The sequence below is a fragment of the Gillisia lutea genome (assembly GCF_021568705.1).
In the GTDB taxonomy this organism is placed as follows: domain Bacteria; phylum Bacteroidota; class Bacteroidia; order Flavobacteriales; family Flavobacteriaceae; genus Gillisia; species Gillisia lutea.
In genome coordinates, this window is the sequence record NZ_JAKGTH010000006.1 from 346,029 (window position 1) to 403,699 (window position 57,671).

At 36.8% G+C, this 57,671-nt stretch carries 53 protein-coding genes and 1 tRNA gene (1 of these 54 only partly in view); 25 read left to right on the forward strand and 29 right to left on the reverse strand.

Features of this window, described 5'->3' with window-relative positions:
* The 6 genes from mfd to L1I30_RS01570 all read right to left on the reverse strand — a co-directional run.
* Positions 1 to 796, reverse strand: partial view of a transcription-repair coupling factor gene (gene mfd / locus L1I30_RS01545; protein WP_236132486.1) — the beginning only. The gene continues 2,636 nt to the left of window position 1, outside the view; the window shows 796 of its 3,432 coding nt (coding positions 1-796); it begins with the start codon at positions 794 to 796; its stop codon lies off the left edge, out of view.
* Between the two features lie 115 nt (positions 797 to 911).
* On the reverse strand, positions 912 to 1,715 hold the full coding sequence (locus tag L1I30_RS01550) for a TspO-related membrane protein (RefSeq protein WP_236132487.1): 804 nt from the start codon (positions 1,713 to 1,715) through the stop codon (positions 912 to 914).
* 12 nt (positions 1,716 to 1,727) lie between these two features.
* Entirely contained in the window at positions 1,728 to 2,363 is a 636-nt protein-coding gene (pdeM, locus tag L1I30_RS01555) for a ligase-associated DNA damage response endonuclease PdeM (protein ID WP_236132488.1), read from the reverse strand.
* 13 nt (positions 2,364 to 2,376) lie between these two features.
* Positions 2,377 to 4,854: a ligase-associated DNA damage response DEXH box helicase gene (locus L1I30_RS01560; RefSeq protein ID WP_236132489.1), complete on the reverse strand. Its 2,478-nt coding sequence runs from the start codon at positions 4,852 to 4,854 to the stop codon at positions 2,377 to 2,379.
* An 18-nt stretch (positions 4,855 to 4,872) separates the two neighbouring features.
* Positions 4,873 to 6,465 carry an ATP-dependent DNA ligase gene (locus tag L1I30_RS01565; RefSeq protein WP_236132490.1) on the reverse strand — a complete coding sequence of 531 codons (1,593 nt, stop codon included), beginning with the start codon at positions 6,463 to 6,465 and terminating at the stop codon, positions 4,873 to 4,875.
* Between the two features lie 36 nt (positions 6,466 to 6,501).
* A complete protein-coding gene (locus L1I30_RS01570) occupies positions 6,502 to 7,539 on the reverse strand; it encodes a ligase-associated DNA damage response exonuclease (protein ID WP_236132491.1) in 1,038 nt (345 codons plus the stop codon).
* A 159-nt stretch (positions 7,540 to 7,698) separates the two neighbouring features.
* On the opposite strand from L1I30_RS01570, the gene L1I30_RS01575 reads away from it, so the two are divergent.
* Positions 7,699 to 8,124 (forward strand): tellurite resistance TerB family protein, encoded by a 426-nt coding sequence (locus tag L1I30_RS01575; protein WP_236132492.1) that lies wholly within the window; start codon positions 7,699 to 7,701, stop codon positions 8,122 to 8,124.
* A gap of 2 nt (positions 8,125 to 8,126) precedes the next feature.
* On the opposite strand, the gene fbp is transcribed toward L1I30_RS01575, so the two are convergent.
* Positions 8,127 to 9,137: a class 1 fructose-bisphosphatase gene (gene fbp / locus L1I30_RS01580; RefSeq protein ID WP_236132493.1), complete on the reverse strand. Its 1,011-nt coding sequence runs from the start codon at positions 9,135 to 9,137 to the stop codon at positions 8,127 to 8,129.
* 119 nt (positions 9,138 to 9,256) lie between these two features.
* Here fbp and L1I30_RS01585 point away from each other — a divergent pair, with 119 nt between their 5' ends.
* From L1I30_RS01585 to L1I30_RS01605, 5 genes are all read left to right on the forward strand, one after another.
* On the forward strand, positions 9,257 to 9,733 hold the full coding sequence (locus L1I30_RS01585; RefSeq protein ID WP_236132494.1) for a GNAT family N-acetyltransferase: 477 nt from the start codon (positions 9,257 to 9,259) through the stop codon (positions 9,731 to 9,733).
* A gap of 80 nt (positions 9,734 to 9,813) precedes the next feature.
* Positions 9,814 to 10,287, forward strand: coding sequence for a GNAT family N-acetyltransferase (locus L1I30_RS01590; protein ID WP_236132495.1), 474 nt, complete (start codon positions 9,814 to 9,816; stop codon positions 10,285 to 10,287).
* A 2-nt stretch (positions 10,288 to 10,289) separates the two neighbouring features.
* Positions 10,290 to 11,543 carry an aspartate kinase gene (locus tag L1I30_RS01595; RefSeq protein ID WP_236132496.1) on the forward strand — a complete coding sequence of 418 codons (1,254 nt, stop codon included), beginning with the start codon at positions 10,290 to 10,292 and terminating at the stop codon, positions 11,541 to 11,543.
* Positions 11,544 to 11,600: 57 nt separating this feature from the next.
* Positions 11,601 to 13,400, forward strand: a complete 1,800-nt coding sequence (locus L1I30_RS01600; protein WP_236132497.1) for a GNAT family N-acyltransferase — start codon at positions 11,601 to 11,603, stop codon at positions 13,398 to 13,400.
* A gap of 100 nt (positions 13,401 to 13,500) precedes the next feature.
* Positions 13,501 to 14,145 (forward strand): SDR family oxidoreductase, encoded by a 645-nt coding sequence (locus tag L1I30_RS01605; RefSeq protein ID WP_236132498.1) that lies wholly within the window; start codon positions 13,501 to 13,503, stop codon positions 14,143 to 14,145.
* Between the two features lie 58 nt (positions 14,146 to 14,203).
* Here L1I30_RS01605 and L1I30_RS01610 read toward each other — a convergent pair whose 3' ends face one another.
* From L1I30_RS01610 to L1I30_RS01680, 15 genes are all read right to left on the reverse strand, one after another.
* Positions 14,204 to 14,617: an arsenate reductase ArsC gene (locus L1I30_RS01610; protein ID WP_236132499.1), complete on the reverse strand. Its 414-nt coding sequence runs from the start codon at positions 14,615 to 14,617 to the stop codon at positions 14,204 to 14,206.
* A 13-nt stretch (positions 14,618 to 14,630) separates the two neighbouring features.
* Entirely contained in the window at positions 14,631 to 15,128 is a 498-nt protein-coding gene (locus L1I30_RS01615) for a DUF6428 family protein (protein ID WP_236132500.1), read from the reverse strand.
* Between the two features lie 102 nt (positions 15,129 to 15,230).
* On the reverse strand, positions 15,231 to 15,617 hold the full coding sequence (locus tag L1I30_RS01620; protein WP_236132501.1) for a VOC family protein: 387 nt from the start codon (positions 15,615 to 15,617) through the stop codon (positions 15,231 to 15,233).
* 17 nt (positions 15,618 to 15,634) lie between these two features.
* Complete coding sequence (locus L1I30_RS01625) at positions 15,635 to 16,582, reverse strand: 2-hydroxyacid dehydrogenase (RefSeq protein ID WP_236132502.1); 948 nt, start codon at positions 16,580 to 16,582, stop codon at positions 15,635 to 15,637.
* Positions 16,583 to 16,588: 6 nt separating this feature from the next.
* Positions 16,589 to 16,954 (reverse strand): cupin domain-containing protein, encoded by a 366-nt coding sequence (locus L1I30_RS01630; RefSeq protein WP_236132503.1) that lies wholly within the window; start codon positions 16,952 to 16,954, stop codon positions 16,589 to 16,591.
* A 48-nt stretch (positions 16,955 to 17,002) separates the two neighbouring features.
* Positions 17,003 to 18,355, reverse strand: coding sequence for a magnesium transporter (mgtE, locus tag L1I30_RS01635; RefSeq protein WP_236132504.1), 1,353 nt, complete (start codon positions 18,353 to 18,355; stop codon positions 17,003 to 17,005).
* Positions 18,345 to 19,178 carry a 16S rRNA (adenine(1518)-N(6)/adenine(1519)-N(6))-dimethyltransferase RsmA gene (gene rsmA / locus L1I30_RS01640; protein ID WP_236132505.1) on the reverse strand — a complete coding sequence of 278 codons (834 nt, stop codon included), beginning with the start codon at positions 19,176 to 19,178 and terminating at the stop codon, positions 18,345 to 18,347. The genes mgtE and rsmA overlap by 11 nt, the downstream gene beginning before the upstream one ends.
* Before the next feature lie 41 nt (positions 19,179 to 19,219).
* Positions 19,220 to 19,528, reverse strand: coding sequence for a DUF4286 family protein (locus tag L1I30_RS01645; RefSeq protein ID WP_236132506.1), 309 nt, complete (start codon positions 19,526 to 19,528; stop codon positions 19,220 to 19,222).
* 55 nt (positions 19,529 to 19,583) lie between these two features.
* Positions 19,584 to 21,326, reverse strand: coding sequence for a tetratricopeptide repeat protein (locus L1I30_RS01650; protein ID WP_236132507.1), 1,743 nt, complete (start codon positions 21,324 to 21,326; stop codon positions 19,584 to 19,586).
* 120 nt (positions 21,327 to 21,446) lie between these two features.
* Positions 21,447 to 22,718: a serine--tRNA ligase gene (serS, locus tag L1I30_RS01655; protein ID WP_236132508.1), complete on the reverse strand. Its 1,272-nt coding sequence runs from the start codon at positions 22,716 to 22,718 to the stop codon at positions 21,447 to 21,449.
* 54 nt (positions 22,719 to 22,772) lie between these two features.
* Entirely contained in the window at positions 22,773 to 24,092 is a 1,320-nt protein-coding gene (locus tag L1I30_RS01660; RefSeq protein ID WP_236132509.1) for an HTTM domain-containing protein, read from the reverse strand.
* The gene (locus L1I30_RS01665) at positions 24,082 to 25,020 is read right to left on the reverse strand and encodes a bifunctional riboflavin kinase/FAD synthetase (RefSeq protein WP_236132510.1); all 939 of its coding nucleotides are present in this window, start codon (positions 25,018 to 25,020) and stop codon (positions 24,082 to 24,084) included. The genes L1I30_RS01660 and L1I30_RS01665 overlap by 11 nt, the downstream gene beginning before the upstream one ends.
* A 7-nt stretch (positions 25,021 to 25,027) precedes the next feature.
* Positions 25,028 to 25,654, reverse strand: a complete 627-nt coding sequence (gene pth, locus L1I30_RS01670; protein WP_236132511.1) for an aminoacyl-tRNA hydrolase — start codon at positions 25,652 to 25,654, stop codon at positions 25,028 to 25,030.
* 87 nt (positions 25,655 to 25,741) lie between these two features.
* On the reverse strand, positions 25,742 to 26,380 hold the full coding sequence (locus L1I30_RS01675; protein ID WP_236132512.1) for a 50S ribosomal protein L25/general stress protein Ctc: 639 nt from the start codon (positions 26,378 to 26,380) through the stop codon (positions 25,742 to 25,744).
* 166 nt (positions 26,381 to 26,546) lie between these two features.
* Entirely contained in the window at positions 26,547 to 27,488 is a 942-nt protein-coding gene (locus L1I30_RS01680) for a ribose-phosphate pyrophosphokinase (RefSeq protein ID WP_236132513.1), read from the reverse strand.
* A 260-nt stretch (positions 27,489 to 27,748) separates the two neighbouring features.
* On the opposite strand from L1I30_RS01680, the gene L1I30_RS01685 reads away from it, so the two are divergent.
* Positions 27,749 to 27,830 (forward strand) — tRNA-Leu (locus L1I30_RS01685).
* Between the two features lie 204 nt (positions 27,831 to 28,034).
* Here the strand turns inward: L1I30_RS01685 and L1I30_RS01690 are convergent.
* Both L1I30_RS01690 and L1I30_RS01695 read right to left on the reverse strand, forming a co-directional pair.
* Positions 28,035 to 29,453 carry an HmuY family protein gene (locus L1I30_RS01690; protein ID WP_236132514.1) on the reverse strand — a complete coding sequence of 473 codons (1,419 nt, stop codon included), beginning with the start codon at positions 29,451 to 29,453 and terminating at the stop codon, positions 28,035 to 28,037.
* A gap of 10 nt (positions 29,454 to 29,463) precedes the next feature.
* Positions 29,464 to 31,590, reverse strand: coding sequence for a TonB-dependent receptor plug domain-containing protein (locus L1I30_RS01695; RefSeq protein ID WP_236132515.1), 2,127 nt, complete (start codon positions 31,588 to 31,590; stop codon positions 29,464 to 29,466).
* Positions 31,591 to 31,700: 110 nt separating this feature from the next.
* Between L1I30_RS01695 and L1I30_RS01700 the strand changes: the two genes are divergently transcribed.
* From L1I30_RS01700 to L1I30_RS01750, 11 genes are all read left to right on the forward strand, one after another.
* Positions 31,701 to 32,603 carry a DUF6607 family protein gene (locus L1I30_RS01700; protein WP_236132516.1) on the forward strand — a complete coding sequence of 301 codons (903 nt, stop codon included), beginning with the start codon at positions 31,701 to 31,703 and terminating at the stop codon, positions 32,601 to 32,603.
* A 6-nt stretch (positions 32,604 to 32,609) separates the two neighbouring features.
* Complete coding sequence (locus tag L1I30_RS01705; RefSeq protein WP_236132517.1) at positions 32,610 to 34,100, forward strand: ankyrin repeat domain-containing protein; 1,491 nt, start codon at positions 32,610 to 32,612, stop codon at positions 34,098 to 34,100.
* Position 34,101: 1 nt separating this feature from the next.
* The gene (locus tag L1I30_RS01710; RefSeq protein ID WP_236132518.1) at positions 34,102 to 34,587 is read left to right on the forward strand and encodes a DUF2271 domain-containing protein; all 486 of its coding nucleotides are present in this window, start codon (positions 34,102 to 34,104) and stop codon (positions 34,585 to 34,587) included.
* 11 nt (positions 34,588 to 34,598) lie between these two features.
* Entirely contained in the window at positions 34,599 to 36,800 is a 2,202-nt protein-coding gene (locus L1I30_RS01715; RefSeq protein ID WP_236132519.1) for a PepSY domain-containing protein, read from the forward strand.
* Positions 36,801 to 37,017: 217 nt separating this feature from the next.
* A complete protein-coding gene (locus L1I30_RS01720; RefSeq protein WP_236132520.1) occupies positions 37,018 to 38,007 on the forward strand; it encodes a thiamine pyrophosphate-dependent dehydrogenase E1 component subunit alpha in 990 nt (329 codons plus the stop codon).
* A gap of 33 nt (positions 38,008 to 38,040) precedes the next feature.
* Positions 38,041 to 39,066, forward strand: a complete 1,026-nt coding sequence (locus L1I30_RS01725) for an alpha-ketoacid dehydrogenase subunit beta (protein ID WP_236132521.1) — start codon at positions 38,041 to 38,043, stop codon at positions 39,064 to 39,066.
* Positions 39,067 to 39,068: 2 nt separating this feature from the next.
* Complete coding sequence (locus L1I30_RS01730; RefSeq protein ID WP_236132522.1) at positions 39,069 to 39,314, forward strand: biotin/lipoyl-containing protein; 246 nt, start codon at positions 39,069 to 39,071, stop codon at positions 39,312 to 39,314.
* Between the two features lie 387 nt (positions 39,315 to 39,701).
* Positions 39,702 to 41,810: a phosphate acetyltransferase gene (pta, locus tag L1I30_RS01735; RefSeq protein ID WP_236132523.1), complete on the forward strand. Its 2,109-nt coding sequence runs from the start codon at positions 39,702 to 39,704 to the stop codon at positions 41,808 to 41,810.
* A 14-nt stretch (positions 41,811 to 41,824) separates the two neighbouring features.
* On the forward strand, positions 41,825 to 43,009 hold the full coding sequence (locus tag L1I30_RS01740; protein ID WP_236132524.1) for an acetate/propionate family kinase: 1,185 nt from the start codon (positions 41,825 to 41,827) through the stop codon (positions 43,007 to 43,009).
* 108 nt (positions 43,010 to 43,117) lie between these two features.
* Positions 43,118 to 43,717, forward strand: a complete 600-nt coding sequence (locus L1I30_RS01745) for a DUF6624 domain-containing protein (RefSeq protein WP_236132525.1) — start codon at positions 43,118 to 43,120, stop codon at positions 43,715 to 43,717.
* Positions 43,718 to 43,886: 169 nt separating this feature from the next.
* Positions 43,887 to 44,171 carry a hypothetical protein gene (locus tag L1I30_RS01750; RefSeq protein ID WP_236132526.1) on the forward strand — a complete coding sequence of 95 codons (285 nt, stop codon included), beginning with the start codon at positions 43,887 to 43,889 and terminating at the stop codon, positions 44,169 to 44,171.
* 25 nt (positions 44,172 to 44,196) lie between these two features.
* Here the strand turns inward: L1I30_RS01750 and L1I30_RS01755 are convergent, their stop codons facing one another.
* Together L1I30_RS01755 and L1I30_RS01760 are read right to left on the reverse strand one after the other, a co-directional pair.
* Complete coding sequence (locus tag L1I30_RS01755; RefSeq protein WP_236132527.1) at positions 44,197 to 44,898, reverse strand: LytR/AlgR family response regulator transcription factor; 702 nt, start codon at positions 44,896 to 44,898, stop codon at positions 44,197 to 44,199.
* Entirely contained in the window at positions 44,895 to 45,713 is an 819-nt protein-coding gene (locus L1I30_RS01760; RefSeq protein ID WP_236132528.1) for a sensor histidine kinase, read from the reverse strand. Before L1I30_RS01760 ends, L1I30_RS01755 begins: the two co-directional genes overlap by 4 nt.
* Before the next feature lie 216 nt (positions 45,714 to 45,929).
* Between L1I30_RS01760 and L1I30_RS01765 the strand changes: the two genes are divergently transcribed.
* Together L1I30_RS01765 and L1I30_RS01770 are read left to right on the forward strand one after the other, a co-directional pair.
* Positions 45,930 to 47,102: a metallophosphoesterase gene (locus L1I30_RS01765; protein WP_236132529.1), complete on the forward strand. Its 1,173-nt coding sequence runs from the start codon at positions 45,930 to 45,932 to the stop codon at positions 47,100 to 47,102.
* A 235-nt stretch (positions 47,103 to 47,337) separates the two neighbouring features.
* The gene (locus tag L1I30_RS01770) at positions 47,338 to 47,880 is read left to right on the forward strand and encodes a DUF1697 domain-containing protein (RefSeq protein WP_236132530.1); all 543 of its coding nucleotides are present in this window, start codon (positions 47,338 to 47,340) and stop codon (positions 47,878 to 47,880) included.
* Positions 47,881 to 47,889: 9 nt separating this feature from the next.
* On the opposite strand, the gene ligD is transcribed toward L1I30_RS01770, so the two are convergent.
* The 3 genes from ligD to L1I30_RS01785 are packed head-to-tail and all read right to left on the reverse strand — an operon-like array spanning position 47,890 to position 52,280.
* Positions 47,890 to 50,322, reverse strand: a complete 2,433-nt coding sequence (gene ligD, locus L1I30_RS01775; protein ID WP_236132531.1) for a DNA ligase D — start codon at positions 50,320 to 50,322, stop codon at positions 47,890 to 47,892.
* 3 nt (positions 50,323 to 50,325) lie between these two features.
* Entirely contained in the window at positions 50,326 to 51,102 is a 777-nt protein-coding gene (ku, locus tag L1I30_RS01780; protein ID WP_236132532.1) for a non-homologous end joining protein Ku, read from the reverse strand.
* 29 nt (positions 51,103 to 51,131) lie between these two features.
* A complete protein-coding gene (locus L1I30_RS01785) occupies positions 51,132 to 52,280 on the reverse strand; it encodes a zinc-dependent alcohol dehydrogenase (RefSeq protein ID WP_236132533.1) in 1,149 nt (382 codons plus the stop codon).
* A gap of 496 nt (positions 52,281 to 52,776) precedes the next feature.
* Here L1I30_RS01785 and L1I30_RS01790 point away from each other — a divergent pair, with 496 nt between their 5' ends.
* From L1I30_RS01790 to L1I30_RS01810, 5 genes are all read left to right on the forward strand, one after another.
* Positions 52,777 to 53,016, forward strand: coding sequence for a hypothetical protein (locus tag L1I30_RS01790; RefSeq protein WP_236132534.1), 240 nt, complete (start codon positions 52,777 to 52,779; stop codon positions 53,014 to 53,016).
* Positions 53,017 to 53,019: 3 nt separating this feature from the next.
* Entirely contained in the window at positions 53,020 to 53,868 is an 849-nt protein-coding gene (locus L1I30_RS01795; RefSeq protein ID WP_236132535.1) for a UDP-2,3-diacylglucosamine diphosphatase, read from the forward strand.
* A gap of 24 nt (positions 53,869 to 53,892) precedes the next feature.
* The gene (locus L1I30_RS01800; RefSeq protein ID WP_236132536.1) at positions 53,893 to 54,945 is read left to right on the forward strand and encodes a glycosyltransferase family protein; all 1,053 of its coding nucleotides are present in this window, start codon (positions 53,893 to 53,895) and stop codon (positions 54,943 to 54,945) included.
* A gap of 30 nt (positions 54,946 to 54,975) precedes the next feature.
* The gene (locus L1I30_RS01805) at positions 54,976 to 56,346 is read left to right on the forward strand and encodes a GH1 family beta-glucosidase (RefSeq protein ID WP_236132537.1); all 1,371 of its coding nucleotides are present in this window, start codon (positions 54,976 to 54,978) and stop codon (positions 56,344 to 56,346) included.
* Between the two features lie 526 nt (positions 56,347 to 56,872).
* Positions 56,873 to 57,670, forward strand: coding sequence for an MBL fold metallo-hydrolase (locus L1I30_RS01810; protein WP_236132538.1), 798 nt, complete (start codon positions 56,873 to 56,875; stop codon positions 57,668 to 57,670).
* Position 57,671 lies beyond the last annotated feature (1 nt).

The following is a 57,671-nucleotide window of genomic DNA, read 5'->3' on the forward strand; positions in this document are numbered from 1 at the left end:
AAGCAGAGAACAACTCCAAATTCTTCACAAAGACCACCGTTTTTGAAGAAATATATTTTAGAAAACTTTCTCGTACCTCATCTAAACGCTTGTTCTCCACATTTGGCATTACCGAGATCTTCTTCACCTTATCTGTGGAAAGTTGCGTTTCCACATCAAAACTTCTGATACTATCCACCTCATCGCCAAAGAATTCAATTCTATAAGGCTCATCATTACTAAAGGAAAACACATCAATAATTCCGCCTCGAACCGAAAATTCTCCAGGTTCTGTTACAAAATCTACTCGTTTGAATTTGTATTCAAACAATACTTCGTTTACAAAATCTATTGAAAGCTGATCATTAATAGCGATCTTTAAAGTGCTTTTTTCCAGTTCTTTTCGTGTAACCACTTTTTCAAAAAGCGCATCGGGATAAGTAACTATCACCGCGGGTTTCTTGCGTGAGTTGATTCTATTTAAAACCTCAGCTCTTAAAAGTACATTGGCATTATCGGTCTCTTCCAACTGATAAGGCCTTCGGTAACTTCCGGGATAGAAAAGTACATTTTTCTCTCCTACTAGCTGTTCCAAGTCGTTCAAATAATAAGCAGCTTCTTCTTTGTCGTTAAAGATCAGCAAAAAAGGTTTTTCCGAGGCTTCAAAAGCATTGGAAATCACAAAGGAAAGGGACGAACCTACAAGGCCTTTTAAGTGGATTCTCGCTTGATTTTCTTCAGAAGAGGAAATAGAAGACTGCAGTTTCTGCTGTTCCAGAGACTGTGCAAAGTTTTGGGCAATAGTGGTTTTACTCATTAGCGCAAAGATAATTCCTGATATCTTGCCTAGCAAGTCCACAACATTTTTTTAACTATAAAGTGACAGTGACCATCTATAGTAACAAAAGGGAATTGAAAAAGTAAACGCAGCGTTAAGCTTCCCCAGTGTATAAAAATTTATAGAGAGGGTTAGATTTTCTGTTAACAAAGCCATGATAAGCAATATAACTAAATATAAGACCTGCCCCGCCAAGTGCCACGTAGGATATAGCTGGAGAATTGTTCATATGTCTTATATATATTGCGAAAAGTCCCCAAACAGCAACTGCCGCAAACTCCCGCATATTCCTTTTATAAATGATTAGTGAATTTATTATAACCACTACCACTATCATTAAAACGGTCCAGGTTTCTTCACTTAAAAAATCCCCCTTCCAACCTATTTTGACCAGATAGGCAGCAACATTGGTAACTGTAGCAACACTAATCCAGCCTGCGTAAATACAAATAGGCCACCAGGTAAAAGCTATTATTTTAAAGGAGGCATCCCACCGCTCCATATTTGTATTGAGAATAATTTTTATAAGACATACCAACATAAAGAACATCAATACCACTGAAAGCAAGGTGTACTCATACAACCAAGCTACTACCCAGGCTGCATTAGCAATATTTGTAAGAAAGAACCAAGGTCCTGTTTGTAATATAAATGAGGTATCTACCGTATTATCTTTAAAAAAAGCACGATCTATCTGGAAAACAACATAAATTATTAAAGCTAAATAGATAATTCCCCATATAGCAAAAGCGTAGCTTGCGGGTGTAAAAAGATTTCTATATTCCTTACTTAGCCCACCAATGGTATTATCATTAATTCCAATAATTTGAGCATAGTAACTGACTATAATAATCAGTAGTACCGAAAACATATTGACTAAAGCTAAGTTCCTTTTCATATCCCTAAGATATTAATACACTAAAATTACTTCTTTTTTTGTGATTGCGAATATTCTATCACCTTCCTTCGGGTTTATCCAATAATTTCCAGTAAATTCTCCAAAGGCCGGAAATATTAGTTGTTGCTCATTAATATAGAAGCAGCGCAAGTTGAGTTGTTGTCTGCCCAAACCTCTTAATTTGAAACCAGGATGCAAATGCCCGCAAAAATTAAAAAAACCCTCTCTTTCTTCGGGATGGTGCGTAAGTAAAAAAGTTCCTATTTGTAACTCTGACAATACCTTAACACCTAATTCTTCATATTTCAAGTGAGAGATAATATCATGATTTCCCGCCACCAGTACAACTTTAGCTGTAATAGTTTGCATCCAACTTTGAAAAAGATCCCACTCTAAATTCAAAGAACTATGGAAAAGATCCCCTAGAAAACAAATGCTTTTAGGCTGAAATTGAGCTATTACATTATTAAGACGATCGAAATTCTCGGTGATTGCCGAATTCGGCACGGCACTTCCATATTTTCTAAAGTGAGAGATCTTCCCCAGATGCACATCGCTTATAAGTAGCATTTGCTCTTCTGGCCAATATACGGCCCCGCTAAAATGCAAATCGAAGTGCTGATTATTTAATTGAATGGATTTCTTCACATTGCAAATTTAATCACTTTTCAAGCTGTTTGAGCATTCGCCTGATGCGATCTTCCAATTTTTCTGAAGACAATTTTTCCCGCAATCTATCGGTAATTATGGGAAATGAGAATGGAGTAGGTTTTTCACACTGCTTCCAAATAATTTGCTGTTTTGCAATTCTCTCTAAAGACAAACGTAACCTGCCCTCTTCCAACTGATGTTCAAAGGTTTCACGATACGCTTGTAAAAACAGGAGATTTTCAGGTTCATGATCTTTAAATACGCTAAAGAGCAATTGCGAATTGGATTGTAAATGTTTTGTCTTGATCAATTTATTGGGAAAACCCGTAAATACAAGTCCCGCAATAACAGCAATGTCTCTGAATTTCCTTCTTGCCATTTCTGAAGCATTCAAACTTTTATAAAGATCATCCATTAAAAAATCGAAAGAAAAAAGATCATTATCCAATACCTGCTCCATATCGATCTCCTGATCGGAAAGCAGCTCAAACCCATAATCATTAAAGGCCAGGGTGAATGAAATAGGAGTGAGTAAGCTTATTCTATATGCCAACAGACTTCCTAGAGCTTCATGCACAAATCTACCTTCAAAAGGATAGAAAATTGCATGATACCCCTCTCGCGTCTTAAAAGTCTCAATAAGAAATTCTTCACTTTTAGGAATTATTGATTCTCTTATCTGCCTTTTAAAAATAGGCCGTAATGCTTTCAATTCAGAAGAACGAACCGAACTTGACGGCAATTCCATGGATGCAGCCGCTTCATACATCTCCTCTCTTAGCAGCTCACTCATTTGAGCCGAAAATGCCATCCTTCCCCCTTGCCAGCTAGGCACTCGAGATGTTTTTTGCTTGGAAGTCTTTACAATTACCTGCATGTTTTTAATACGCACCAATTCCAGATTTCTTCCCGCAAAAGTAAACACATCTCCCGGCTTCAATTTTGAAATGAACCATTCTTCAATACTTCCAATATAACCGCCTTTCATATATTTTACGGTAAGTACGGCATCGCTTACTATGGTACCTATTTGTAGTCGATGTCGCATTGCCACTCCTCTATCGTTCACTTTAAACTTTCCATTCTCTTCAATTTCCACTTTCTTATACTCATCATAAGCTTGTAAACTCTGGCTCCCTTTCGTGATGAAGTTGAGAACCCATTTCCATTGATCTTCGGTAAGCTCCTGAAAACAAAAAGTCGATTTTATCTCCCTATAAATATTAGCAGGAAAAAAACCGTTAGACACCGCAAGGGTGGTTAGATATTGTACCAAAACATCAAAACTTTGTAGATAAGGAATACGGTCTTCCACCACGGTTTCCTTGACCGCCTTTTGAAGGGCCGCAGCCTCAATAAGCTCTATTGCATGCGTAGGCAAAAAATGAATAACACTTTCCTTTCCCGGTTGATGGCCGCTCCTTCCCGCTCGCTGTATAAATCTAGCCACCCCTTTTGGGCCACCAATCTGGATAATGGTTTCCACCGGCGCAAAATCCACCCCCAAATCGAGACTGGACGTGCACACCACGGCTTTTAATGTTTCATCTCTAATTGCCTGTTCTACCCATAATCTAGTCTCTTTATTGATACTCCCGTGATGCATGGCCATTTCTCCGGCAAATTCCGGATATTTATTCAGGAGTTTTTGGAACCACAATTCACATTGAGAACGGGTATTTGTAAACAAAAGGGTAGTTTTTGAAGCTTTAATAATTGGAACCACCTCATCAATTAAGTGCAAGCCTAAGTGTCCACGCCAGGGAAATTTTTCCATCTTCTTTGGAATGATAGATTTCACACTTATCTTCTTGTTGAGCTTGGCTCTTATCAATTCTGAATTGTTGAAGGCCTCTGAATTTGGCCCTAACAGAACCTCCCTTGCCTGTTGAAGATTTCCAATAGTAGCAGAAATCCCCCAGATCTTTAAATTTTTAGAGATTGTTTTTAATCTGGACAATCCCAATTCTACCTGCACGCCTCGTTTGGTTCCTAATAGTTCATGCCATTCATCAATTACGATGGCGTTAAGGTCTTTGAAGGTTTTATCGTAATTTTTGGAAGCAAGTAGTAACTGTAAACTTTCGGGAGTGGTTATTAGTAAATCCGGCATTTGTCGCTTTTGTGCCGCGCGCTCCTTCTGAGAAGTATCTCCCGTTCTAATTCCAACTGTTAGCGATGTTCCCATTTCTTCTGCAAATCGGGTTGCAGATTGGGCGATTTCTACAGAAAGAGCACGCAAAGGAGTGATCCAAATCGCTTTTAGTCCTTTTTTATGCTTGGTCTTATAATCGGGATTATTTTTTATATAATCCAATACTATAGGCACCCACAGCGCATAAGTTTTCCCACTTCCGGTAGGTGCATTTAGAAGTCCGTGTTTACCTTGTAAATATGCTGTCCAAGTTTGTTTTTGAAATGCGAAGGCCTTCCAGTTTTGTTTAGCAAACCAGTTTTCAGCAAGTGTGAAAAGTTCATTTCTATTCATTGATAAGGCTGACTTCTATTAAGGAATAAGAGCTTTCAAGTCTTCTAAGGTATTGGCATCTTCAATTTTCTTGTCCTGTCTCCATCTTAAAATTCTTGGAAACCTAGTTGCAACACCACTTTTATGCCGTTTAGATTGTGCTATTCCCTCAAAAGCAATTTCAAAAACATGATGAGGTGTCACGCTTCTAACTGGGCCAAAACGTTCTAAAGTATTTTTTTTGATCCAGGCATCTACTTTTCTGAATTCGGCATCGGTTAAACCGGAATAGGCTTTCGCAAAAGTTACCAGTTCTTTTTTCTCTTCATCCCAAAGTCCGAACGTATAATCGGTAAATAAATTTGTTCTTCTCCCATGACCGCGCATCGCATAAGTAAGCACGGCATCGATAGTTAGCGGGTCTACTTTCCATTTCCACCAATCCCCCTTTTTCCTTCCCACTAGATACGGAGAATCCAATTTTTTAAGCATCAGTCCTTCTGAACGTTCTTCTCGTGCCCTATCTCTTTCAATTGCCACTTCCTCCCAGGTATTAAATGAAATGGTTTCAGAAAGATGAAATGGGATCTCTTCCGTATTTATTTCAGCATATAGTTTCTCGAGAACAGTTCTTCGTTCAGAAAAGGGCTGATCTCGAATATCTTCTCCCTCCCACTCCAAAATATCATAAGCTTTTAAAATTACAGGAGTTTTTGCTAATAAGGATTTAGACACCGTTTTTCGGCCTATTCGGGTTTGCAGATCGTTGAAGGTTCCTATCTCTTTATTGGGAAATGCTAAAATTTCTCCATCTAGTACAGTTCCGTTAGGTATGTTTTCAATAAAACTTTGAAATTCCGGGTATTTATCGGTAACCAATTCTTCCCCTCGGCTCCAAACGAATAATTCATTATTACGAATAATTATCTGGGAGCGGATTCCGTCCCATTTATGCTCTGCCGCCCATTCACTAACCTCCCCTAAGCTTGAAGTTTCTCCTTCTATGGCATAAGCAAGGTAAAATGGGTAAGGTTTTGAAAGGTAATCTTCTTCGTTCTCCTCTAATATAAGTTGTGTGAAGGAGATCTTTTCAGGATCCCAATTTCCCATCAATTTATAGGCAAGTATATCTTCATCTATATTAGTAGCTTTCGACAGGGCTCTCGTCATTAACTTCTGACTTACCCCAATTCGGAAACTCCCGGTAATTAGTTTAGTAAAAACAAATCGTTCATAATAATTCAGTTCTAACCAATTATAATGCAGGTACTCCTTTTTCTCTTCTTCCGTTTTCGACTTCAACTGAATGATTTCCTGCAAGAACTGATTCAGGCTCTTCTCTGAAGTTTCTTCCGAAGTGGGGACTACCAATGCAATGGTTTCGGCAAGGTCTCCCACAATGTGATAGGATTCTTCAAAAAGCCAAAGAGGAATATTCGCTAATTGAGAAGCCCAATTTCTGAGCAAGGTGGTATTTACTGGCCTTGGCGGTCTTCTATGAGAAAGAATAGCAATGGCCCACACCTTATCTTTATCGGGCGCAATTTCAAAATACTTAGTGAGCGCTTCCACTTTTAAAGTGGTTTTATTGGTGCTATCTAGTGTTTTTATAAGTTGTGAAAAGTGCTTCATTTACCTCTTCCTTTCTTCCTGTTTTCTATTTACAAACTACTTCAAATTTTCTACTGCTTCGGTTTGTTCGGTTTTAGCTTCCAACTCTCCAATCTCACCTTCGTATTGAGTTTCTTCTGTTCTTGCATCATAGCCTTGCTCTATTAAATACCTTGAAAATATATCGGTATAACCATGAGTACATATCACTTTTTCGCAACCCGTAGCTTTTATGGAGGAAATAAGCCCTTCCCAATCGCAATGGTCAGATAGCACAAAGCCTCTATCTATTGCACGTCTTCTTCTGGCTCCGCGAAAGGTCATCCATCCACTGGCCGATGCAGTAACATAGGGAACCATTTTCTTTAACCACGGAGTGCCCTGAGCACTAGGTGGCGCTAGTATAATGTTCCCTTTTAATTCATCTTTCTTGGTGTCTCGGGTAATTAAGGTGGTTTCTGGAAAATTCATGAGAGGTCGTATAACCTCTGTCATTTTCTCTATGGCCCCATGGGTATATATTTTTCCTATACAAGGATCTAAATGCTTTAACAAACGTTGTGCTTTTCCCAGGGAATATCCGAAAAGAATAGAGGCACGTCCATCCTGTTTATTTTGCTGCCACCACTCGTTAATATCTGTCATTACCTCTTTTTGAGGCACCCATTTAAAAGCGGGCAATCCAAAAGTACATTCGGTAATAAATGAGTTACATTTAACTACTTCATAAGGTACCGCTACTCCATCATCTTCCGTTTTATAATCGCCGGTAAACACCCAAACCTCCCCTTTATATTCTACTCTAATTTGTGAAGAACCTATAATATGTCCCGCGGGATGAAGAGAGAATTTAACTCCATTTATAGTAAAGGTCTCTCCCCAGTCTTTCCCTGTTACTTCAATCTCTCCTAATCGATGCTTTATGATAGGCACATTGGTATGATGGGTAATATATTTTTTATGACCGTATCGGGAATGATCGGCATGTCCATGCGAGATAATAGCCTTTTCTACAGGCCGCCACGGATCCAAATAAACATTGGCCACGGCACAATAGATTCCTTTTTTATTAAATGCCAATAAGGGTGGTTTCATTCACTTTTCTTCTTAATGAAGTTGAATTTACTTAATTTGACTATGCTTGAAAAGGGATTAAGAAAAGATTAGCGATTGTAAAGCCGCTATTTTCCGCAAAAAAGTCAGGTAGATAAAAGGGGGTTTAACTATCTTTGCGGTATTAAATTAAATAAAAATATGTCATTTTTAGATTTGTTTGGCTCGGGAGAGCACTTGCGCAATTTAGGTCATTTTGCAGCTATTGTAAATTTAGCAGCAATTGATGGTGAAATTAATGAACATGAAGAAATTCAGTTAGAGCGCTTCGCAAGAAAATTGGATATCAGTGAAGAAGAATATTCCCGAGTACTTAAAAACCCAAGTGAATTTCCAATTCAACCTCCAAATGGAAATGAAAAACGTTTAGAAAGATTACACGACTTATTCAAGATCATTTTTTCTGATCATGAAATTGATGAGGAGGAAGTTTATCTTCTTAAAAAATACGCTATAGGATTAGGTTTCTCAACCAGTACTTCTGATGAGATCATTAAGCGTTCTATACAAATATTCAGCGGTCAGATAAGTTTTGAAGAATATAAATATCTTCTAGACAATAAGTAGGACTAGCTTCCGTATTTAGCCATAAATTCCTCCGCCTTCTCAACCATCCTTGTGCTTCCGCAGAAGAAAGGTGCGCGTTGGTGGAGCGCTGTTGGCTTGATATCTAAAATGCGAGAAAAACCATCAGTAGCTTTCCCTCCTGCCTGTTCAGTTATAAAGGCCATTGGGTTACACTCATATAGAAGTCTCAGTTTCCCATCAGTCGCTTTTGCACTTTTTGGATAAATAAATATCCCTCCTTTAATCATGTTTCGGTGGATATCACTTACCATAGAGCCTATGTACCTCGAAGTATATGGGCGGTTCTCCTTTTCCTCCTGGCAATACTTTATATAATCTTTCACACCCTGTGGAAAATGAACGTAATTCCCTTCATTGATAGAATATATATTTCCATCTTCAGGAAATTTCATATCCGGATGCGATAAGTACCAGGATCCTAAAGCAGGATTCAGCGTAAATCCATTTACACCCCTTCCTGTAGTATATACGAGCATAGTTGAGGTACCGTAAATAATATATCCAGCAGCAACTTGCTGGTTACCGGGTTGTAAAAAATCTTCTTGTGTAACAGGAGTTCCCACCGGTGTCACCCTTCTGTAAATTGAAAAAATAGTTCCTACCGATACATTTACATCGATATTTGAACTACCATCTAACGGATCCATAAGTACCACATATTTATTTTTGTGATCTCCGTTACATCCTTCAATAGTTATAAAATCCTCATTTTCTTCTGAAGCTATCCCACATACGATCTCCCGGTTAGTTAAGGTTTGAATAAAAGTATTGTTGGCATATACATCAAGTTTTTGCTGGTCTTCTCCCTGCACATTTGTTTCTCCATATGCTCCCACAATATCTACCAAGCCTGCTTTACTCACTTCATGATTTACTACTTTAGCTGCTAAACGAATAGAGTTTATTAAGCGGGAAAGCTCTCCCGAAGAGTATGCGAAATCGGCTTGATTTTCAATTATAAATTCGCCTAAGGTTTGATTCTTTTTGGGCATAAGTTGTGGTGTATGGTTTTTTGATGCGTCAAAAATATTCAAATTTATAAGTTACTACAACGTTTTCGTGATTATTATATTAATAAGCTTGCTTATTTTTGAAACAAGTAAAAACAACTATGGAATATATTATTCGAAAAGCTGAAAAACAAGACCTGCCACAGGTATTGGAATTAATTCAGGAATTAGCTGAATTTGAGAAAGAACCCGAAGCGGTGATTATAGATGTGAGTCATTTAGAGGAGGCGGGATTTGGTCCTAATCCTTTATTTACCTGTTTTGTAGCTGAAGTAAACGGAAGGATAGAAGGAATGGCACTGGTCTATTTTAGGTTCTCCACTTGGAAAGGGCGTACCTTACATTTAGAAGATCTGGTCGTGCGTCAGAAGATGAGAGGTACCGGTTTGGGAAGTGCACTTTATAAAAAGGTAGTCGATTTTGCCATATCTCAAGGAGTTAAACGGGCAGAATGGGTAGTTCTAGATTGGAATAAGCCGGCTATAGATTTCTATAAACGCAGTGGAGCCAAGGTTTTAACCGACTGGCATATCGTTCAAATGGATGAAAAAGCAATGAATGCCTACCTTAAAATTTAACATAGCTTAACGTAGCTTAGACCGGGCCACACCTACATTGTCAAAATCTATTAGTAAATTTGTGAAAAGCACAAAAAACTATGGAATATATAATAAGAGAAGCAGGAAGAGAAGATATGCCACAAGCTTTAGAGCTTATTAAAGAATTGGCAGAACATGAAAACGCTGCAGATCAGGTTGAAATTACCCTGGAAGACCTTGAAAAAGAAGGATTTGATGAAGGTAATTTTAAATGCTTTGTTGCCGAAGTTGATGGAAAAATACAAGGAATGGCATTGGTGTACTTTCGTTTTTCTACTTGGAAAGGTAGAACCGTACACTTAGAAGATCTTATTGTGAGAAAAGAAATGAGAGGCACCGGACTTGGAGGCGCTTTATATCAAAGAGTAGTACAATACGGCCATGACAACGGTGTTAAACGTGTAGAATGGGTGGTTTCTGAAGGAAATAAGAATGCTATTGAATTTTATGAGAACACAGGAGCCGATATTAAAAAGAACTGGTATACCGTACATATGGATGAATTAGGAATTCAGCAAAATCTCAAGAAATAAGTATGGAAATATTTAAATTCGGAGGCGCCTCTGTAAGAGATGCTGCTTCGGTTAGGAATGTTTTCAATGTTTTAAAAAAGACAGGGTTCAAAGAAAAGGTTATTGTTATCTCTGCCATGGGCAAAATGACCAATGCTTTTGAGGTGGTAATCAACAACTATCTTCAACCAGAAAAGAAATCCGAATCCTATTTGCAGGAGATCAAAGAATATCATTTACAGGTAGCACATGAGCTTTTTGAAAATAAACATGCACCTGTATTTGAAAAAATAAATGGTTTTTTTGAAGAACTTCTTAATTTTCTGAACCATAATAAATCTACCCAATACGATTTTGTTTACGATCAAATAGTAGGATTTGGTGAGTTACTCTCTTCTACCATTGTAAGTGAATATCTTAAAGGGCAAGGAATATACCACAGTTGGCTGGATGCCCGCCAATTTATAAAAACCGATAACACTTATCGAGATGCTGGAGTAAATTGGGAAGAAACTCAAAGTAATATCCAAGAAAGAATAGATCCAACTAAGCTTTATATCACTCAGGGATTTATAGGTTCAGACGCCAATAGTTTTACTACAAGTTTAGGAAGGGAGGGTAGTGATTATACTGCTGCAATCTTCGCTTATTGCCTAAATGCCGAAAGGGTGGTGATCTGGAAGGATGTTCCAGGAGTTTTAAATGCAGACCCGAGAAGCTTTGAGAATTCGCAGTTGTTACATCAAATTTCTTATGAAGAAGCTATAGAACTTGCTTTTTACGGGGCATCGGTAATTCACCCTAAAACCCTGCAACCTCTCCAGCGAAAGGAGATTCCTTTATATGTGAAATCGTTTATCTCCCCAGAAGGAGCAGGTACCGCAGTGAGTAAAGGACAAGCTTTAATTCCAGCAGTTCCCTGTTTCATTGTAAAAAAGAATCAGGTGCTTATATCTCTTTCTTCCCTGGATTTCTCATTTATGGTTGAAGAAAATATCAGCGAGATCTTTAAACTTTTTCATCAATATCAAATGAAGGTAGATCTTATTCAGAATTCTGCCATTAGCTTTGCCGTTTGTGTTGATAACCGTTTCAATAATCTCGAAAAACTCATCCAGCATTTAAAAGCCAGATTTAAAGTTGACTATATAACGGGAGTATCTTTATATACCATCAGGCATTTTGATGAGGCCTCTATGAAAGATCTGCAAAAGGATAAGGAAGTACTTTTAAAACAATTGACCCAAAATACCGTTCAATTGGTTACTAGAGAATAAAAAAGTTACATATTCATTTAACTATCTTTGTTCAAAACCTTAATATAACAGGCATCCATGGGAATTGTAAATGCGAAAGAAGTAGCTAAAGTAATGAACTTGGAAAAGTTAGGGCCAATAGGAACTGCTGTTGGCTGGATCGTTCTACGCACCACCAAGCTTTCAACCCTGAATACCGAATATGAAAAACGTAAAAAACTTGAAGGAATCGACTTTATCAATTCTATTCTTGAAGGTTTTGAAATAGATTTTGAGATCCCTGAAAAAGATTTGAAAAGGATACCTAAAACAGGTCCGTTCATCACTATTTCCAATCATCCTCTGGGAGGAATTGACGGTATGATATTGATGAAAATCCTTTTAGAACAGCGAAAGGACTTCAAAGTAATAGCTAACTTCCTACTACATAGATTAGACCCGCTCAAGCCATATATAATGCCAGTGAACCCTTTTGAAGATCACAAAGAAGCGAAGTCCAGTTTAGGGGGAATAAAAATGGCAATTTCTCATTTAAAAGAAGGGGGAGCCTTCGGAATATTTCCTGCGGGAGAGGTTTCCACCTATAAAGATGAAAAATTAATAGTAGATAAGCCTTGGGAACCTAGTGCCATGAAGCTTATTCAAAAAGCGAATGTACCGGTAATTCCCATTTATTTTCACGCAAAGAACAGCACCTTCTTTTATAGGTTGGCAGGAATGAATGGAGTGTTTAGAACCGCAAAGCTTCCTAGTGAAATGCTTTCTCAAAAGAAGCGAAAAATTGTTGTGAGAATAGGAAATGCTATTTCACCCGAAGATCAGAGCAGCAATCCGAATCTTGAAGCTTTTACCGCTTTTTTACGAAGAAAGACCTATATGCTCGCGAATTCCTTTGAAAAAAAGGGACTTTTTGACAACCTCCCGAAAAGCTTAAAGATCCCGAAAGCACCCAAGAAAATTGTATTGGAGACCAATGAGGCTCTTATGGAAGCAGAAGTGGAAACCTGTAGGATGTTAGACAAACGCCTGTTGGAAAGCAAGAATTACGAAGTTTTTCTCGCCAAAAAAGAGATAATTCCAAATATCCTCAATGAAATAGGCAGATTAAGAGAAATAACGTTTAGGGAAATAGGTGAAGGAACCAATAATTCCACCGATTTAGATGATTTTGATGACTACTATCATCATCTATTTTTATGGGACAATGACGCTAAAAAAATAGCTGGAGCTTATCGTATGGGGATGGGAGCCGAGATCTATAAGAATTTAGGTATCAATGGATTCTACCTGCAGGACTTATTTAGATTTGAACCTGAATTACACGATATGATGAGTCAATCTATCGAAATGGGAAGAGCTTTCATTATCAAAGAATATCAGCAACGCCCCATGCCTCTTTTCTTGCTATGGAAAGGCATCGTTCATTGTACTCTTAGATTTCCGGAACATAAATTTTTGATCGGTGGCGTAAGCATCAGTAATAAGTTTTCAAATTTCTCAAAATCGCTCATGATAGAATTTATGAAATCTAATTATTACGATCCTTATGTTGCACAGTTCATAAGACCGAAAAAAGAATTTAAAGTTAAGCTGAAAGATGCCGATAAAGATTTTGTTTTTGTTGAAAGTGAAGCCGACTTAAATAAATTTGATAGACTGATAGATGAAATTGAGCCGGGAAGCTTGCGTTTACCTGTACTCATAAAAAAATATATCAAGCAAAATGCCCGCGTCGTAGCCTTTAATGTCGATCCCCTTTTTAATAATGCCATAGATGGGTTGATGTATATTAGAATTGCTGATCTGCCTGAAAGCACCGTAAAACCGGTAATGGAAGAACTTCAAAAAGAGTTGGAAGAAAAGTCTCACAAGATTTAAAAGCCTTTTAAAGGCTTGTTAATTTCCTGTTATTCCCAAGTACTGCTTGGGAATTCTTTGTTTTGATGCTTACCTTTAATCTTCTAAAAAATAAAAGAAAATGGAAAGAGTATTAGTTGTGGGTGCCACCGGGCATACTGGAAAACGTGTGATAGAGATTCTAAACAATTCCAAAACTTTTGAACCTTATGCTATGATCCGGAAGGAAGAGCAAAGGCAAATTTTCGAAGATATGGATGTGGAAACGGTAATGGGTGATCTTGAGAAAGATGTTTCTCATGCTGCGAAAGGTATGGATAGAATAATATTTGCAGCAGGATCAGGTAGTAAAACGGGCGAAGATAAAACCATTGCTATCGACCAGGAAGGAGCTAAAAAGATGATAGATGCTGCTAAAAATGAAAAGATCAAAAAATTTGTGATGTTAAGCTCTATGGGTGCAGATGACCCTTCGCAAAATAAAGATATGAAAGTTTATTTACAGGCAAAAAAGAATGCTGATGAACATTTAATACAAAGCGGACTTACGTATTCCATCCTGCGTCCCGGATCCCTTAATGATGAATTAGGGTTAGCAAAAGTTAAATTAGCTGAAAAATTAAATGAACGCGGGGAGATCTCCCGAGATGATGTAGCCTTTTTATTAGTAATGAGCCTTGCAGACCCATTAGTTAAAAATAAAACCTTCGAGGCACTTGAAGGGCGGGAATCTATTAAATCTGCTATTATAGAATTAAGCAGTTAAGTTGAAATGAACGATTAATAAACAGGCCTGAAATATAAAATTTCAGGCCTGTTTATTTTTAGTTGTTTGCAGCAAATTCTCTGCAATATTCTTTGATCTCATTTCGTGTAGCAATAAATGCTGCATGTATCTCGCCTTCAGTGCCCTTAAGTTTAGACGGATCGGAAAAATTATGGTGCATTCTAACAGCACCTTTTGAAGGAATAAAAGGGCAATTTTCATTGGCATGGTCGCATACGGTTATGATGAAATTAAAGTCTATATCCTTATATTCATCTACATGATTGCTGGTATGCCCTGAAATATCAACACCGTCTTCCAACATTACTGCCACAGCTTTAGGGTTTAGCCCGTGAGTTTCAATTCCTGCACTGTAAACAGAAGCTCTGTTTCCATAAAATTTTTGAAGATAACCCTGGGCCATCTGACTTCTACAGGAATTCCCAGTGCAAAGTATAAGTATATTTTTCACAAGTTTAATTTTATTAACAGCATCCGGTACCCGGCGTGCATGAAGTTAAGGTATCAAGATCCATTTCTTTCTTTTCCTGGGGAACTCCACAAAGTTCCTGAGCTTTACAGGCAGTAGATGGCACATGTAGTTCCAATATAAGTTGGTCCTGAAGTATTCTATGATCGTGAACCTCCAACTGCGCAGTGTGAAAACTATCGTTACCATATTCAAATTTTATTATTGCAGAAGAAACAAAGGCTTTCATTTTCCCAACCCTTTCCAGGATCTCTAAAGCTTTATTTACGAGCATAAAATCTCTTTTCCCTATCTCTTCGGGACTCTCCCATAGTTGAATAATAGTTTCCCTCCAGGAATCTTCCTGCCCGCCGCAATCTACAGCGTCTATTTTTAAGTGCTTCACTTCGGTGATATGATAATTAGCCTGCACTAATAAATTAGGAGCGTATTCAAATAATAAGGATTTGTCCCGGTGTTGTTCCAGTAACTTAAAAAGATCACGAGTTTCCATATCTAATTTATTTATATATCGCAATATTACGATTAATATGAATTCAAACAAAATATTTTCATATTAAAAGCACACTAGCAAATTTATTATTAAGACGTTCTTTTATAGAAAAGCCTTATCGTTTGGCTCCCAAAGCTCAATTTTATTGCCTTCAAGATCAACGATCCATCCAAATTTACCCTCTTCAACAGTTTGTATCTCGTCCATAACCTGCACCCCTTCTTTCTTAAGCTCTTTCAAAAGCTCTTCGAGATTCTCCACTCTAAAATTCATCATGAAATTTTTCTTAGAAGGCTCAAAATAGGTGGTGTCATCTTTAAAAGGGCTCCATTGTGTGGAACATTTGTTTCCATCCTTATCCATCCACCAGAAGGTGCATCCCCATTGATCGGTATTTAGGCCTAAATGTGTATTATACCAATCTTTAACAGCCTTTGGGTCTTTGGTTTTAAAGAACACCCCACCTATGCCTGTAACTCTATTTTTCATATAACAACATTTAATTATTAGCTACCTTCTCCAAATCTATCAATAATCTTCCCCGCGATGGTAGTTGCCAGTTTTTCATGAGACTCCACAGTCCATCCAGCTACATGCGGACTAAAAATCACATTTTCGAAGAACATTAATTCACGTAATGCAACCGGCATTTCCTTCTCTAAAAAGAGGTTTTCAAAAGATGATTTTTCATATTCCAATACATCTAGCCCGGCACCTCTGACCTTCCCTTCTATTAAGGCTGAAACCAATGCTGAAGTAACTACGCTTTTACCACGAGCAGTATTTATTAGCCAGAACGGATTTTTAAATTTATTTATGAAAGTTGTATCGACCATTTGATTTGTAAGTGGTGTCCATGGTGTATGTAAGCTCAGTACTTCAACTTTCTCATGAAACTCTTCCAAACCCACTTGTCGCGCGTTTTCATCTCCTACTGCTGCCTTAATATCATAGCACAAGACCTCCACATCAAAACCCCGTAATTTTTTGGCAAATGCTTTTCCCATATTTCCATAACCTATAATCCCTACTGTTTTGCCATCAAGCTCCACTCCGCGATTGGCTTCTCTATGCCAATACCCTTGATGCACCTCTCTATTAGCCTTTGTCAATTTATTAAAAAGAGCCAGAATCATTCCAAGGGTATGCTCGGCTACTGCATTCCTGTTACCTTCAGGAGCCGAAAAAAGAGCGATCCCCTTAGCTTCGGCATAAGCGACATCTATGCTTTCCAAACCTGCTCCAACCCGGGCAATAAACTTAAGGTTAGGTGAAGCATCTATAAATTCTCTACCGATATTGAACCGACTTCTAATTACTATTCCTTCATACAAATGTTGCATAGCAAGAATCTCTTCCCTGCTTTTTGTATAAGCTTCTATACTTTGATGCCCCGCCTGCTCCAAGTGTTGAAGGAGTAGTGGATGGTTACTATCGGCATGCAATATGGTCATTGATCTTTAAATTTTTGGATATACTTCTACCGTCTTATCATCTTGAACATTTCCGGTATGTTTTGAACTTAACTTTTCAAAAAGCATGATATGTACTTCTTCTCCATCCTTCGTCATAGGGCAATGTTTAACCCCCATAGGAACTACAATAATTTCCCCTTCGCGCACTACTTCAACTTTATCTTCAAATTGCATATAAAGCGTTCCCTTTACAACTTGAAATAACTCATCTTCTTCCTCATGTTCATGCCATACAAATTCTCCTGACACCTTTGCCAAAAGCACTTGCATATCATTAACAGTGGCAATTTGATGTGGATGCCAGTGCTTTTTGAAACTGGTTAATTTCTCCCGTAAATTAATAGTTCTCATTATTTTATAACTTTATAGTAATTCTGAAATATTGAGGAAAATGTAATTTTAAAAGCCCAGTATGAGCTTTGCTATACTAAAATAGATCAAAATTCCACAAATATCGTTACTGGTGGTAATAAAAGGACCTGTTGCCATGGCCGGATCTATTCCCTGCTTATCGAGAATAATTGGCACAAAAGTTCCTATTAATGATGCAATAACAATTACAGAAATTAAAGAAATCCCTATAGTTAATCCGAAGGTGAGGTCGAAACCTAGTAAAAAAACACCTCCTATTGCCAGGATTACTGCCAGCACTACTCCGTTAAATAGACTTAATACAATCTCCTTAAGCAAACGATTTATCAATGATCCCTTCAAACTTTTATTTGCAAGTCCCTGTAAAACTATTGCCGAGGACTGTACCCCAACATTACCCGCCATTGCCGCAATAAGTGGTACAAAAAAGAAGAGTGCTGCATGATTTTGCATTGCTGCATCAAATGTTCCCAGAACACTTACCGAGATAAAGCCTCCAAATAAAGCGAGGATAAGCCAGGGTAAACGCGCACGTGTCAACCTCCAAATACTATCATCTGCTTCTACATCTTCAGAGATACCCGCCGCCATTTGATAATCTTTTTCTGCTTCATCTTTAATAAAGTCAACAATATCATCAATAGTAATTCTCCCTACCAGCCTATTCATTTCATCGACAACCGGGATGGCTTCCAGATCATATTTCTGCATGATCCTGGCCACTTCTTCTCCTTCGGTGTGAACGGTAACATAATCTACTTTCGGGATATAAACATCGCTTATATTAGCTTTACTTGGTGCTGTAAGTAGATCTTTCAAGGAAAGTCGCCCTTTTAATTTATTCTTATCGTCTACAACATAAATGGAGTGAACGCGCGTAACATTTTCTGCCTGCGCACGCATCTCACTCATACAATTCGTTACATTCCAGTTTTCGTTCACCTTCACCAGCTCCTTTGCCATAAGCCCCCCTGCAGAATCTTCATCATATCGAAGTAATTCCACGATGTTATCGGCATGTTCCTCGTCTACAATCTGGGCGATTACCTGTTGCTGCCTATCTTCAGAAAGTTCAGAGATAATATCAGCTGCATCATCGGTATCCATTTCTTCCAGTTCCAGGGCTATTTCCTGCGGAGAAAGATTATCCAGGATACGCTCTCTCACTCCCTCTTCCAGCTCCATTAAAGCTTCGGAAGTTTTCTCGCTATCTAATAATTTTACGATATATGTTGCGCCTTCAAGATCTAATTCGGTTAAGATCTCTGCGATATCGGCATGGTGAATTTCTTCCAGATGCAGCAGTAACTCCTCATCGTTCTTCTGCTCAACAAGAAATTCGATTTTCTCGATCAATTCATCACTTAATTCAAACTGCATATGGCTGAATTTTAAGGGTGAGATCTATAAACTCCTCTGTGCTCAATTGCTCTGGGCGTTGATTAAAAATAACATCTTCTCTAAGCTCATCGGGCAATTGAAATATTTTCAAACTGTTTCTAAGGGTTTTTCTGCGTTGCTGAAAAGCGGTTTTCACAACTCTAAAAAATAAGGCTTCATCGCAAGGAAGCTTGAAATCCTCCTTGCGTTTCAATAAAATCACCCCGCTATCAACCTTTGGAGGAGGATTAAAAACCCCGGGAGGCACCGTAAACAAGTAAGTAACATCATAAAAGGCCTGAGTTAGCACAGATAGGATTCCGTAAGTTTTATTTCCATGGGGTGCTGCAATACGCTGAGCAACTTCTTTCTGGAACATTCCTGAAAATTCAGGGATCTGATCTCTGTTCTCTAAGGTTTTAAAAACAATTTGAGTAGAGATATTATAAGGAAAGTTCCCAATGATGGCATAAGGTTCTTCCTGAAAGATCTCTTTAAGGTCGTATTTTAAAAAATCCTTTTCATGTACCTTGCCCTCTAGTTCAGGATAATTTTCTTTAAGATAGACCACACTTTCACTATCAATTTCTATTACATGAAAATCGATATCTTTTTTTACCAGATATTTAGTAAGAACTCCCATTCCCGGACCAATTTCCAATACATTTTTATAACCGGAATAAGTTAAAGAATCAGCGATATTCTTAGCTACATTTTCATCCATTAAGAAATGTTGCCCCAGGTGTTTTTTGGCTCTAACCGATCCATCTTCAGGAGCTGCCTGCTTTTTATAATGAACGTATTTTTTATTGCTATTCTTCATATCACTACTATTAACTTTGTGGAGTGGGGTTTTTTAATAGGCTATTGCTCACTTACTATTTCCATTTCTGTTCTAAAGGCAACAAATTTTCCTTCAAAGGCTTTGCTTGCAGCTCTTAAGGCAGGAGCATCTTCTTCATAGTATTTTTGCAGCATTTGCTTGCTCTCGGTGGTGTATTGCGTAGAATAGGTAATTCCTCCCATTTCTTCGTTCACCAGAACCTTAGACATTAAAGCCTTTGTAAACTTTTTAGTTGCAAGCATTTGGGGAATATGTTCGGTCTTCATCCATTCTAACCAGGAATCGTGAATGTCTTCCTGAACATTTATAGTTACGCTGTATATATACATAATCTTTTCTTTAAAATTCTATTTATTCTGCAACATTCTTTAATAGTCTTCCGGCTTACTCGAGAGTATCACCGCGCAGTACCCTATACTTTTTTGTCGCGTCCACAAAGTAAATACTATCGGCATAATTAAAAATTATTTCTTCATAAAAATCCTTAGCTTTTTCGGGTTGTTGCAACTTATCTTTATATAGCTCGGCTAGTCTATAAGTTGCATTATCTCCTAAAATATCGGTCTTATAAAACTCTATGATCTTAATATAATTGGCCTCCGCTTTATCCCATTCACTTTCTTTTTCATATAAAATAGCCTGTTTCAGTAAAGCTTCATCTTCAATTCTTTCTCCTTTATGTAACTGTAACAGCTCTTCTAAAGCCGCGATGGCTTCAGTATTCTTATTCTGAAAAGAGAGAAATTCGGCATGAGCATAGCGTTTTAAAGCGGATTGTGTAGAATCTTGCAGGGTATTCTCACTTATTAGTAAGCTGAGCTCCATCGCATCATTAGCGATTAATTGTGTAGAGGAAGCCTTAAGTACATCCAACTGCGTTTTCGCCCAGCTAAAGTCGCCTTTATAGTAACTTGTTTTTGCCACCTTAAATCTGGCCTGCTGCGATAATTCATCATTTTTGACCAACTGTTGTATCTGGGAATAGTAAATAAGTGCCTCATTGAATTTCTGATCCAATACCAAAATATCTGCCAGCGCCATTTTCACTGCAGAAAGCTCATAATTTAACGTTACTATCGTTGAAAGCTCCTTAAGTAAGGATATCGCTTCCTGTATTTTATCGGTTTTAAAAGCCAGAAAATTAGCATAGTCAATTTGGAGAGCTATGGTTTCTACACCTTTTCCATATAGCCCTAACAATCTTTTAAAATCTTCTTCTATTTCTTTATAATCTGAAACTTTCGCAGTGCTAACTTTCATATCTAATAGTAGCTGATTCGCCTGTACTAAAATAACAGGAGAACTAGTCTCTTCGATCACGAAACCAACTATTTCCTGTGCCGAGGATAAATCACTCGCAGACTTTGCAACCACTAATAATTGAATGATTCTTTGAAGATTCTCCCCATCTCTTCGGTATAACGCTTTTTCCTGAAGAAAGGCTTTTTTAAATTCGTGTTGCTGCACAAATAACCAGGATAATAACTGGTTATAGGAAATGGAAGGAGACTGCTGTTGTTTTTTTAATAATAATTTCCTCAAGATCTGATTGGCCTGATGCGAAGGGTCTTCCTGAATATATTTTTCAAATTCTCTAATAAGATTATTGACCTTTTCCGGATCTTTATCAAGGAGGTCGAGATATGCCGTAAACATTTTTTCCAACTCTCCTCGTTCTCCGTAAATTCGTGCCAAAGGGAGGTTATAATTAGAGCTATTTTTAGTGCTCATTCCAATAATGTAGGCCGTTTCCGCATTTTCTAACAGACTGTATTTCTCAAAATTGCGGGCTACCGAATAGGTGTAATTAGGCTTTATTCTTAGCACATCTAAGGCTTTTGAATAATAGCTTTTTGCCATTTCTTCATTTAATTGAAGTTCTGCATTATGCCCTAGTTCTATATAAAGACTCGGGTTGTTATTGGACTCTTTTAATCTTTCTAAAAGCAGTTCATCAGCTTTCACGAAATTTTCCAATTGCTGATAGCAAGTTACCAGACCATAAAAATAATTGATATTAGCAGGATTGTCCTTTAACAACACTTCATAGGTAGAAAGTGCTTTTTGGTATTCGCCCTGATCCAAATAATTTTGTGCCAGTTGTTCCGACTGGGCGAAAAGGCACATATTTGCTATAAAGAAGCAGGTTATAAAAAAGAAACAACGCATCTTGTAAAGATAACAAAATGCGTTGTTTGTAGTGAATTTACATTTATTAAAAAGCCTTGGCTTATCAGGCTTATAAACTTAATCTATGCGATCGAAACCTGTTAATGGCACCAGCACTTCCGGAATCATGATTCCTTCAGGAGTTTGATAATTTTCTAAAATTCCCGCAAGCACTCTTGGCAATGCCAGGGCACTTCCGTTAAGTGTATGAACTAAGTGCTTGTTTCCATCTTTATCTTTATATCTTAACTTTAAGCGATTTGCCTGGAAAGTCTCAAAGTTTGATACTGAACTAATTTCCAACCATCTGTCCTGCGCAGTAGAGAATACTTCAAAATCGAAGGTCAATGCTGAGGTGAAACCCAGATCGCCTCCACATAATCTAAGGATTCTATAAGGCAATTTAAGATCTCGCAAAATCCCTTTAATATGATCTACCATCCCATCTAAAGCTTCAAAAGAATTTTCTGGTTTTTCAATTCTCACCAATTCAACTTTATCAAATTGATGCAATCTGTTCAATCCTCGAACATGTGCACCATACGATCCCGCTTCCCTTCTAAAACATGGGGTATACCCGGTACAGGTTATCGGAAAATCACTTTCGGTTAACATCCTGTCCCTAAAAAGGTTGGTCATTGGCACCTCAGCGGTAGGAATAAGGTAGAGATCATCTTCGGTAACATGATACATCTGTCCTTCCTTATCCGGTAACTGCCCCGTAGCAATTCCTGAAGCTTCATTTACCAATAACGGCAACTGATATTCGGTATAGCCTGCTTCTGCAGCTTTATTCAAAAAGTAGGTAATTAGAGCACGTTGCAATCTGGCTCCTTTGCCTTTATATACAGGAAATCCTGCTCCGGTAACTTTGTTTCCAAGCTCAAAATCTATAATATCGTATTTCTTAGCCAACTCCCAATGTGGAAGCGATCCTTCTGCCAAGACCGGAATTTCTCCTTCTTTAAATACTTCTTCATTATCCTCTTCATTTACTCCCGCAGGAACAGACTGATGAGGCACATTTGGTATGGTATATAAAAGTGCATCTAGCTTTGCAGTTATAGTATTTAATTCTTCTGAAAGAAGTTTTGAACTCTCTTTAAGTCTGGCAGTCTTTTCTTTCAAGATCCCGGCCTTTTGAGTTTCACCGGTCTTGAACAACATTCCAATCTCCTTGGAAAGTTGATTAGATTCGGCCAAAGTTTCATCTAATTGCGATTGCGTGGAACGACGGGATTCATCTAAGCTTAAAACATCGTTCAAGATAGTTTCAGCTTCAAAGTTTCTCTTTTTGAAAGCGGCGATATACACCTCTTTATTCGCTCGGATATTGCTTACTTGTAACATAAGGCCTTAAAATTTTTAATAAGGGAACAAATGTAGCAAAAGCCTTTAAAATTTTCAGTCTAATTGAGAAGGTAAAATCCAGGAATGATGTTTAAAATGATGCCATTTCTCGTTGCCAAGATCTACTTTAGGGTCTATAAAACGTTCATATGGCCTCCCGTTCACACTCACTTTAGAATCTACATACACCTCTACCTCTTTTCCCTGTGCAGCATATTCCTTTTTCAATCGCTGTGAAAACTGCCATATAAGATCGGGCTTAGAGCTAACTGCACCCCGTTGCTTTCGGCTTAGATATTTATTCTTATCTATATAAATAGTATCAGAAGTTCCTTTTTCAACTACTTTAAAATGGGTCCGTCCACTTTTTGCCCTCAACATCATTCTCCAACTTAATCTATGTCCCTCTTCTGTCCATAGCACATCATCCTGATAAAACCAATGCCTAACGGGTAACATTACTTGTATTATTAACCATAAGATGAGCATTCCCGAAATGAGTTTATGCGCAGAAGGAACAACAACTTCCTTTTTATCGTAAAACTCCTTTTTACTTCTTAAGAACCATTTATTGATGTTTTTACTCGGGAAAAAGAACAGGATAAATGCCAGAGAGAGATAGGGAAAGATCCCGATATGAAAAATAAAGCTATTAAATAAATGAAAGAAAATGGCTGCTAAAAAAGCTCCAAGGCGGGTACGCTTCCAAAGCAGCATAGGAATAATTAAAAGGTCGAAGAAAAAGCCAAACCAGGCAATACTTAAGTGCGCCCAAGGCATTTGCAGCAATTTTCCCACCAACCAGTAGCCTTGTTTCGATTTCATTAATACTGTAGGAAAGCTTCCATCCCACCAGTCTGGATATAATTTAGCTGCGGAAGCATACGTATATACTATCCACATTTGAATAACAATGAACAACCAAACCCATCTTGGCATAGAAATCGCCCTAAGTGACGGGTTTCTCCAGGCATCGACAGACGCCGCTCTATGGGCAGGTAATAAGAACATCACAAAGCATAACAACATTAATAAATAATAATGATTGTTATAAGACGTCTTTTGCATAAGGTAAACTCCGGCCCACATTATAGCATAAGCCAGAATACTTAGCCTATACTTAAACCCCAGCATGACCATTATACCAAATATACCCATGACAGCATAGTAGTATAACATGCCATTTCCAGGCAAGGGTTGCAGAAAATCAAAGCCAATAAAGTTGAATGTTTGCTGTGGCTCGATTAAAGTACGCTCGATCCAACCTGAAGCAATAGCTCCAAAGGCTTCAATAGCGATTAATAACCCGAAAATGACTCTAAATACTACCAGAGCACTATTATCTATACGGGTGTACAACCACTTATTCAGCATAGTTATCTTTTACGTATTGAATTGAAAAAGCTTCATCTTGTTTCATCGCAATCTTTAATGCATCTACCGATTCAAAATTTACCTCGTCTCGAATTCTTGTAAGCAACTCTATTTGAAGATCTATTCCGTAGAGATCCATATCCAGCATAAAGAAATAGGTTTCTATAGTTCTATCTTTCCCTCCCACGGTTGGATTGGTTCCAATGTTCATCATGCCGAAATAAGGAATTTCATTTATTATCGAACGAACCACATATACTCCATTCTTGGGGATTAACTTATAACTTTCAGCAATTTCAAGATTAGCGGTAGGATAACCAAAACCTTTTCCCAAACCTTTGCCTTTAACTACCTTTCCGGTAAGTGTGAAAGGATGTTGCAGGTAGCTATTGGCTTTTTCAACTTTTCCTTCTTCCAAGGCTTTTCTAATTTTTGTAGAACTTACTGCTACTTCAGCAATTTCTTGGGGACTAATTTCTTCCACTTCAAAATCGAATTGTTCTCCAAATTCTTTTAGTGTATTAATGTCGGCCGTTCTATTTCTTCCGAAGCGATGATCGTAACCTATAATGATCTTTTTGGCCTTTAATTTATGTACGAGAATATCTCTAACGAATTCTAATGCAGAAAGACGAGAGAACTGTTGTGTAAAAGGATGGATAATAAGATGGTCTATTCCTGAGGCCTCCAGGATTTGTCTTCTTTCTTCTATGGTATTTATAAGCTTGATATTGGTGTCTTTTTGCAATACCATACGTGGGTGAGGAAAGAACGTAAGTATTGCCGACTCCATATTGCTCATTTTTGCAGTAGCAACAAGTTTTTCTATTATTTTTTGATGGCCGGCATGTACTCCATCAAAAGTACCAATGGTTATTACCGTTGGATTTTCACTGTTAAAAGCATATGCTCCTTTATGTTCTTTCAAGAGAGAATTATTTTCCGTTAAAAGTATTCATTGTAATATTAATTCCGGCAGTTCCAAAGGATTTTATTAGCTCATGCGATTTCTCCAAGCGCTCCGGCATTTTACTTTCCTCTTCTGAAGTCCAGTCTCCCAACACATAATCCACCTGGTTCCCTTTAGAGAACTCATCACTTATTCCAAACCTGTAACGGTTGTAGCTACTTGTATTTAACTGAGCCTGAATATCCTTCAGTCCGTTATGCCCTCCATCACTACCTTTGGTCTTCACACGAATGGTTCCAAAAGACAAATTTAGATCGTCTGTAATTACTAAGAGATTCTCATGCGGAACTTTTTCTTTAGCAAGCCAGTACTTTACAGCTTTCCCACTTAAATTCATATAAGTACTAGGTTTTAACATAATAAAAGTACGGCCCTTAAATCTGAAGGTAGCAATATCGCCCAGTTTATCTGTTGAAAATGCAACCCCTTCTTTATCTGCCACATAATCTAGTATTTTAAACCCAATATTATGCCTGGTATTGTGATATTTTGGGCCGATATTTCCCAAACCAACAATCAAAAATTTTTTCATAGGATCTATTTCTTCCTGTGGATGTTTTTTACTTAATAATCTTCCGAAGAATGCCAGCATGGAATTAATTTTCGTAAAAATAAAAAAAGCATCCCAGTTTCCGAAAACTATCGGAGTGGAATGCTTTTAATTTTATGAAAAGAAAATTTATTCTTTTACTGCAGCAACATCATCAGTTTCTGTAGCCGGAACATCTCCTGGTGCTACTTCATCTTCATCATCTTCAGTATCTGCAATTATGTTACGTGAAGTTTTCACTTGACATACAACAGTGTTCTCAGGATGTTGGATAGTGTAATCTTCACTCTCTAGTGCTGTAACATATAATTTGTTACCAATTTTAAGAGCAGTTACATCAGCTTCAATAAAGTCTGGCAAGTTTCCAGGAAGACCTTTCACTTTTAAACGACGTAAGTTGTAGCGTAATACCCCACCATTTTTTACCCCACGTGCAGTACCTACAGTATGTACAGGAATTTCCATAGTGATTTCTTTATCATCAAATATTTGATAGAAATCCATGTGAAGGATAGCATCAGTTACAGGGTGAAATTGGATATCCTGAAGAACAGCATTAAACTTTTCTCCTCCACCCAATTCGATAGATACTGTATGCACATCTGGCGTATAAACCAAATCTTTGAATGCAATTTCGTCTGCTGCAAAGTGTAATGGTTCTCCCCCTCCGTATAATACGCAAGGAACCTGTCCAGCATTACGTAAGGCTTTTGTTGCTTTTTTGCCTACGCTTTCTCTTTTAGATCCGTTGATCGTTATTGATTTCATTTTAAAAAATTTTAGGCTGCAAAGGTGCGACTTTTTTTTATTCTTTTAAAACCCTGTTATATAAATATTTGAAGGTTTTTTAATCCCACCTATTACAAGTATGTAAGTATTATAAAATAAGGCTTATAAGGACCTCTTTTACCCCATTTTTAAACCCCTGCTATTACTACATGATAAATTTAGAACTGATAGACCTGTTGTAATGAACGCTTTTCATAACATCTGCAAAAAGTTCGGCACAGCTAACCACTTTAATTTTCTTACTTTCTTTTTTAAGCGGAATAGAATCGGTAACGATCAGTTCCATTAGCTGAGATTTTTCTATACGCTCATAAGCTTCCCCGGACAAGACAGGGTGGGTACAAATTGCTCGAACACTTAAAGCTCCTTTTTCCATCATGACATCGGCTGCTTTTGTTAAGGTTCCAGCGGTATCTACCATATCATCAACCAGGATAACATTCTTTCCGGTTACATCTCCAATTAGCTCCATATGCGAAATTACGTTAGCCTTGGCTCTTTGCTTATAACAAATAACCACATCGCTTTCTAATGTTTTAGAGTAAGCATAGGCTCGCTTAGACCCACCCATATCTGGTGAGGCAATGGTTAGATTCTCTAAATTCAAACTTCTTAAATAAGGAAGAAAGACTGTTGAAGCAAAAAGATGATCTACCGGTTTTTCGAAAAACCCTTGAATTTGATCGGCATGAAGATCCATCGTAATAATTCTTGTGGCTCCTGCGGTTTCCAGGATACTTGCAACCATTTTTGCTGCAATAGGAACTCTGGGTTTATCTTTTCTATCCTGACGAGCCCACCCAAAATAAGGTAGTACTGCAGTGATATGACGGGCAGAGGCTCTTTTTGCAGCATCAAGCATTAATAACATTTCCATAAGGTGATCGGCACCGGGATGTGTAGAACCTATAATAAAAACACGAGAGCCTCGCACAGATTCTTCAAAGGAAGGTTGAAATTCTCCATCGCTATACGTACTGGTTATTACATTTCCAAGGGGTATTCCAAATGATTTGGCTATTTTAAGGGCTAGCTCCCTACTTTGTGAACAGGAGAAAATTTTAGCTTCGGGAATTACATTCGGCATGTTGTGTTGTGTTTTGAGTGTTGTTATTGTGGTTTTGTTAAGTTGCCAGCAAATTTAAAAATTAATTCCATCCCTTAGCCTACTTATATGCACTAAAGTTAAACAAGCTACATGATTTTCAATTTGCTAATTATCAATTAATTGCGCCGTTTTAAAAAGATTAATTAAAATACGCGTATCTCCCCTAGTCAATAAAGAATAAAAAATAAAAAAATCTCTTTGGGAACAAGATATTTTTTATAATTTTGCGCTCTCCTTAAGCTCGAGTGGCGGAATTGGTAGACGCGCTGGATTCAAAATCCAGTTCTTTCGGGAGTGCGGGTTCGATTCCCGCCTCGAGTACATTTTAAATATTAAAATTAAACCCTATAAACAAGCTTGTTTATAGGGTTTTTTATTTTATTTGCTTTGAAATTTTTTATGATAAAGCGCAATTTAAAACACATGAAGGCCACATAAACTGTATTAACCTCACACTTTTATAGGTATAAATTTAAAAGGGCTGTCTATTTTAGTGAGATAGCCCTTTTAAGTACAATTCAATCATTAAAGCAATGCATATTCAAACGAGGGATATCCACGCATTCCATCTTCATCAAGAAGAGAAGTAAACTTTAATTTATAATTATTTCCAGCCGGATCTTTCACCACAAAATAAATATTCTCTTTTAGAGAAGGCAATGTTCCCGGCCCTCCGCCGTTTCTCCACTTACTTCCAATAGCGCGCTGATCTTCTTCGAACAAAGACGTATCTACATTTTCCGAAGTGAATTCAGAATAAGCGATAGTTTCACTTTCTACCTGATAAGATTTTACTCCATCCAAACGGTTAGTTACTATAAAATCGGCATATCCATAAGAACCGAAGCCCGGGATTTCATTAGTGAATACCGTAAAGAGAAGATCCCATTCTCCCTGTTTAGGCTGAGCTACCACCTCTTTTTCCTCCACAAGACTGAAATATTGAAAATTATATGTAGCATCTTTACTAATATTCACCTCACTATGAGAATCTGAATCTAAGGGCGCATATTGTAATGTATAGCCATTGTCTGATCTAAGCACTCTAATTTTCATCCAACCTCTTGGCTCATCGGTAATATCCACGGCTCCGGTTTCAGCTGTTTCCGTTCCAACTTCATAGCCAAGATTAATCAGGTATACTTTATTTTCTATCTCTTCTGCAGAAATCTTTTTAATTGCTGTACCCTCTAAGTTTCCATCGGGAGTGTCTACGTACTTAGCATTTGCAGCATCAAAAGTTCCTACAGCAACCTGAGACTGAAGCTCGGCAACATCGGCTGCGGTTATAAGGTCGATATTAGTTGCTTCAAGTTCGGCAGCAGCCATATAAAGAGACCCGTTAATGATTACTCTAAAATCATCACCACTGTAAAATCCAAGATCCCAAGCCTCTCTATTTATAATCATCGATTTCTGTGCACTAAGATCGATGTATACTTGGTTTGGTTGATTTACACCACCTACTTCGGGTGCATTGGTCCCTCCAAGCGCTGCAGTCTCTTCAAAGGTTACCTGTACCGTGGTGTTTCCGCTCACATAAGCATCTTCAATGCTTATTGACTGAATATTGAATGTGATCATTTTTTCAGTTCCTTCAATAGCATCCTTAAGTTTGGTAAAGTTAAAGCTGGCTCCCTCATCACCTGCAAAAAAATCTATGAAAATTTCACCATCTACAGCATTTGGAAGTGTGACAAAATCTTCATCTTCTCCATAAATAGCATTGGTAGCGGTGTATCCCACAGTTACCGTTCCGTCCTGAGAAGCCGGCCTTGAAAATATAAGATTGACATCTTTCGTCTCCTCTTCAGCAGCAAAACTGAGCGAAGGATTTTCAAAAGCGACTACAAAATCTTCTTGTATTATTGCATTGTCATCTGAACTACAAGCTCCTAAAAGGAACATGGAAATTGCAGTGAATAAGTAGATAGTTTTTTTCATAATTGATCAATTAAAAATTAAGGTTGTATAAAAGTTTTAAAAAATAAGATCTTCCATAGCCCAGAATAACGCTGTTAGCCGGGGTTCCTGAATGTACTCCATCAGCACCTGTACTAGTATTAGTAACATTTGTGACATTTAAAATATTTCTAGCTCCTAAACTTATCTCTAGGTTTGTATCCTGGAACGTTTTTTTTACCGTGGCATCCATCCAGCTATATGCGCCACGCTTCCCTTTTATAAAGACCACATCGTTATCTTCATTTTGCCCTTGAATGAACTGATATTCCGGACCATTATGCTTAAAAAAGATTGAAAATACCGAGCTCCATTTAGGAACAGAATAAGATAAGTTCCCATTAAGCTGGAAGCCATACAGGTAATCGTCATTATAGCCTGTTTGGCTAATCAGCTCTTTACTCTCTCCCGAAAAAGAAATTCCCACACCAAGATTCAGGTTGCGTATAGAAATATCATTAGCATAAGACAATCCCCAGTTTTTAAAACTATCTATGTTCAAATATTTATAGGCGAGCGGACTCTGGTTCACTATGCTCAATTCAATACGGTCGTCTACTGAAAGAAACCATCCAGAAAGTTTACTGTTCATCTTCCAGTTATAATCATCGAACCAAAAGGTTTTTTTAAGGTGGAGAAAAGCCGAACTCCCACGTTCTGGGTTGATATTCGGGTTGCCCTGTACATCATGATTCACATCTACAAAATAGGTGAATAACTCGTCGTAGTTCGGATTTCTGGGAGAACTTCCTAAGTTTGCTCTTAGTGAATATCCATTCTCAAACCTGTAAACCGAACTAAGGGTATAAGCGCCTTGTGTATCAAACTTGGAAGAGAACATAGCTCTAAAACCGGGGCGAAGGGAAAATTTATCGCTTATTTTCAATTCAGCAGAAGTAAAGACATCATAAGATTCGAGCCTTCTTTCAATATTATCTGAATCATAATCCCCCGCGAGAAAAGAGGAATATCCATTAATATTACTAAGCTCGTAACCTATTTGAGAACTGAACCAGTCATTTTTGAATAGATTATTGAGGCTTCCCCGAGAATAAAGTCCTTGGCGAGATTCATATTCAAAATTCTGATTATTCAGCTCTTCTCTAGTTTTGATACGATATGTATAAGTTTCTACATTTCGCTTTTGTTCCTGATAAGAGAAAGAAGCCTGATAATTGGCTTTTTTAAATACTTTTCCACTCAGACTAAGATGATGGTAAAATCGTTCTGAAAAGAATGCCTCGTCACTAGCAGTTGGGTTGGTTGTTTGTGTAGCCGGATTTAGATTAGTTCGAACTTCAGGGTTGTATTTTTTAGTGAGTTCATCAAAATATTCAAACCGGTAAAACGCTGAAAAACTATTCTTTCGATATCTGAATAGTGTTTTAATATTATTCTGCAATTTCGGCAACCATTCATAACCTCTTTCCCCATCATTTAATTGATGGTTTTTTCCTTCCCTATCGGCGAGGAGACCTGTAAATTCATTTCGTGTATATGTAGCGTTGGCATAAAACTTATTACTAAAGTTATGTCCAATCCTTATAGACTGAATGTGTCGCCCTTTATCAAACCACCCATATTCATTACCAATGGATTCTTCCTGAAAATAAGGTGTAATTTGCCATTTATGATCTGAAGCTTTTTTGGTGATAATATTTATAATTCCGGAAACCGCATTCGAACCATATTGAACTCCCATAGCTCCTTCTACTATCTCAACCTGCTCTATATCGTCTAGATTAATTTGGGTTAAATCGGTGTTATTCCCCAGGCCTTCATCATTAATTAATGGGATACCATCTACCAGAATCTTGAAGTATTGAGAATCTAATCCAAAAAGCTCGACCCCGCTTTTTCCTGTAGAAGGGTTGGGCATTATATTGATATTAAGACTTTGATTAAGTACATCGGCCAGGTTATTGGCCGCTAGCTGATCTATGGTTTTTCTTGAAATCACTTTGACTTCAAAAACCGATTTATCAATACTTTGTTTATCGTACTGGCCCGTTACTACCACTTCATCTAACTGATCGACAATTAGACTGTCTTTTGGCTTTTGCTGAGCCGAAACAACTGTAATACCTAGGAAAAACAAAAGAGGAGTATAAATTTTCAATACGTTAATTTTATTTAGACTTATTCTTGATAAGGAACAAATATATATATTATTATTATTTAGAATAAATAAAAATAACTATTTTTGAAACAAATATTAATTTCTTAAATATGTCAACAAAATTCTACACGCTACTCATTGCACTTTTAACCACCACATTAATTAGTGCCCAAACCAAAAAAGAGAAAGATGCAGAAGCCATCAAAAAGATGTGCGGATGTTATGAAGTAAGTTTCAATTTCTCAGAAACCTTCAATTACTCAAAAGATTCATTATATAAGCCTTCAGATAATAAGATTACAGGAGGACTTGAATGGGCACAGCTTATAACTGATGACGATGAAAATATCTCCATTCAGCATTTACTACAGGTTGGAGACCCTGCAAAACCATACATTGTAAAACACTGGAGACAGGACTGGCTTTATGAAAATGAAGAGTTTTATATGTATGATGGAGATAATAAATGGGATTATGTGCTAAAGCCTGAAGAAGAAGTTGAAGGACAATGGACACAAAAGGTATATCAGGTAGATGACAGTCCTAGATACGAAGGATCTGCTACCTGGGTGCATGTAGATGGAAAGAGCTATTGGGAAAATACTACTCCGGCACCGCTACCAAGAAGAGAATATACAACTCGAAGTGATTATAATGTAACAATTAGAGGAAACCGTCACGAAATCACGCCTTTTGGTTGGGTTCATGATCAGGATAATAAAAAGGTAATTAGAAAGAATGGAGAGGAAGATTTTGTACTGGCACAAGAAAAGGGGTATAATGTTTATAAAAAAGTAGAGGATAGCCGTTGCCAGGCAGCAGCTGACTGGTGGAAGCAAAACGAAGAAAAATGGGCAATGGTTCGCAACAAATGGGAAGATGTTTTTAGCCGTGACGAAAACCTTATCCTAGAGGAGAAAGTTAATAACTCCCCTCTTTATAAATATCTTTTCGAGGAGGAATATAGTTCCGAAGAAAAGATCGAAGAGATAATTAGTTCATTTGTAAAATAATTTAGAATGAAATATTTTACAAATACTGTTTTACAATTAATAGTGTTCCTCTCAGTTACTAGTTTAACTGCTCAGGAAAACATATTACTCGAGCGCGATTTCTGGCAGAAGCAACCTGATCTTGAAACCGTTCAGACAGAAGTGGAGAAAGGAAACGATCCTACCCAATTAAATTCCAACGCTTTCGATCCGGTTGTGTATGCGCTCCTCGAAAACGAAAAAGAAGAAGTGATCGATTATCTGCTTTCTTTTGAAGGAAACAAAGTCGAAAAACGAACTCATGATGGTAGAACCTACCTGTTCTGGGCTGCTTACGGGAATGATGTAAAAACAATGAAAAAATTGCTTGACAAAGGATCAAAACTTGATGTTAAGGATACTCATGGCAATACGCCACTTACTTTCGCGGCTTCAACCGGACAGACCAATAAAGAAATCTATGAGATCTTCGAAGAGTATGGCACTATAATTTCTGAAGACACCAATGAAGACGGAGCCAATGCACTTTTACTTATTGCACCCTACTTAAAAGATGCTTCAGAGTTAGATTATTTTCTTTCTAAAGGAATAAAACTTAATAGTACCGATAATGCCGGAAACGGAATCTTTAATTACGTAGCCAGAAATGGGAACATTAAATTACTTCAGCAATTAATAGAGAAGGGAGTTAATTATAAACAACCCAATAATGAAGGAGGAAATGCCTTTTTGTTTGCTGCACAGGGCAGTCGGGGTCATAGCAATTCTATCGAAGTATATAAATTTTTGAAAGAACATGGTCTTGATGCGGCAGCAGTAACCAATACCGGTTCCACTGCTTTACATCGCGTTGCCTATTCTGGAGACGAAGAAATTCTTAATTTCTTTTTGAAGAATGGAGCAAGCGCTGTCCAAAAAGATGAAGAAGGAAATACGCCATTTTTAAATGCCGCAACTAGAAACTCTCTAGAAAATGTTCAGCTCCTGGCGAAATATGTAGATGAAATTGACCATACCAACAATGATGGTCAAACAGCCCTGATGATGGCTATGCGTTATAATGAGCCAAGTGTGGTTAATTTTTTATTTGAAAAAGGTGCGAATACCCAGCTTACAGATAACTCGGGAAATAACCTGGCCTATTATCTATTCATTTCCGGAAAAGTTTCTAGTGATTTCAATAAAAAGTTGGCATGGTTGCAGGAACATGATATTCGTTTAAACGCAGCGCAGATGGAGGGAAACAATCTGTACCATATAGCCGCTAAAGCCAATAATTTAGAGCTACTTAAAGAACTTTCAGGGTTGGATGTAGATATCAATACCAAAAATGATGATGGATTAACCCCATTACACTTAGCAGCAATGAAAACCGAAAATGATGAAATTCTAAAGTATCTTATATCAGAAGGTGCCGACATTAGTATAAACACCGATTTTGGAGAAAGCGTCTACCAACTGGCCAGCGAAAATGAGATACTGGCGAAAAACAAAGTCGAATTAAATTTTTTGAAATAAGATGAAATCTCTATTGAAATTTATACCCATTGCCACCTTGGTTTTTCTTGGAATAGTTGCTTTTAATAAAGTTGAAACTACTCCTGTAAAATGTATGGTTCAACTAATCAATTACTCCGGAGAAGGAGCGTACATTATAACCTCCCTTATTAATCCTGAAGGCAAATATGAAAAAACGCTCTACGTTCAAGGCGAGGATAGTGAATGGTATAGCGATATTCCCGAATGGTGGAAATTTTACGGTAAGTATCGCCCTAATATTGATGCTATTACCGGAGAAACGATCGCAGGAGGTGAGCGTAGCATTATACTGCTTCAAATTCCAACTGAAAAGATCGATGCGGGATATAGCATCAGGTTTGAGACTTCAGTAGAAGATAAGGCATATCATAAACAAGATGTTCAGTTTGAGCTTACTTCAGAAAGTATCAAAAGTAAAGTGGAAGGAAATGGCTTTATTCGATACGTGCGAATGATGCCACAATAAATCAGGGTTTTATGATTAGGTCTATTTGGAGATACAGCCATTTAATACTGGCCGTATCTTCTTCTATATTTTTATTACTTGCTGCAGTAACAGGAACGATCCTGGCAGTAGAACCTGTCTCAAACGCGACCAAGGATTATAGTATAGAAGGCCTAAATGAGATTTCTATAACCCAAACCATATCCGGGTTAAAATCGAAGTACATGGAAGTACTGGAATTAGAAATCACTCCTTCAAACTATGTTGTGGCTTCCATTCTTACTGAAGATTTTGAAAGTAAAACTATTTATATAGATCCAAACGACCTTTCGGAGTTAGGAACGGTAGAGGACCGGGCTACTTTCTTCAATTTCATGACTAATTTTCACCGTTCTCTTTTTTTAAAAAGTACAGGTAGAATCTTTGTAGGAATTGTTTCTTTTCTCCTATGCTTAATAGCAATAACAGGCTTAATTTTACTCATCAAGCGACAAGGTGGTTGGTTAAAGCTTTTCGGTAAAATAAAAGAAAGGAATTTTGAGCAGCGTTATCACGTAATTCTGGGAAGGTGGTTTTTAATGCCAATTATCATTATATCGGCTACAGGTGTTTTTCTCTCTGCTGAAAAATTTGAATTAACACCTTCTTATTCTATTCAACATACTTGGAAGGAAAATAATTATGATGAATTTGAAGCAGCAGAACTTTCGGATTTTCCGGGGCTGAAAAAAATACATCTTAATGAGGTTAGAAAAATCGTTTTTCCCTTTTCTGAAGACCCTGAAGATTTTTACCAGATTCAGTTAGCTAACAGAGAAATTCTTATCCATCAATTCACGGGCGAAATTGTAAGCGAGCAAAAATATCCCTTCGTGCAACTTGCCTCTATGCTAAGTATGCAATTACATACTGGTGAAGGAAATCCAATTTGGGCAATAATCTTATTTATTTCCAGCGGGAGCATTCTTTTTTTTATGTATTCTGGGTTTGCAATGACTTTAAAGTCGCTGGTCAAAAAGAAACCCAAACTCACCACAACTGCAGATAAAGATGAAGCCGAATACATTATTCTAGTGGGATCAGAAACCGGAAAAACTTTTGATTTTGCTTACCGTTTTAGTAAAAGCCTGGAAAGCCATGATAAACTTGTACATCTTTCAAGTCTTAATGAATATTCTACTTATAATAACGCTAAACATATAATCATTTTCACCGCTACATATGGCGATGGAGATGCTCCGGCTTCGGCAACAAAGTTTTTAAAGAAGTTTAAACAGGTTGAACCTAAAAATCCTGTTGATTGTACCGTGGTAGGTTTTGGATCTATGCTCTATCCTAACTATTGTAGTTATGCGGAAGATATTCAGAAAGAACTGAAAGCTCATTCATCTTTTAAGTCGATCATGGAACTTACAAAGATCAACGAACAATCTTTTGAACAATTTAGAGGCTGGGCAAATAATTGGGGAGCCAAGAATAATATTCCAGTTCATTTAGTGCTGTTAGATTCCGATATTATCAGCAGAAAAAGAACCGTAAAATTTAAAGTCCTTGACATATCCGAAGTGAATATTGACAATACTTTTCTTTTAAAATTAAAACCACATAAACACACTAAATTTAAATCAGGTGATCTTATAGGGTTCACACCTCCTAATGCCAGACGGGAAAGATTATATTCTATTGCCAAGATTGATGGTTCTATTTTATTGAGCATAAAAAAACATGAATTTGGTAAATGTTCTAACTATTTGGGATTATTGAAAAAAGGTCAGATCATCGATGGCACCATCGAAAAAAACACAAAATTCCACTTTCCTTCTAAAGCACCAACAGTTATAATGATAAGTAACGGAACGGGAATTGCCCCCTTTCTGGGAATGATACAAAATAACAAGAATACTTCCATTCACTTATTTTGGGGTGGAAGGAGTGCGCAGTCTTTCAATATATATAACTCGTATGCTAAAGATGCTCTAACAAAGAAAAAAATTGAAAGTTTTGAAAATGCTTTTTCCAGGGAAGGAGAACAAATCTATGTGCAGGATCTACTTTTGAAAAATCGGGAATTTTTAGTCAATGCTATTGAAAATGGTGCAGTAATCATGATTTGCGGCTCCATTAACATGCAGAATGGCGTAATAAAGGTTATCGACAATATTCTTGAAGAAACTTCAAATCTGACATTGGGCGATCTGGATCTTAATAAGCAATTGAAGATAGATTGCTATTAACTATGATTTGTTATCGCTTCTTTTTGAAATGCTTTTAGCTCAATTATTTTTACTGGATTTTTATTTTCATCTATCGCAACAAAGGTAAATCCCTTGAGACCACTCCTTCCTTAGAGTTAAACCAAAAATTATACATTCAGGTAAAGCCTATAAAATGATTAATGTCATTTTATAGGCTTTACATCATTATTAGATTTACGTTCTAAAATTTCACGTTATGGATCACATTGATATAAAAGACCTTTTATGGATGTACCGTGCTATGAAAAAGTCAAGGTATTTCGAAGAGAGAATAGAAAAAGCTTACTTAGAAGGCAAACAACCAATATTTAACATTGGAGCGGGTGCTATCCCTGGAGAAATGCATTTATCTAATGGACAGGAGCCATCCGCAGCAGGAATTATTGTCCATCTAACAAACAACGATACAGTCACAGCTACGCACCGTCCGCATCATGAGGCCATTGCAAAAGGGGTAGATTTGAAAAAAATGGCTGCCGAAATCTACGGAAAAAAGACAGGTCTAAGCAAAGGGAAAGGAGGGCATATGCATTTATTTGATCCTAATGTAAAATTTTCTTGCGGTGGTATTGTTGGTGCTGGAATTCCTCATGCCGTAGGAGCTGCATTAGCGAACAAGAAAAAAGAGACGACCGATATTGCCGTTGCCTTTATAGGTGAAGGTGCCGCAAATTCGGGAGCTTTTCACGAATCCTTAAATCTGGCTGCCTTATGGAACTTGCCTTTTATATTGGTAGTAGAGGATAATTCTTGGGGAATTTCGGTTGCGCAAAAAGCTTCTACTAGTATTCCTTCTAACGATTTACGGGCTTCAAGCTATGGCATTAAAGGATATTTGGTAAATGACAATGATCCTATTGAAATGTATAAAGTTAGCAAGGAAGCTGTAGCACGAGCAAGAAAAGGCAAAGGCCCATCTATCATAGAGATTAAAACATATCGTTTCCTTGGCCATTTTCAGGGCGATCCTGAATTATATCGCAATAAGGAAGAAGTTCCAAGTTTAAGGGCGAAAGATCCCATTAACCGGTTAAAGGAATATTTGCTGAAAGAAGATCTTTCAACTACAGAAGAGATTAAGACACTTGAAAATGAAATTTATACTGAAGTAGATAGTGCTTTTGAATTTGCAATTCAGAGTGAATATCCAAAGCCAGAAGAAGCCTTAGAGGATGTGTTTTATTAGCTGTACAGAAAGAAAATCTAAAAAAACATTAAAATGGAAACAACTAAAGATAAAATTAAAAAATTAACTGGAAGTAAAGCTATGATTCAGGCTTTAGACCAGGAAATGGATAGAGATGATAGCATCTTTGTAATGGGTGAAGATGTGGGAAAATATGGTGGAATATTTGGCTCAACCACTGGATTATTTGATAAATATGGAGGAGAACGAATTATGGACACCCCCATTTCGGAAACAGGATTTATAGGAGCTGCAGTTGGGGCTGCTGCCGAAGGCTTACGCCCCATTGTGGAGTTAATGTTTGTAGATTTTCACGGGGTGGTTATGGATCAAATTTATAACCATATTGCCAAAATACCTTATATGAGTGGTGGAAATGTAAAATTACCAATCGTTCTTTTAACGGCTGTTGGTGGTGGTTATAGCGATGCTGCGCAACACTCTCAAACCCTGTATGCCAGTTTTGGGCATTTGCCTGGATTGAAAGTAGTAGCACCTACATTTCCAAACGATATAAAAGGAATGTTGATTGCTGCGATACGCGACGACAATCCTGTGATTTTCATGTTTCACAAAACGCTGCAAGGATTAGGATGGATGGATCAAATAGATGCTTCTTTAGGGCCCGTTCCGGAAGAGACCTATACAATTCCTTTAAATAAGGCTAATGTTGTAAAAACGGGAAAAGATGTGACTATTGTTGGTGTGCAAATGATGACAGTAAAGGCATTGGAAGCAGCTAAGGAATTGACCGATTTAGGAATTGATGCCGAGGTTATTGATCTCCGCTCAATAAAACCCATTGATAAAGAAACTATTTTAAAATCGGTTGAAAAAACAGGACGTTTAGTTGTGGTTGATGAAGATTATTATTCCTACGGAATCACTGCCGAAATAAGTGCAATAGTTGCTTCCGAAGGTTTTCATCATCTTAAAGCCCCAGTAGTACGAATTGCAACTCCTGATGTTCCCATTCCTTATAGTCGCGTGATGGAAAAGTTTGTGATTCCCGATGTAAAGGATATTGTCGATACCGTAAAAAATATGCTAATAGTTTAAGTATGCCTAAATTAAAAGAAATAGTACTTCCTAAAGAATTGGGAGAAGGAACCGAAAGTTCTATAGTCCTCTGGTATAAAGAACCTGGTGATAATTTTGAAAAAGGAGATACGCTCGTTGAAGTACAGACCGAAAAAGTTGCATTCGAAGTAGAGGCTCCTTTTTCAGGAAAACTTTCAGAAATAAAAGTAAAAAGAGGTGAAACAGCGAAAGTTGGCGAGGTTATAGCTTTGGCCGAAGCAAGCTAATTTTAATCCAAAAAATAAGCTATTTCAGGCACAGGCCTAAAGATAATTTCATTCCGGAAGTCAATGGACTGTAAAAGTGAATCAAACCTTTGCATATGGCTAAGCCGAAGGATTAAAAATCCAAGAAATCAATACCCAAAAAAGTTAACAGGAATGTAAAATGTTGAACGTGTAGACAGGTTAGATCTTGTTGTAGCCAATTTATATAATCAAAAAAACCTATCCCATAAAAACCATTTTGAGCCCTCCATAAATTTTCTATTCATCTTTGGATAAAAATTATTCCACATAATCCAGAGATTATGAAACAACCTATTGCTTTATGAGGAGATACTACTATCTTAGTAGAACCCCCTCAAATATTATCAAAATATAGTTATAAAGTTTATGAGTAATAAACCAACCAACAAAGCCATCTATATTGCCACAACCCAACCCAATAGTGGTAAGTCGATTATCTCTTTAGGACTGATGCAAGCACTATTAGGAAAGGCTGCTAAAGTAGGATATTTTAGACCTATAATTGACGACTTCAAACCGGGAGAAATCGATAATCATATAAACACTGTCTCTACGTATTTCAATTTAGATATAAAGTTTAAAGATGCTTATGCTTTTACCCGAAGCGAAGTTATTAAAATGAAAAATGATAATAAAGATGAAGAAATCATCAGCAAAATTATCGAAAAGTATAAAGCTATTGAAGAGCGTTTTGATTTTGTTTTGGTAGAAGGCACCAGTTTTGTTGGTGAAGGCTCTATTATAGAATTTGACATTAATGTTTTAATAGCCAAAAATTTGAATGTTCCAGCAATTATTTTAGACAGTGGCATTGGCAAAACATTGGACGAACTTGTAGGGAACTTACAAATGGCTTTTGATTCTTTTAAAGATAAAGGTGTTAAAGTATTAGCTGTTATCGCTAACAAAGTAGAACCAGAAAACCAAGCTTTAGTGGTTTCCGAATTGGAGGAGCATCTTCCTTCCGCAGTAATTGTAAACGCTATTCCACTAAATCCTGTTTTGGCAACTCCGTCTATTAAGGAAATAGTAGATGCCTTGGACGCCAAGATACTTTTTGGAGAAGACTATATTAATAATCAAGCCGGTTATTTTAGCGTTGGCGCTATGCAATTACGCAACTATCTTACCCATTTAAAAGAAAATGGTTTGGTGATTACACCTGGTGACAGGGCTGATATTATCCTTGGGGCCCTACAAGCAAATATTTCAGAAAATTATCCTTCAATATCTGGCATTGTACTTACCGGGGGGCTAATGCCGGAAGATTCAATAATTAAACTAATACAAGGCTTATCAGACATTGTTCCAATTATTTCAGTAAAAGGAGGAACATTTTCGGTGACGAATTGTATTGGAGCCATAAAATCGCAAATTTATGCCGAGAATACACAAAAGATAACTACTTCCATTAACGACTTTGAAAAGTATGTGAAAGTGGATGCTCTTATAGAACGCCTCATCACGTTCAAAACAAATGGAATTACCCCAAGAATGTTTCAATATAACTTATTGAAACAGGCAAAATCCATAAAAAAACATATTGTTTTACCTGAAGGGCTGGATGAACGAATTTTACGAGCAACCAAACAGTTAACCGATCTAGATGCAGTAAACATCACACTTCTTGGAGATAAAGTACAGATCGAAGAAAAAATTGCAGCGCTAGATATAGGTTTGGATTTGAATAATATAAATATCATAAACCCGGTTGAATCTGTTCATTTCGAATCATATGCAAAAACCCTCTTTGAGCTTAGGAAACATAAAAATGTTAATCTTGCGATGGCTAAAGATTTAATGGAGGATGTATCCTATTTTGGTACCATGATGGTTTATAAGGGTGATGCAGATGGGATGGTTTCTGGAGCCGTTCATACCACTCAGCACACCATTCTTCCAGCGCTTCAATTTATAAAAACCCAACCTGGAGCCTCTATTGTTTCATCTGTATTTTTTATGCTATTGGAAGATCGTGTTTCTGTGTATGGCGATTGTGCAATTAACCCTAATCCCACAGCAGAGCAACTAGCTGAAATAGCTATTTCTTCGGCAGCCACAAGTTTAGCTTTTGGGATTGAACCTAAGATTGCAATGTTATCGTATTCATCAGGAGCTTCGGGCGTAGGAGAAGATGTCGAGAGAGTTAGAACAGCAACACAATTTGTAAGAAATAAAAGACCTGATCTTAAAGTGGAAGGTCCTATTCAATATGATGCGGCGGTCGATATGAATGTAGGCAAACTAAAGCTTCCAAATTCAGAAGTTGCAGGACAAGCCAATGTCTTTATTTTTCCCGATCTAAATACCGGAAACAACACCTACAAAGCAGTTCAACGAGAAACTAAGGCATTGGCCATTGGCCCTATTATTCAGGGCTTAAAAAAACCCGTAAACGATTTGAGTAGAGGCTGCACCGTAAGTGATATTTTTAATACTGTTATAGTTACTGCGATTCAGGCACAAACTATTTAAACAAACGAGCATATATGAATATATTAATACTAAACTCTGGAAGTTCTTCTATAAAATTTCAGTTAATACAAATGCCTTCTGAAGCGTTAATGTGTAGTGGGTTGGTAGAACGTATTGGTCACGAAGATGCTGTACTTAAATATAAAACGAATCTCTTCGATTTTCAGCAAACAGAAAGATTAAACACGCATAAAGAAGCATTACAAAAAATTGTTGAACTCCTACTCCACGTAGAGAAAGGAGTGATAAAAAATACAAACGAGATTGAAGTGGTTGGTCACCGTGTGGTCCATGGTGGAAATTCATTTTCAAATATCACTCTAATTAATTCCAAAGTAAAACAAGAGATACAAGACTGTGCTGCCCTTGCACCTTTACACAACCCTAATAACCTTATAGGAATTCTTGTGGCCGAACAACTTTTTCCTTCCGCAAAACAAATAGCAGTTTTCGATACCGCCTTTCATCAAACTCTCCCTGAAAAAGCCAAAAAATATGCTATTCCCAATAATTTCTACAAAGAAAATAATCTTCAGGTTTATGGTTTTCATGGGACAAGTCATAAATATGTTTCTGAAAAAGCTATTGATTTTCTGGAATTGAAAAAATCTAAAATAATTTCTATTCATTTAGGTAATGGGTGTAGCATGACAGCTGTATTAAATGGAAAAAGCATAGACCACAGTATGGGTTTTACGCCTTCTAACGGACTTATAATGGGATCGCGAAGTGGTGATATAGATCATTCAATTATATTCTATTTAGTGAATAATCTAGGGTATAGTCTGGAAAAAGTTAATAGTATGCTTACTAATGAAAGTGGCATGTTGGGACTTACCGGGTATAGTGATTTAAGAGATATAGAGGCCGAAGCTGAAAAAGGAAACACAAAATGTATCCTAGCTTTAGAAATGAATGCATATCGAATTAAAAAATACATTGGGGCTTATATTGCAGCCATGAACGGTTTAGATGCCATTATTTTTACCGCGGGAATTGGGGAAAATTCCAGTACAATACGAAAACTGGTATGTAGGGAGATGGATACCTTCGGAATTAATCTTGATGAGGTGAAAAATGATGAAAAATCTAAAGGTTTACGAGAAATCAATACCTCCTCATCTAAAGTAAAAATACTGGTGGTTCCTACCAATGAAGAGCTGGAAATAGCGAAGCAGGCCTTTAAGTTACTTTCTTAATTTACTCTCTTTCAAATCTTTGAAGTATTAGGTTCACCACGACGACGTTATTAGATATAATTAACCTTCAGAACATAAGAATGAAAATTTTTAACAACATGCTACCGAATGGATTATAAAAGCCTAGCTATAAAAATAATTGATTTGAGAAATGCCGACCTAAAACTGAGGAGCAAACTTATTAATGAGGGAAAACTAGGTGAAGGATATACTAAAGAAATGGAAAAGCTGCATAACCTAAATGCGAAGTTATTGAATGATATTATTGAAACCGCAGGCTATCCAACAGTTGATAAAGTTGGTAAAGAAGCAAGTGAAGCAGCCTGGTTTGTAATACAACATTCAATTGCACAGCCTGCTTTTATGAAAAAATGTGCTGAACTATTAAAAAAAGCTGTACTTGAAAATAAAGCAGAAGCAACGAATCTAGCTTATCTAACAGATCGAATTGCGGTATTTGAAGGAAAAAAACAGCTGTATGGAACTCAATTTGACTGGGACAAAACCGGGAAATTAAGTCCGAATGAAATTGACGATCTAGCTAAAGTTAATCAAAGAAGAAAATCTCTTGGCCTCAATACCCTTGAAGAACAAACCTTAATTATTAGAAAACGGGCAGAAAATGAAAGTCAATTTCCACCTACCAATCTTAAACAAAGAGAACAGGAAATTAATGAGTGGAGGAAATTAGTAGGGTGGATAAAATAAAAATATTCCACAGACATTATCTCACGGAAATCAACTTTATTTTAGTAATTTAAATTCTCGATAATTTAACTAATGAAGTCTGATAAATTCCAATCATTATCCTGATACTTGAAGAGACATTATAAACGAACTTGTTTCAAATATGTCATAACTCATTCCCCTTTTTAATATGAAAAAATCCAGGTTAACTATAATTATTTCCGTGATCATCTTCTTACTGCTCATTCCATTAATCGCCATGCAGTTTACGAATGAAGTTCAATGGTCGCTATTTGATTTTATTGTTGCCGCTATCTTACTTTTTAGCACGGGACTTACTATTCATTTCATGATGAATAAAATAAAAACCACCAAATACCGTATCCTCTTATCCATATTCATTCTTTGCATCCTCCTGCTATTATGGGCAGAACTCGCTGTAGGAATATTCGGAAGTCCCATAAGTGGAAGCTAGAAAATTTACAGCTCATATTGAAAGGTTAGGCTTTTAGAAGACTATCTACTTGTGATTTATAAAACTTTCCAATTGGAATATGCCAGTCAGCTACTAAAATTCTGTTTCCTTCAATACTCAATATGTTCTTCCTGGCAACGATAAATGATTTGTGCACACGTATAAATCGCTCATCGTTTAATTTTTCCACCATATCTGAAATTTTCGACCGCACCAATAATTGGTTTCCTTTCAAAATTACTTTTGAATAATTTCCTGCTGCTTCAACATATAGAATGTCATCCAACTTTATCTGGATATGCTTTTTATCTGAGTAGAGAAAAATGAACCCTAATTTAGGATTGACTTCATGCTCAACAATTGATGTTTGTTTTTGCTCTTCCTGTAATGCTTTATTTACTGCTCTTAAAAATCGTTCAAAACTAAATGGCTTTAAAAGATAATCTGTGATCTCTAGTTCATATCCTTCCACAGCAAATTCCTTATAGGCCGTTGTCACAATGACTTTAGGAGAATTAGGTAAAGACCTTAAAAAATCAAAACCCTTAAGTTTTGGCATATTTAAATCTAAAAAAATCAAATCGACCGAATTCTTTCTTAAATATTCCAAGGCTTCTAAGGCATCATAACAACGCTTCGCCAGAACTAAATCTGGGATTAAATCGCAATAATCTTTTATAATTTCATGAGCCATATGCTCATCATCTATAATCAGGTATTTGCTCATTTCTTTAATTGTAAAAATGCTTTAAAAACCGAATCTTCCTGTGAAAGTTCAAGAGCATGTTTATTAGAATAGACTAATTCCAGCCGTCGCTTCAAATTTTTGATCCCAATTCCATTCTTTTCAGGTAGTTCATTTATATCAAAGTTATTACTAATTTCAAAATTGAGTATTTTCTCATAAGAACTAAGTTTAATATGAATAAACGCATTTTCTGTAAGATTTTCAACACCATGTTTAAAAGCATTTTCCAATAAAATAATAAACATTAAAGGCAGTACTTTTTCATTTTCATTTTCCACATAGACGTCAAACTGTATATCGATTTGTTTATGATAACGTATTTTATTCAATTCGATAAAGTTCTCTAAATAACTTATTTCCTCACTCAATGTAACCTGATTTTTTTCACCTTCGTAAATACTATAGCGCATCAAGCCTGATAGTTTTAAAATAAGGCTTTTAGCCGTTTCGGCGTCTTTTCCTACCATCCCATAAAGGTTGTTTAGCATATTAAAAAAGAAATGTGGGTTTACCTGACTCTGTAGATGCAATAGCTCGTTTCTTTTCTTTTCATTTTTTAAGCTTACTATCGACTTTAACTGAACCACAAGCCAGATAAAGCCTAAAATTAATAATAAGAGATAATAGACAATGATGGTGAAACCTAAAGCCGAAGGGTAGCCTTCGAGAAAAACTATTGATTCTTTGCCTAGAAATACTATTTGATAGGTGGTTATACCAAGTGGTATTACAATAGTTAAAAAAACTATGATCTTGATAAGTAACCAAATATTACTATTTAATGTAAAATTCATACTGCAAAATACTCAGATTATAAGTAAGCGCTTAAAAATAGTGACCAAGGACTTATAATAACGTTTGAATGTCTAATAAATAGGGACGTACTGGCTTTATATACACATTTAGTGTTTACATCTCCAACATTGAACTCTTCATCACAAATATTTAAATATCGGTAGTTTGAAGTTAATATTTGCTTTCAGAAGAACATCAACCTAATATAATTCACAATGAAAGCTAGATTTTTCAGATACTTAAAGCATCTAAGTTTAACCTTTTTAGTAATACTCTTAATTGCAGTTCCCATTGGACTTTATCATGGGGCACAACTAAGTTATGGGCATAATCCCACACGTCTTAATTTTGACGGCGAAGGACCTTATGCATTTTATAAAAATGATAGTACTTTACTGGTCAAGTATATTAAAGGAAATAAAGAAGATGGTTTCTACTTAGATGAAAAGGAATACGCTGCAGAAGAATCTATTCCCGCAAAAGTATTTTTCCCTTTAGACTCAACTTCGTTCGATTTTAATATCGATACCCATTTTGAATCTCCAAAAAGTGTTTATAATGATGAAAATAAGATTTTAGCCATTTCTGATATAGAAAGCGGTTTTAAGTCGTTTCGAGATTTTTTAATAAGTAATAAAGTAATCGATAAAAAACTACACTGGAGTTTCGGAAAAAACCACCTGGTGCTGGTGGGTGATTTTGTAGACAGAGGCTTTTCTACCACCCAGGTATTATGGTTTATTTACAAATTAGAACAGGAAGCCAGGAAACAGGGAGGTAATGTTCATTTCATCATAGGGAATCATGAATTAAAGAACATGTATGGCGATTACGAAGCATCTTCTTTAAAATATACTTTTGTCGCTTCTATGCTAGGCAAAACACAGGCCGGCCTGTATGGTAAAAAATCAGTCCTGGGAAATTGGTTATCAAGTAAAAATACCATCGAATCCATAAATGGAAATATATTCGTGCATGGTGGGCTTCATCCCGATATTGCAGAACTAAACATGTCGCTTCAACAAATTAATGATTATTTAAGATCAACGTATTATACGGCACCATATCCAAAAGTGAATAAGGATGAAAAGGAATTACTAATCTCATCTAAAACAGGTATTAGCTGGTATCGGGGTTATTTTAAAGAAGACCTGAATCAGGATGAAATTGAGCGACCGTTAAAGAAGTTTAACGCGAAAACAGTCATCGTAGGGCATACCCTGCAATATAAAGTGAAAAAATTCTATAACGGGAAGGTATTTGGTATAGATGTTAAACATTCTAATGATTACCATAAGAACTGGCCGGATTATGGTTCTGAAGGACTGTTCATTTCAGGAGATGATTACTATAGAGTTTTAGATAAGGGAGAAAAATTGAAGTTATAATTAATTCAACATAGCATATTCTCACCTGTGGCCATTCAGCTAAAAGAAAATTTGTAGATCAAGCATCAAAACCTAAACTAACAAATCCTTATCTTCACTACCAACATTTATGGATATACGAGACTGTAGCCATCATTACTTAGTGAATGATATATTACAATTTAGTAATTTCAGTTATCAATTAATTAAACAGACTAGTCCAGTAATTATTCAACTGTAATTCATTTAAACAAACATGAATGAACCCAAAAAAATTGCAATTCTTAGAGGGATTAACGTTGGAGGAAAAAGAAAGATCTTGATGGCCGACTTAAAAATGTTATGTGAAAAATTAGAACTGCAAGAAGTTAAAACTTATATCCAAAGTGGAAATCTAATATTTAGCTCACACGAACAGAATTCTGACATAGAAAACAAACTGGAAAAAACAATTTCCGATGAATATGGTTTTGAAGTTCCTGTAATTGTTAGGACCTCAACAGAACTTCTTAGCCTAGTCAACAAAAACCCTTTTTATAATTCAAAAGCCGATATCAATAAATTACATATTACTTTTTTAAAATTTAGAGCTGCTAAAGAAGATATTGATCATGTCCTAACATGTACCCATGAACCTGACAGATTTATTATTGATGGCAAAGAGGTTTTTCTTTATTGTGAAGGTAAATATCATCAATCGAAACTAACTAACAACTTTTTTGAAAAAAAACTGAAAGTTCCTGCAACAACAAGAAACTGGAAAACCATTTTAAAACTTTTGGAATTAAGCAAGTATTAAAGGGCCTTACTAGCCTTCCAGTCTTTGAATGGCATCCATCATATCAGTTTCAAGTGATAATACATTTGTAAACAAATCTCCTTTCTCCTGAATTCGGCTTTGCATATTTTTGATATTGAAATCTAATATTTTGAGTCCTGACTTAACCTCCTCCCATTTTAACGGAGCAGAGACGGGAGCACCCGGTTTTGGACGTAAACAATATGGTCCAGCTATAGTTTGCCCTCGTCTGTTTTGAAGATAATCGAGATAGATCTTTCCCTTTCTATCCTTTACAGCTCTAACCATACTGGTAAGCTGAGGCACTTTTTGTTCGATAAAATAGCAAATGAGCTTAGTGAAATTCCTGGCTTCTTCATAGGTGTATTTTGCATTCAAAGGGATATAAATGTGTAGACCACTTGAACCTGATGTCTTACAAAAACCTTTAATTTTCGCATCATCTAAAACCTCCTTTGCAGCTTGAGCCACAGTTATAACTTCTTCAAAAGTGTTTTCTTTCGACGGATCTAAGTCTATAATTGTATAATCTGGATACTCTAAATTATTTAAGCGAGAGTGCCATGGGTTAATTTCTATACATCCTAAATTAGCCATATATAAAAGGCTTGCTTCATTTTGGCATAAAAAATAATTTATATCCTTCTTTGAAGATGCTGAAAAGATCTCCTCTGTCTCGATCCACACGGGTAAATTTTCATTGTCCTTCTGATAAAACCCGGCACTTTTAATACCATCAGGATGCCGATGTAAATTTTGAGGCCTATCTTTTAAGTACGGTAAGATATAGTCAGAAATATTCAGATAATAATCTATAAGGTCATATTTTGTATAACCACTTTCTGGCCATAGCAGCTTATCTAAATTAGAAATTGGCACCTCAAAACCACCTACCTCTAAAGTATTGGTGCCGGAATTAGAAAAATTAGCAGTAGCTACTTTCTTTTTGTCACCTGGAGCTGAAATTTCATGAGGTATTTTATCATTACGTAAGCCTTTATAAATGGGGTGACGCATAATACCATTTTTTGTCCATTCCGAAAATTTCACTTCACAAATCAATAGCGGACTTACCCAATGTGGAGTGCGGCTTTGCAGATTTGGCTTTCGCTTAAATGGGTGTTTTTCTACTTCCAATTTTTCCAATTGCGCCAGTAACTCACGCTGATCTTTAACCGAAAAACCCGATCCGCAATTCCCAATATATTTCAATTCATCCCCCTTATACATTCCAAGTATTAAACTCCCAAAAACAGCTCCCCCACCTACCGAATCGGTATAACCACATATAATAGCCTCTTCAGTCTCAACAGCCTTTATCTTTAGCCATTTCTCACTTCGATACCCCGGGGAATATTTTGAATCTATTTTTTTTGCCATTACGCCCTCCATCCCGGCATCTACGGCTTTTTTATATAGTGCAGCACCCATTCCCTCCACATGATCACAATAAAGTGTGTAAGTTAAATTTTCAATCACTTCGGGAATTAGGCTTTTTCTTTCAAGTAAGTTCAGGTCGACCATGCTATGCCCATTAAGATAAAGCATATCAAACACATAGTATCGTAATGCGCCAGAAGTACTTTCATCATAATTTTGCAATGCCTGAAACTGGGGCAATCCATCCTCATTCACCACTACTACCTCGCCATCTAAAATAACATCATGGTCCATTAGTTCCAAATCTTTAACCAGTGCCTTAAACTTCTCATTATAGTTAATTCCGTTACGAGAATAAAGTTGCACTTTCCCTTCTTTAATTTGAACCATTACCCTGTAACCATCCCATTTTAACTCATAAACCCATGCTTTATCATTGAAAATCTCCTTTATAGAAGTAGCTAACATAGGTTTTACAAACTCGCCGGGATTAAGCTTCTTTACCGGAGTGTTTTTATTCCTTGCGGTAGTAGAAGTGTCGGAAAAGACCTCGGCATCATATTCAAGATCTGTAGAATATTTGTCTTTTTTCTTAATAAGTAGCCAGTGGTTATTAGCCTCCCGGCGCTTAGTATGTACCAGAGCAAATGCACCTCTTATCTTCTTGCCAAAGAACTCAATTTTGAGATCTCCTTTTTCCAATTGCTCGACGAGATTCATGTCTTCATATTCCGCAGCAATTCTATAAGTACCTTCATCCCAAATTTTCATAACTCCCGCCCCATAATTACCTTTTGGTATGGTCCCGTGAAAGCTAAGGTATTTTACCGGGTGATCTTCGGTTTGTATGGCCAGGCGCTTATCATTGGGATTCATCGAGGGACCTTTGGGTACAGCCCAACTTTTTAACACCCCTTCCATCTCCAATCGTAAATCATAATGTAGCCTACTGGCATGATGTCTTTGAATTACAAATCTTCCGGCATTATCATCACTTAGTTCTGCCGCGGGCTCTGGTGTTTTGCTAAAATCTCGCTTTTTATTATAATCCTCGAGTGCCATTTACTAAGATGCTTTACTCTTTTTCCTTTTCTCTAAACTGGCTTTTAGTTGTGCCATTAAATCTTTTGCAGGCGTGGGTTTACTTTCAAATTTTTCAGGTTTCTTTACTTTACCCGTCGATTTAGCATTTATTATTTTCATCAACTGTTCATTGTACACATCTTTATATTTCTTAAGATCAAATTTATCAGTGTATTGGTCAATTAAATTGATGGCCATATCTACTTCTTTTTTAGTAATCTTAGTTGAAGATAATTTCAGTTCGCCCGGGTCTCGAATCTCATCTTCAAATCTTATCACATGAAGCACAAGTGCATTCTTGTAAAGTCCGATAAGGCTCAGGTGTTCCTTTTGGCGCATCACAAAGGTTGCGACTCCCACTTTTTTGGTCTTTTTTAAAGCATCCCGCAATAGATTGTAAGATTTCCCTCCTTCTTTTTGAGGCTCCAGAAAATAGGGCTTTTTAAAGAGTACATCAGCCACATCAGCTTCATTTATAAACTCCTCTATATCGATGGTCTTGCTTTTCTTCAAATTGGCCTGCTCAAAATCTTCTTTTTCCAAGACTATATAATTATCATCTTTTTTGAATCCCTTTACAATATCTTTCCACTCAACTTCTTTTCCCGTTTCTTCATTGACTCTTTTATATCGAATTCGAGCATTGTCATGCCTATCAAGCATATCCAGATCAAGTTTTCTATCTTCTGATCCTGAATATAACTTAATAGGTATTGACACAAGCCCGAAACTGATGGATCCATTCCAAATTGATCTCATGTTTTATTTTTTAAAGTTAGAAAAGTGCATTAAGGAGTTAATACAACTTTTACACAACCATCCTCCTTGTTTCTAAATTTTTTATATGCCTCAGGTGCATCCTCTAATTTCATGCGGTGAGTTATAATAAAGGATGGATCTATTTTTCCTTCCTCTACTTTTTTAAGAAGAGGCTCCAAATAATGCTGCATGTGGGTTTGGCCCATCTTCAAATTAAGGGATTTATTCATTGCCATACCAAAAGGTAGTCCATCCACCTTACCAAGATATACCCCAGGGATAGAAACGTTTCCAGCTTTTTTACAGGATTTAAAAATTTGTGCTAAGGCATCTGGTTGGGATGAATTTAAATTCTTTTTAAATCCTTCAGCCCCGTGAGCTTCAGCACCTACAGCATCAATACAACAATCTGGGCCTTTTCCTTTCGTCATTTCCATTAGTTGAGTATATACTTCATCTGCATCAACTGTCCTAATTACTTCAGCTTTTCCATGCTTTTCTGCCATATCCAATCGCTCTTTAACCACATCAATAGCGATTACACGTTTCGCCCCCAACATCCAGGCACTTTGGATGGCAAACTGACCCACTGGACCGCATCCCCATATGGCTACCGTATCACCACTTTTAATGTCAGCATTTTCAGCACCCATATATCCTGTTGGGAAAATATCAGACAGAAAAAGAGATTGCTCATCAGTCAGCGAATCTGGAACTTTTATTGGCCCTACATCTGCATAGGGTACACGAACATATTCTGCCTGGCCTCCGGAAAAACCACCTAGCATATGCGAGAAACCAAAGAGCCCAGATATTGAATGACCTAAATTTTCTTTACAAAGTTCTTCGTTGGGGTTGGAGTTGTCACAAAGGGAATACAAATCATCGTCACAATACTGGCAATTACCACATGCAATGGTAAAAGGGACAACTACCCGATCCCCTATCTTAAGTGTTTTGACATCTTTACCTACTTCTACAACTTCCCCCATAAATTCGTGCCCCAAAACATCACCCTTTTTCATGGTAGGCATTAAATCGCCATATATGTGCAAATCTGATCCGCAAATAGCTGTTGATGTAACCTTAATTATAACATCTTGTGGGTCTTCAATCTTAGGATCTGGTACGTTGTCAATTCGTACATCCTCTTTTCCGTGATAACATAATGCCTTCATAATAATTGAATTTTAGATTAAAAATTAGTTTTTACTAAATTTAGTTAATCATCATTAATTACAATTATTATTAACAAAAATTTGTTGTGTTAACAATTTGTTGTGATTAAATCATAAAATTACATAATTAAATGTGTTATCCCTATATTTGTTTGAGCAGAAACGCACTAGCAATATCTTTGGCTGTAGTAGTTATTGGCGGAATATTTGTCTCTTTGCAGCAAACCCGATAAAAGAATAGATTTCACTAGCTATTTTTCAGTAGGAAAGAATACATTATACCAAGCTCTAAAAAAAAGCCTCTGTTTTCAAAGCGGCATTTTTTTTCCAAATAGTCGTTCCTATTAGGTATTTTAATCGAATCTTCTTACCGCGCTGTTTATCATTTAGTTACATTCAAAAAATAAGATATCCTTTTCTTAAAACAGGCTTAATAATTCCTTGACCCTATTTCCGGCACCTCTCCTTAAATTACACTGAATTAATAATTTAGGTCATGGAAGATCACTCTATCAATAATCTTGAAGCTCCTTTTCAAGGAACAGGAAATAAATATGAAACCTCTCTAAATTCCCACTTTTTAATTACTTTGAAGAATAGCATTCAAAGTAGCGAGCGTGATCTTCAAGATTTTGTATTAACCCAATTATTTCTGAACAAATTAGCTTCCTTATTCTCTCCGGAACAATATCGTGGCAACTACATAAAGAGAATTATAAAAAACCTATCCCGTTAAAGTATGGAAAAACGCAAAGTTGAAGTAGTAGTAATATCCGACGTTCATCTTGCCACTTATGGTTGCCATGCAGCCGAGCTGCTTAGCTATCTTAAAAGTATTCAACCTCAAAAACTTATTTTAAACGGTGACATTATCGATATCTGGCAATTCAATAAAAAGTACTGGCCAGAATCGCATATGCAAATAATAAAACACATCATGGGCTTGCTTGCCAAACAAGTGGAAGTAGTATATATAACCGGCAACCACGATGAAACACTTCGGAAATTCGTAGGCTTCAATATAGGCTCCCTTAAAATAGTGAACAAAGTAGTTTTGAATTTGGGTGGAAAGAAGACATGGATCTTTCATGGAGATGTTTTTGATGTTACTATGCAAAATTCAAAATGGCTTGCCAAGCTTGGAGCTCAGGGTTATGATGCTTTAATACTAATAAACAGGCTTTTCAATCATATTTCTGAAAAGATGGGAAGAGGAAAATTATCCTTATCTAAAAAAATAAAGAACAGCGTAAAGGGTGCAGTTAAATTCATCAACGATTTCGAACAGGTTGTGGCAGATATTGCCATTTCAAATGAATACGATTATGTAATATGCGGGCATATTCATCAACCCGTAATTAGAAAGATTACTAACAAAGAGGGGGAAGTCACCTATTTGAATTCCGGAGACTGGGTCGAAAATCTAACGGCCTTGGAATATAATGAAGGCGAATGGAATATCTATAATTTTCAGGAAGATCAGCAAAGCTTACTGGACATGAAGTTAGAACGTAAAAGAAAACCAGAATTGAGTACTACCGAACTTTTCGAGAATTTGGTTCGTGAATTTAATTTGATCAAAAATTAAGAAAATACTCACCCAAAAGAGGTCATGAAAATACTATATGCTATTCAGGGAACGGGAAATGGTCATTTAAGCAGAGCTAGAGACATTATTCCTCTTTTAAGAAAAAAAGGAGATTTGGATATTTTAGTGAGCGGAACCCAGGCAGATATTTCACTTCCTTATACCATAAAATATAAGTATAGCGGAATGAGCTTCGTCTTTGGAAAAAAAGGAGGTGTCGATCTTAAAGCTACCTATATAAAGAACAATATTTCTCGTTTCATTAAAGAGATACGTAGTTTCCCTGTCGAGGACTACGATCTCATCATCAACGATTTCGAACCTATCTCGGCCTGGGCGGCCTACTTAAAAGGTAAAAAGTGTATTTCTCTGAGTCATCAATGTGCGGTACTTTCAAAAAATGCCCCCCTTCCCGATACCAAAGATTGGCTAGGAGAATTAATTCTTAAAAATTACGCTCCTTCCCAATTGCAATACGGATTTCATTTTGCCACATTCAATAAAAACACCTATACCCCGGTAATACGGCAGGAGATCAGAAATATGGAAGTTAAAAATTATGCTCATTATACCGTATATCTCCCTTCATATTCTGATAAAAAGATACTGAAGGTCCTTCATTCTTTTGAAGAAATTCGATGGCATGTGTTCTCCAAACACACCAAGGGAAATGCAATTATTAAAAACGTGTCCTTGCGTCCCATTTCTAATAGAAGTTTTATAAAAAGTATGGCCACCAGTGAAGGAGTGCTCTGTGGTGCCGGATTTGAAACTCCTGCAGAAGCTCTTTTTTTAAAGAAAAAGCTCCTGGTGATTCCTATGAAAAATCAATATGAACAGCATTGTAATGCTGCTGCATTAAAGGCTATTGGAGTTCCTATTTTGAAAAAATTTAAACTAAAGCAGCGTAATTATATAGAAAAATGGCTTGTTAGCGATAAAATAGTGGAAGTAGCATTTCCAGATATAACTTCAGATATTATAGATATGCTAATACAAGACCATCTAGACGCTCTGGCACCAAAACCTTCCCTGGAGCAACATTGTGTTACCCACAGTATAAAACCACTTAATTAATACTATTTCCAATAACCCTTATAATAGTACATGTCCCAACTTTTTACCGGCTCTCAGGAACAATCTAAAATTTTCACAAAATCTGACTTTGGCACTAATTTCAAGTGGGGTGTATCAACCTCGGCATATCAGACCGAAGGGAGCCATCTCTCTTATGGTAAAGGAGCTTCTATCTGGGATGCTTTTGCAAATAAAAAAGGTACGATTTATAAAGGTCAGACCGGGGAGATTGCCTGTGATTTCTATCAACGATTTGAAACCGATCTAGAGCTAATGCATAATTTGAACATTCCAAATTTCAGATTTTCGCTCTCCTGGCCCCGTTTAATCCCTAAGGGAACAGGCACTCGAAATTTGCTAGGAATAGATTTTTATAACCGTCTTATTGATAAATGTCTGAAGTTAGACATAGAACCCTGGGTTACTTTATACCACTGGGATTTACCTAACGAACTGGAAAAGAAAGGGGGCTGGACAAACCGGGATATAATAGATTGGTTTCGGGAATATGCCGACCTGTGTTCCAGAAAATTTGGCGACAGAGTATCTAATTGGATGATACTAAATGAACCATTGGTTTTTGTAGGAGCTGGCCATTTTTTAGGGGTGCATGCCCCGGGAAGGCGAGGAATGAAAAATTTCTTACCAGCAATGCATCACGCAGCAATTTGTCAGGCGGAAGGAGCGAGGATCATTAAAAATAATAGACCAAAAGTAAAGGTGGGCACCACTTTTTCCTGTTCACATATAGAAGCTTTTTCCAATCGTGAAAAAGATGTATTGGCGGCTAAAAGAGTTGATGCTCTTGTGAACAGGCTCTTTTTAGAAGCTTCCTTAGGATTTTCATACCCTATAAAAGAACTACCTTTTTTAAAACGCGTGGAAAAATATTGGCAGCCGGAAGATGATAAACTTCTTTCATATGATTTTGACTTTATAGGACTTCAAAATTATACGCGAGAAATTGTTAAACACTCATATTTTGTTCCTTATATAAAAGCCACTAATGTAAAAGCTGTCAAAAGAAAAGTACCTACAACCCAAATGAAATGGGAAGTCTACCCAGATTCGTTATATTATATGCTGAAAAAGTTTGATGCATATTCAGGAGTTAAGAATATTTCCGTAACAGAAAATGGAGCAGCCTTCAACGATATTTTGAAAAATGGTGAGATTAACGATTTTGAAAGAACCACTTACATACAACAGTATTTGCAAGCTCTGTTGAAAGCAAAAAATGAAGGAGTAAACGTAAATGGCTATTTTATATGGAGTTTTACCGATAATTTTGAATGGGCCGAAGGTTTTCATCCTCGTTTTGGTCTGGTCTATATTAATTTTAAAACCCAGGAGAGAATAGTGAAAGCCTCGGGAAAATGGTATAAAGAATTTCTAAGCTAAATCAATTGAAAAGTGTCAGCTTCCTCAAAATTGCACTTCCCTACAAGTACGCTCTCTTAGTCACCGACACTTATTTATAATCTCTTATAACTACACTTCAAAAATAAGAACCTCAACAAGTCTGCTTAAGGGTTTTCCGTAATTGGAATTTTGAAGGATATTAAATCTGGAAGTATTAAATTCCTTTTTTCATGTGCCGTCATCCATACTTTTTATAACCGCCCTATTTACTCTCAAGAGGATTATTTTTATTGACCATTTCAAGAAAATAAGTCATACTGTCTGCTTATTCCCCGAGGAAAAAAATAGCTCAATTTAAAACATCAATACTACTACTTTTTTTAAACATACTAACGTTATAGGCTACAATATTGATCGTTTCTAAACACACAGAATGTAGTAATCTAGACGTCTAAAATATAACCGACTGAAAATAATACTTTTAACAAAACTTTACTTTTTGTAGACAGCATTAAAAAACAAATACTCATTAACTTGGTAATTAAATTTGATAAATTATAATCCTATGAAAAAAAGCTTAATATTAATGTTTGTTTTTATTGGCCTAATTAGCTGTAAAAATGATCAAAAGAAGGAAGAAGAAACAAATCTGACCACGCAAAACAGTATTGATTCTCAAGTAGAAAAGAAGAGTGATTCTTTAGTTGTAATACCTGTTTCTCATGCTTCTTTTGCCATACAACTAAACGGAAAAACGATCTATTTCGACCCTGTGGGAGGAGCCGCAGCTTATTCCGACTTACCAGAAGCCGACCTAATTGTAATTACCGATATACATGGAGACCACATGGATTCTGCCACGTTAGACTCTATAGCGCCGGGAACAACCATCGTCGCGCCAAAAGCAGTTAAAGACAAGCTGCCTTCCAACCTACAGGGAGTTACTCAGGCTATGAGCAATGGCGATATCAATACATATTTTGATATTCAAATTGAAGCCATTCCTATGTATAACTTAAGGGAGGAAGCTAAAGAAATGCATACCAAGGGAAGAGGAAACGGCTACGTTTTAAGTTATAAAGGAAAACGTATCTATGTTTCTGGAGACACCGAAGATATTCCGGAAATGCGATCTCTTAAAGATATAGATATTGCCTTTGTTTGCATGAACCTACCCTATACTATGCCGGTAGAGTCGGCTATAGATGCGGTATTAGACTTCAAGCCTAAAAAAGTATATCCTTATCACTATAGAGGAAAAGATGGGTATAGCGATGTAGCTAAATTTAAGACCGAGGTTGAAAAAGCCAATTCTAATATAGAAGTTGAGCTTTTGAACTGGTACCCTGAAAAAGCAGAATAAC

Bases quoted from the DNA above. Each gene is read 5' to 3' on its own strand.
- L1I30_RS01550 (WP_236132487.1), bottom strand. From the start codon at position 1,715: ATGAAAAGGAACTTAGCTTTAGTCAATATGTTTTCGGTACTACTGATT.
- L1I30_RS01560 (WP_236132489.1), bottom strand. From the start codon at position 4,854: ATGAATAGAAATGAACTTTTCACACTTGCTGAAAACTGGTTTGCTAAA.
- L1I30_RS01565 (WP_236132490.1), bottom strand. From the start codon at position 6,465: ATGAAGCACTTTTCACAACTTATAAAAACACTAGATAGCACCAATAAA.
- L1I30_RS01570 (WP_236132491.1), bottom strand. From the start codon at position 7,539: ATGAAACCACCCTTATTGGCATTTAATAAAAAAGGAATCTATTGTGCC.
- L1I30_RS01575 (WP_236132492.1), top strand. From the start codon at position 7,699: ATGTCATTTTTAGATTTGTTTGGCTCGGGAGAGCACTTGCGCAATTTA.
- fbp (WP_236132493.1), bottom strand. From the start codon at position 9,137: ATGCCCAAAAAGAATCAAACCTTAGGCGAATTTATAATTGAAAATCAA.
- L1I30_RS01585 (WP_236132494.1), top strand. From the start codon at position 9,257: ATGGAATATATTATTCGAAAAGCTGAAAAACAAGACCTGCCACAGGTA.
- L1I30_RS01590 (WP_236132495.1), top strand. From the start codon at position 9,814: ATGGAATATATAATAAGAGAAGCAGGAAGAGAAGATATGCCACAAGCT.
- L1I30_RS01595 (WP_236132496.1), top strand. From the start codon at position 10,290: ATGGAAATATTTAAATTCGGAGGCGCCTCTGTAAGAGATGCTGCTTCG.
- L1I30_RS01600 (WP_236132497.1), top strand. From the start codon at position 11,601: ATGGGAATTGTAAATGCGAAAGAAGTAGCTAAAGTAATGAACTTGGAA.
- L1I30_RS01605 (WP_236132498.1), top strand. From the start codon at position 13,501: ATGGAAAGAGTATTAGTTGTGGGTGCCACCGGGCATACTGGAAAACGT.
- L1I30_RS01615 (WP_236132500.1), bottom strand. From the start codon at position 15,128: ATGGAAACTCGTGATCTTTTTAAGTTACTGGAACAACACCGGGACAAA.
- L1I30_RS01620 (WP_236132501.1), bottom strand. From the start codon at position 15,617: ATGAAAAATAGAGTTACAGGCATAGGTGGGGTGTTCTTTAAAACCAAA.
- L1I30_RS01625 (WP_236132502.1), bottom strand. From the start codon at position 16,582: ATGACCATATTGCATGCCGATAGTAACCATCCACTACTCCTTCAACAC.
- L1I30_RS01630 (WP_236132503.1), bottom strand. From the start codon at position 16,954: ATGAGAACTATTAATTTACGGGAGAAATTAACCAGTTTCAAAAAGCAC.
- mgtE (WP_236132504.1), bottom strand. From the start codon at position 18,355: ATGCAGTTTGAATTAAGTGATGAATTGATCGAGAAAATCGAATTTCTT.
- rsmA (WP_236132505.1), bottom strand. From the start codon at position 19,178: ATGAAGAATAGCAATAAAAAATACGTTCATTATAAAAAGCAGGCAGCT.
- L1I30_RS01645 (WP_236132506.1), bottom strand. From the start codon at position 19,528: ATGTATATATACAGCGTAACTATAAATGTTCAGGAAGACATTCACGAT.
- L1I30_RS01650 (WP_236132507.1), bottom strand. From the start codon at position 21,326: ATGTGCCTTTTCGCCCAGTCGGAACAACTGGCACAAAATTATTTGGAT.
- serS (WP_236132508.1), bottom strand. From the start codon at position 22,718: ATGTTACAAGTAAGCAATATCCGAGCGAATAAAGAGGTGTATATCGCC.
- L1I30_RS01660 (WP_236132509.1), bottom strand. From the start codon at position 24,092: ATGCTGAATAAGTGGTTGTACACCCGTATAGATAATAGTGCTCTGGTA.
- pth (WP_236132511.1), bottom strand. From the start codon at position 25,654: ATGCTGGCATTCTTCGGAAGATTATTAAGTAAAAAACATCCACAGGAA.
- L1I30_RS01675 (WP_236132512.1), bottom strand. From the start codon at position 26,380: ATGAAATCAATAACGATCAACGGATCTAAAAGAGAAAGCGTAGGCAAA.
- L1I30_RS01680 (WP_236132513.1), bottom strand. From the start codon at position 27,488: ATGCCGAATGTAATTCCCGAAGCTAAAATTTTCTCCTGTTCACAAAGT.
- L1I30_RS01690 (WP_236132514.1), bottom strand. From the start codon at position 29,453: ATGAAAAAAACTATCTACTTATTCACTGCAATTTCCATGTTCCTTTTA.
- L1I30_RS01700 (WP_236132516.1), top strand. From the start codon at position 31,701: ATGTCAACAAAATTCTACACGCTACTCATTGCACTTTTAACCACCACA.
- L1I30_RS01705 (WP_236132517.1), top strand. From the start codon at position 32,610: ATGAAATATTTTACAAATACTGTTTTACAATTAATAGTGTTCCTCTCA.
- L1I30_RS01710 (WP_236132518.1), top strand. From the start codon at position 34,102: ATGAAATCTCTATTGAAATTTATACCCATTGCCACCTTGGTTTTTCTT.
- L1I30_RS01715 (WP_236132519.1), top strand. From the start codon at position 34,599: ATGATTAGGTCTATTTGGAGATACAGCCATTTAATACTGGCCGTATCT.
- L1I30_RS01720 (WP_236132520.1), top strand. From the start codon at position 37,018: ATGGATCACATTGATATAAAAGACCTTTTATGGATGTACCGTGCTATG.
- L1I30_RS01725 (WP_236132521.1), top strand. From the start codon at position 38,041: ATGGAAACAACTAAAGATAAAATTAAAAAATTAACTGGAAGTAAAGCT.
- L1I30_RS01730 (WP_236132522.1), top strand. From the start codon at position 39,069: ATGCCTAAATTAAAAGAAATAGTACTTCCTAAAGAATTGGGAGAAGGA.
- pta (WP_236132523.1), top strand. From the start codon at position 39,702: ATGAGTAATAAACCAACCAACAAAGCCATCTATATTGCCACAACCCAA.
- L1I30_RS01740 (WP_236132524.1), top strand. From the start codon at position 41,825: ATGAATATATTAATACTAAACTCTGGAAGTTCTTCTATAAAATTTCAG.
- L1I30_RS01745 (WP_236132525.1), top strand. From the start codon at position 43,118: ATGGATTATAAAAGCCTAGCTATAAAAATAATTGATTTGAGAAATGCC.
- L1I30_RS01750 (WP_236132526.1), top strand. From the start codon at position 43,887: ATGAAAAAATCCAGGTTAACTATAATTATTTCCGTGATCATCTTCTTA.
- L1I30_RS01755 (WP_236132527.1), bottom strand. From the start codon at position 44,898: ATGAGCAAATACCTGATTATAGATGATGAGCATATGGCTCATGAAATT.
- L1I30_RS01760 (WP_236132528.1), bottom strand. From the start codon at position 45,713: ATGAATTTTACATTAAATAGTAATATTTGGTTACTTATCAAGATCATA.
- L1I30_RS01765 (WP_236132529.1), top strand. From the start codon at position 45,930: ATGAAAGCTAGATTTTTCAGATACTTAAAGCATCTAAGTTTAACCTTT.
- L1I30_RS01770 (WP_236132530.1), top strand. From the start codon at position 47,338: ATGAATGAACCCAAAAAAATTGCAATTCTTAGAGGGATTAACGTTGGA.
- ligD (WP_236132531.1), bottom strand. From the start codon at position 50,322: ATGGCACTCGAGGATTATAATAAAAAGCGAGATTTTAGCAAAACACCA.
- ku (WP_236132532.1), bottom strand. From the start codon at position 51,102: ATGAGATCAATTTGGAATGGATCCATCAGTTTCGGGCTTGTGTCAATA.
- L1I30_RS01785 (WP_236132533.1), bottom strand. From the start codon at position 52,280: ATGAAGGCATTATGTTATCACGGAAAAGAGGATGTACGAATTGACAAC.
- L1I30_RS01790 (WP_236132534.1), top strand. From the start codon at position 52,777: ATGGAAGATCACTCTATCAATAATCTTGAAGCTCCTTTTCAAGGAACA.
- L1I30_RS01795 (WP_236132535.1), top strand. From the start codon at position 53,020: ATGGAAAAACGCAAAGTTGAAGTAGTAGTAATATCCGACGTTCATCTT.
- L1I30_RS01800 (WP_236132536.1), top strand. From the start codon at position 53,893: ATGAAAATACTATATGCTATTCAGGGAACGGGAAATGGTCATTTAAGC.
- L1I30_RS01805 (WP_236132537.1), top strand. From the start codon at position 54,976: ATGTCCCAACTTTTTACCGGCTCTCAGGAACAATCTAAAATTTTCACA.
- L1I30_RS01810 (WP_236132538.1), top strand. From the start codon at position 56,873: ATGAAAAAAAGCTTAATATTAATGTTTGTTTTTATTGGCCTAATTAGC.